Here is a 57,671-nt window from a genome sequence, read left to right as displayed (position 1 = left end):
TAACGAGAGTGCTCGTGTCGATTTACATCGTATTCGTTAGTGGTGAAAACGCTCAGCGGCCTGACGGGCCAGCTCGCGAATACCGTCCCAATCCTCTGCATCAACCATGGCTTTCGGCGTTAGCCAAGAACCGCCTACACACATAACATTGGGGAGTGACAGGTAGGTTTCAGCGTTATCGATTGTGATACCGCCGGTTGGGCAAAAACGCGCCTCGGGAATCGGCGCACCAAAGGCTTTAATGGCTTTGGCACCACCGCTGGACTCAGCCGGGAAAAACTTGAAGCGGCGGTAGCCGTATTGCCAGCCAGTCATCAGCTCAGAGATCGTTGATACGCCGGGCAACATCGGCACCGGGCTCTCTACGCCATAGCGATACAGCGCTTCAGTGGCGCCGGGTGTCACCACAAAATCCGCACCTACCTGTTCAGCTTGGCGGTATTGCGCGGGCGTTAACACGGTACCTACACCGATGCTGGCTCCCGGCAGCGCTTCTTTCATACGCTTAATTGCCTCTAGCGCGCAGTCGGAACGCAAGGTAACTTCCAGCACGCTTAAACCACCTTCCACCAAGGCACGACCTAGCGGTACCGCATCTTCAAGACGCTCAACGGTAATCACTGGAATGACCTCGGCTTTTAAGCAGATGCTGTCAAGCTCGGCAGTGCGCGTTGAGGGTAGCTGTTTATCGATTGTCATTAGTGAGTCTCCAAGCAGTTTTACTGGCAAACGTTTTATTGGCGAACGCCCAGGCGTTATGGCGCCCAGTAGATCGCTAACGGGCAAGATAAAAACGCGCGAATAGGCAGCTTACGGACATCATCACCGTTCATGGCGTTTGCCAGTACGCTGCGCTTATCATCGCCAGTAATATGTAAAATATGTCGATGCGCCTGATGTAGGCGATCTGCCGAAAAAGTAATACGCGCCTGCGGCTGACTAGGCGTGCGTACCGCGACAAGCGGCTCATCGGTAGAGAGCGCTAAACCTAGTTCTAGGCTGTCGGGGAACAGCGACGCCGTATGGCCATCGCCGCCCATTCCCAAGATCACAACGCTGGCGGGCCAAGGCAGAGATGCCGTGCGTTTGGCAACCTCATCAACCCCTTCCTCCGGCGTCGAGGCATCCGAGGTTAGCGCTACGAAGTTGGCATTCGCAGCCGCTCCTTGAAGCAGGTTTTCGCGCACCAGCTTGGCATTGCTATCGCTACTTTCCTCATCCACCCAGCGTTCGTCGGCCAAAGTGATATCAATGCGCTCCCAAGGCAGCGGTTTGGCTGCCAGCGCTTTAAAAAAAGGCACCGGCGTAGAGCCACCCGAGACGACTAGCAGCGCGCGCTCTTGGTGATTCAAGTCTTCGGCCAATGCCTGGAAGACCGCTTCTGCCAGCTGCTGTGCTAGCGCTTGACGTGCTTCGCTCATATTAATAGTCCTCGTACCAGCTGCGGCCATCTTGGGTAATCATGGCGATGGAGGCGACCGGCCCCCAAGAGCCTGCCGGGTAACGGCGCGGCGGGGTTTCGCGGGCTTTCCAACCGTCGATGAGCTGGTCGCACCAACGCCAAGCGTGCTCAACTTCGTCACGGCGCACGAACAGATACTGTTGGCCTTTCATCACTTCCAGCAGCAAGCGCTCATAGGCGTCTGGGATACGTGATTTAGGGAACGCGCTGTTAAAGTCCAGGTGCAACGGACCAGGGCGCAGGCGCATGCCTTTATGCAAACCGCTGTCTTTGGTGAGCACTTGAAGCGCGATCCCTTCATCCGGCTGCAGGCGAATAATCAGCTTGTTAGACGCAATCCCCCGCTGGTCAGGGTCAAAAATATAGTGCGGCTGCTGGCGGAAGTGGATCACGATTTGGGACAGTTTTTCAGGCATACGCTTACCGGTACGCAGGTAGAACGGCACACCCGCCCAGCGCCAATTTGAAACCTCGGTTTTCATTGCCACAAAGGTTTCGGTCTGGCTTTGAGTATTCGCCCCTTCTTCTTCCAGGTAGCCCGGTACCGGCTGACCATCGTTGGTGCCCGCGGTATATTGCCCACGTACTACATCACGCCCCAGCGCTTCACCGGTAAACGGCTTTAGGGCTTTAAGCACTTTTACTTTCTCATCACGAATCGCGTCGGCATCCAGGTTGGAAGGCGGGTCCATGGCAATCAAGCATAGCAATTGGAGCAAGTGATTTTGCACCATATCGCGGAGCTGCCCGGCATCATCGAAGTAGCCCCAGCGCCCTTCAATGCCGACCTTTTCTGCAACGGTAATTTCTACATGGGAAATGTGGTTCTGATTCCATTGCGTCCCGAATAACGGGTTAGCAAAGCGCAGCGCAATCAGGTTTTGTACCGTTTCTTTACCTAAATAGTGGTCAATACGGTAAATACGCGACTCAGGAAAAACGGCCCCAATCGCGTCGTTAACTTCTTCTGATGACACTAGATCGTAGCCGATGGGCTTCTCAACGATGACCCGCGTTTGCTCATCCAGGCTGCCACTCGCCTCAAGGTTGCGGCAAATATCGCCGTAGATCATGGCGCCAACGGATAAATAAACCACCATGGGGCGATCGGAGCCTTCGCGCCATTCACGTATTTGCTCAAAACCCTCAACTTTTTTGAAATCCAGCTGACAATAGTCAAGCCGATTTAGAAAACGCTCGAGACTCTCTTTATCCTGCTCATCTTTTTTTAGCCGCTTTTGCAACGCGCCGCTGACCAATTGGCGGAATGCAGCGGTGTCATGCGCTTGACGTGCCAGCCCCATAATCCGCGTGCTTGCGGGCATTAAGCCTTCACGGTCAAGGTGATAAAGCGCAGGAAACAGCTTGCGCATCGCAAGATCGCCCAGCGCCCCAAACAGCGCTAAATCAATAGCGTGTTTCTGATCGCCCAGCGGGGAATGTGACTGGCTCATCTCGGCTCCTATTTATAATTAGATGATCTAATGTAGTTAGATTACCTAAAATCTATCTGATATTGGGCATTATACGCAACATTAAATGTAATTTTACTACAAAAAAATAGCACTGCCTCCCCAATTACAACTTTAAACGTTATTTACGTCTCTATTTAAGCAGTGTCGACCCTGAGCAGTACCGATGCCGACATCTAACGTTATACCGCTTTATTGTTACCTTTCATTCCACTCTACGCCCCTTGGATACGCCATCGCTACGCCCCTTGAGGATGAGGTGACGTTACGCGTAATTGGCGACGCTGGCAGTGACTAAAGCGCTGCTCATCAACATGCTCGCAGCCCTCTACGACAACAACAATCTACGACAACAACAGTGAGGTATTTACATTATGGCAACGTCTCGCCCAATTATGATGCCACTGTTAGCCGCCACGCTGGCTGCCAGTGCCGCCCTTCCCGCCGTTGCGTTTGAGGACGACCGCCTGACTATCTGGATGGGTGATAATAAGGGTCAAGCAGGCATTCGCGCAGTTGCCGAGCAGTTTCTTGAAGAAACCGGCATCGAAGTTGAGGTGGTATTTCCCGATAACCTTACCGACCGCTTTCAGCAGGCGGCGGGAAGTGGCCAGGGGCCGGACATCGTCATCTGGGCTCACGACCGCATGGGCGAGTGGGCACAAAGCGGCTTGTTGAAACAAGTTGCCCCTAGTGACAGCTTCCGCGAGACGTTTTACGACTTTACCTGGGAAGCTGCGCTGTGGAATGGTGAAACCTACGGCTACCCGATATCGGTAGAGTCACTGGGCCTCATTTACAACAAAGCCTTGATAGAAACACCGCCAGAAAGCTTTACCGAACTGATGGAGCTTGACGAAGCGCTCTCTCAAGACGGCAAAAAGGCCATCCTATTTGATTACAGCGAGCCGTATTACGGCTGGACCCTGCTAGCGGCCAACGGCGGCTACCCTTTCAAGCAGACCGACAGCGGCTATGACGTCAGCGATATCGGCGTTAACAACGAAGGTGCCCTACAAGGGGCAGAACTGCTGGTTGAGTTGATCGAAAGCGATGTACTACCCCGCGGCACTGATTACAACCTGATGGACACCCGCTTTAACCAGGGCGAAGTGGCCACCATGATTAGCGGCCCATGGGCCTGGCCGAACCTGGAGCGTAGCGGAATTGACTACGGCGTCGCACTACTGCCGAAAGTGGGCAATGAGCGTGCTAAACCCATGTTTGGCGTGATGACGGCAATGATTAACTCGGCCACACCCAATGATTTTCTCGCTGTGGAGTTTTTAGAAAACTACCTGCTTAGTGAAGAGGGCATGCACACATTCAACAGCGATGGCTCATTGGGAGCGGTTGCGCATATCGATTATCAGGCTGAGCTTGCTGATAACCCTAATATTGCCGCGACGCTTGAAAATGCCGAAGTCGGTATGCCCATGCCAAATATTCCTGAAATGGGTGCTTTCTGGGCAGCCATGGAGCCCGCCCTGCAAAACATCGGCAGTGGGCGTCAGTCGCCCCAAGAAGCGCTGGATGCCGCTGCGCGGCGTATGCGCCAGTAAGAGCTTTTTCTGCCCTTCTGCCCGGTCGCCAATGCCGCCGGGCAGCTTTCAGGATGTCACTATGTATACCACTAACGCCTCCCGTGGCCTTCCCCGCCATCGCTCTCGCCATCTCACCGAACGTTACACCCGCTGGGCACTTCGCTGCATCATTGCCACCTTGGTAATCGCGCTGTTATGGCTGGTAGTTGCCTTCCACCTTAACGGCCAGTGGATGTTCGCACTGCTCTTTCTAGTGCTGGGCGCCTCGCTAGGCGTGGTGTTTACCAAACGCACGTTAATGAGCCACCGGTATATTTTTCCTGCCGTGGCGGGGCTGGGCGTATTTGTTATTTTCCCGCTGCTTTATACCATCGGCATTAGCTTTAGTAATTACAGCTCAAGCAACTTGCTATTGGAAGAGCGCGTGCGCGGCCAACTAATGAGCCAAACCTATCAACAGGAAGGCAACGCGTTTGAGCTAACGCTTTACCAAGAAGGTGAGCTTGTCCGCTTATACCTGGAAAACAGTGAAGCAGACACGCCCCAGCGTTTCGTTTCGTCACCGCTCAACTTCGCCAACCATGAAACCCGCCAAATAGGCATTCAGGCAGTAGACGCTTCGCCTGCCCAAGAGCCACTGGGGATGCGCGCTATTATTCAGGCACGTGATTCTCTGCAAGGGCTTAGGCTGCTGACACCGGATGGCGCGGAGCTGCGTATGGCAGGGTTACGCCAGTTTGCTCCTATGGTAGATCGCTACGAAGCACGTGAAGACGGCTCGCTTTATGATCTCCGCGATGACCGCGTTCTTACCCCCGACCCCGCTAGCGGATTTTTTGTCGCTGATAACGGCGAAAGCATCACGCCGGGATGGCCTGTTAATGTAGGGTTTACCAACTATACGAAGATATTCACCGATCCCGACATTCGTGGTCCCTTCATGCAGATCTTTGTGTGGACCTTTGTGTTTGCCGCACTGACGGTAGTCTTCACCCTGGCCGTTGGCTTTGTCTTGGCGTCACTGTTGCAGTGGGACCAACTCAAGGGCAAAGCCGTTTATCGCACGCTGTTAATCCTGCCCTACGCCGTGCCCGCCTTTATCTCCATCCTGATTTTTAAAGGCATGTTTAATCAGCATTTCGGTGAAGTGAATATGATTCTAGACACGCTGTTTGGTGTTCGGCCGGAGTGGTTTACCGACCCGTGGCTGGCGCGCTCCATGCTATTGATTGTTAATACCTGGTTGGGCTACCCCTATATGTTGCTGCTGTGCATGGGGCTAATCCAGGCTATCCCCCAAGATCTCTACGAAGCCTCGGCAGTCGATGGCGGCGGCCCTATTACCAACTTGTTCAAGATTACCCTGCCACTGATTATTAAACCGCTTACACCGCTGTTAATTGCTGCCTTTGCATTTAACTTCAATAACTTTGTGCTAATTGCACTATTGACCGGCGGCAACCCTGACATTTTGGGCGCCAGCACACCAGCAGGCACCACCGATCTCTTGGTCAGCTACACCTACCGTATTGCCTTCCAGGATGCCGGACAGAATTTTGGGCTGGCAGCCGCCATCGCAACGCTTATTTTCCTCTTGGTCGCGGGTATGTCGTTGCTCAATTTGCGCCTTTCCAAGGTTAAGGTTTAGGAGGTTACTCATGGCCATGGTTCAACCCCGCTCTGTGGGTGCGCGCCGCTTGGGCGCACATCTTGCACTGATCTGCTTTGTTTCACTGATTGTCTTCCCGCTGCTATTGGTGATTTCAATCTCATTTCGCGAGGGTAACTTTGCCTCTGGCAGCTTGATTCCCGAGAATTTCTCGTTGGAACACTGGTCGTTAGCACTGGGAATTCCCTGGGAACGTCCGGATGGCAGTATTGTTCAACCGCCCTTTCCCGTGCTGCTGTGGCTGTGGAACTCGATAAAAGTGGCGGTGGTTTCTTCGGTGCTGATTCTAATGTTAGCGACGACGAGCGCTTACGCTTTCGCACGCATGCGCTTTAAAGGCAAAGAACCGCTTTTGAAAGGCATGCTGATTTTTCAGATGTTTCCAGCCGTGCTGTCGCTCGTGGCGCTTTACGCCCTGTTTGATCGGCTGGGGCAGTTTGTTGGCTGGTTAGGCATCAACACCCACGGCGCGCTAATAGTGGCCTCACTGGGCGCGGTCGCGCTGCATATCTGGACCATTAAAGGCTACTTTGAGTCGATTGATGGCTCGTTGGAAGAAGCGGCGATGGTCGATGGCGCCAGCACCTGGCAGGCGTTCCGCTACATTCTGCTGCCGCTGTCGATTCCCATTCTGATGGTGGTTTTCATTCTGGCTTTTGTGATGAGCATCATGGAATATCCCATGGCCTCAGTACTGCTGGTGGATGAACACAAACTCACCCTGGCGGTAGGTGCCCAACAATACCTTGCCGACCACAACCAGCGCTGGGGCAACTTTGCCGCTGCTGCAGTGCTTTCCGGCCTGCCCATTACCGTCGCATTCTTGATCTGCCAGCGCTGGATTATTGGCGGATTAACCGCTGGGGGCGTCAAAGGCTAAATTCCTGGATTTAACTCATAAATGCAGCACTCCCGCTTCCTCGCTTGAGCACCTTGCTCGTCACCGGTCCTATTGATAGGGCCGGTTTTTTTATCACTGTATTGCTTACTTGAGTATTTTTTAGAGAAATTTTACGGACTTTTTGTGGTTGTCATGGTGTTATATCGCGATAAACATTAGGGCAATTTAAGAGCGGATCTATGACCACCTTTCCCAGCGGGATCTACTATCGAGATGCTTACCGCAATTGGGCACAAATATTTAAAATCATGGCAGTGTTATGGTTAGTGCTTGCCATGTTTATGACACTGCCTTGGATTGTTCTGGTGTTTGAAAAAGACCCTGACGCTCCTGCGTTCGGAATGTCGCTTCTCATTATTCTGAGCGCCACGCTGATCACTTGGTTGCTAACCCGCCGAGTATCGCTGGAGTTGAAGCCTTGGCAAATGTTTATATTGACGGCGGGCAGTTGGACCAGCATTAGCTGTTTTGCCAGCCTTCCACTTATCTTAGGTGCGCCCCAACTGAGCGTCACGAATGCCGTCTTTGAGTCGGTCTCCGCGATTACCACTACCGGTTCGACCATTTTAACGGGGATTGAAGAGCTATCCGACGGATTAAAGCTGTGGCGAGGCTTAATGCAGTGGATGGGTGGTATCGGCATTATCGTCATGGGTATCGCTATTCTGCCGTTTCTTAAAGTAGGCGGCATGCGGCTATTCCACACTGAATCTTCGGATTGGTCCGATAAAGTAATGCCTCGTACGGGGGGTATTGCAAAAGCGACGCTAACTATCTACGTGGCGCTGACCCTACTGGCCATACTGAGTTATTGGGTCGGTGGAATGCTGCCACTAGATGCCGTGGTTCACGGGATGACATCCTTGGCGACCGGTGGCTTTGCCAACTCTGACGCCTCGTTTGGTGCCTACGCGGAGCAACCGTGGTTGGTATGGATGGGTAGCCTTTTTATGCTGAGTGGTGCGCTACCCTTTGTCTTATATATTCGCTTTATTCGTACCTCCCGCAGCGCCCTGTGGAAAGACCAACAGGTGCGTGGTTTGTTAAAACTCCTGCTAGCGGCAATTTTAGTTCTTAGCACATGGCGCGTTTTACAAGGCGATGATTGGTTTGTCTCGCTCACCCACGTCACGTTTAACGTCATTTCAGTTGTGACTACCACTGGCTATGCATCCGACGACTATACGCTGTGGGGTTCATTACCCATCGTGGCGTTCTTCTATCTTACGTTTATAGGTGGCTGTAGCGGCTCTACCAGCGGTGGTATGAAAGTGTTCCGCTTCCAAATCGCTATGCTGATGCTGCGTAATCAATTGCGCTACCTAATTCACGCGAATGGTGTTTTCACAACGCGCTATAATCAGCAGCCGGTGACCAATGATATTTCCCGCAGCGTAGTGGCCTTCTCTTTCTTCTTTTTTATTACCATTGCAGTGCTTGCCTTGAGCCTTTCAGCATTGGGACTGGACTTAGTCACTGCCCTTTCTGGTGCGGCCACTGCGGTGGCGAATGTAGGCCCGGGTCTCGGTGACACCATTGGCCCGGCAGGTAACTTTGCAACTCTACCCGATGCCGCTAAATGGCTACTGTGCATCGGTATGTTAATGGGGCGCCTGGAGATTTTAACGGTCGTGGTACTGCTCACACCGATGTTCTGGCGACGCTAACCTTATTAGAACCGTGCTACGTTTCAGGGCGCAGCGCGGCTTCTACCAGCAATCGATATCCGACGCCTGCTTCTGTTTGAAGCAAGGTGGGTGTTTGTGGGTCATCTCCCAGCTTCTGCCTTAGCCGGCTGATCACGATGCGCAAATAGTGCGTATCATCAACATGCGTTGGCCCCCATATCTCTTTTAACAGCTGGGTCTGGGTAACGACTCGACCGGCGTAGCGGCACAGGCGCGCTAGCACAGCAAACTCTTTGCGCGTTAAATGCACATCGTCTTGCTGTAGTGTGACCCGTCTTAGTTCCAGATCAATCGCTAACCCCTGGCTGACATAGTAACTTGATGTTTGCTCTCCCCGAGCTTTCTGGGCCAAGCGCAATACAGCTCTTATACGCGCTAGCAACTCTTGAATGCCAAAGGGCTTAGTAACGTAATCGTTAGCACCGTTATCCAACGAAAAGACTTTCTCTTCTTCCCGATCACGCACAGATACCACAATGACCGGCACGGTACTGTGCTCACGTATACCCTGCAGTACTTCGTGGCCATCCATATCCGGCAAGCCTAAATCGAGCAGCACGACGTCAGGGGCTTGGGTGTACACCATGGCTAACGCTTGCTCGCCATTCTCTGCTTCCAATACTGCGTAGCCCTGAGAGGCTAAACTGATACGCAGAAATCGCCGAATCTGCTGCTCATCATCAACAATTAGAATGCGACCGCTGCCTTCACTCTTCATCACCCCTCCTAATATCTGCACCTAACAGTGGCAGCGTTATAATAATCGCGGTACCTCGCCCACTTTCAGCCCTATCGGCCATAATAGTGCCGCCATGAGCACCAATCATGCCGCGACATATGGCTAAACCAAGGCCGCTACCGTGGGCACTTCTATCGCCGTCACCACCGCTGTAAAACATATCGAATACCTGCTCACGCAGCTCGGGGGAAATACCTGGGCCTTGATCTTCAACAGTAATTACCAACGCAGCGGGGTCACCTTCCGCGCAGTGCGCCTTAATGCTCAATTCCCCCCCGGGTGGTGAAAAACGTTGAGCGTTATCCAAGACATTGACTAACGCTTGCTCTACCAGTGCAGGGTGCACATAAAGCAACGGCAACGAAGGGGGCCAGGACTTGCGCACAACGACATGCTTAAGTGACTGTCCCAAACGCTTGAGCGCTGAGTTAATAACGTCGTCAAACGCTACCCAGTCTCGCTCAATTTTTAACGTGCCGTGGCCCAGTCGGGTCATATCCAACAAGTTTTGTATGTATCGATTAAGTCGCTCGCTTTCTGACAAAATGCCATCAAGCAGCTCACGCTGGTCGCTATCGCTTAGCTGCGGCTTGAGTTCGATCAACGAACTGGCTGAGCCAATAATAGAGGAAAGCGGTGTACGTAGGTCATGAGACACCGATGAGAGTAACGCAGAGCGCAGTCGTTCATTCTCTTCGGAGACACGGGTTGTATTCAGCTCTGCCACTAGCCGAGTACGCTCTAGCGCCATACTAAGCTGACGCACCAGTGTATCCATTAACGACTCATGTTCGTAGGTAAGTGATTTTTGACTTTCCGACAGTTTAAGCGCCAACATCCCTACTTTTTCGCCCTGCACTGCCAGAGGTATTAAGCGCCAAGCCTGTTGACTCAGGGTGTCTGTGCCTTGGCCACTGGGCTTTTGATGCTGCCAACTCCACACCGCCGCTTGCTTAGCAGCCATGTCCAAGCGCTCCGAATCCGGCAATGCATGAACCACTCTCACTTCATTTGCACTTTCGGCGCTTTCAATAAATACCGTGGGCACCGCAAAGCACTGCACCAATGTATCAACGCCAATTTTTGCTGCACTGGCGCTGTCTGTCGCGGTTGATAGCTGTTCGGCATAACGCAACAAAAGCTGGGTCTGATCGCGGCTAGCACGCAGTGCAATTAAACGCCGACGTCCCCTGCCCGCAAGCTGCCCAACCACCACGGCGACGAGTAAGAAGAACACTGCGGTTAGCAGTTGACCACGCTCCACCATGGCAAAGGTTAGACGTGGCTCGGTAAAGAAGAAGTTGAATGCTAAAAAGCTCGCGATGGCACTGAACATCGCCATCGCGGTACCCGCCCATACGGCACTAAACAGTACGGCCACTAAAAACACTAAGGGTAAGTTGGCCAGTTCAAGCCAGGGCTCTAGCATGACAGCCACCCCTAGGGATGCCATCACCGCCATGCTAGTGGCCAGTAATTGGGGAGGATGCAGTTTCCAGCCATGCCGCCATCTATTGGCGCGCTGTTTTACGGCCCCTTGTGCCACTACAACAATATCGAACGCTTCGGCATGCGCCATCAAACGTTGAGCCAGTGGCCGTGACCATTTCCACCAGCGACGCTTCGCTTCGCGGCCCACCACAATGGTGGTCGCATTAATTGAACGTGCATAGTTGAGCACTTCGCTTAGCTGACTATGCCCTTGTAAACGTATTGAATCGCCACCCAGCCGAGTAACCAGGCTAAAAACTTGTTCAACAGCTAGCTGCTGCTCTGGGGAGACAATTCCTTTATCAACATAGACCGCTCGCCAGACCGCCAAGCGCCGCTCTGCCATCCGATGAGCCGCGCGAACCAGCGATACGTCCTCTTCACTGCCATTAATCACCACCAGCAGGTGCGGTCTTACCGGACAGGGGCCTGCCCTACCACCCGCATCCATGGCTACCTTCACATCCGCATCTACCCGCTCGGCCATGGTTTGAATCGCCAGCTCACGCAGCGCGTTGAGATTGGATTCATTAAAATAACCTTCCATGGCAGCACGGGCTTGTTCGGGTATATAGACTTTGCCACGCCTTAAGCGCTCAAGAAGCTCATCGGGCGTTAAATCAACAAGCGATACATCTCGGGCGCGCTCTAACAGCGCATCGGGCACCGTTTCGCGCATGCGAATCCCAGTAATCCGCGCGACATCATCATTCAAGCTTTCGAGATGCTGGACATTAACGGTTGTCCACACGTCAATACCTGCATCGAGCAGCTCTTCAATATCCTGGTAGCGGCGCGAGTGCCGACTGCCGGGGATGTTGCGGTGGGCAAGCTCGTCCACCAATAAAATAGTGGGGCGTCGCGCTAAGGCGGCATCAATATCAAATTCATAGAAGGTTCTGCCATGGTGCTTTAAAGGCGCTAGCGGAAGCCGTGCCACCCCATCACACAAGGCTTCGGTATCTGCGCGCCCATGCGACTCCACCACGCCAATGACAATATCTTCACCTTCCTCTGCCCGTTCACGGGCGGTGCGAAGCATGGTGTATGTCTTACCCACACCGGGCGCGGCTCCCAGAAATACACGCAAACAGCCGCGCGCCTCTCGGCGCGCGGCTTTTAGCAATGTATTGGGATCGGGTCGCTGATCCGCTGAATACATTGATTTACTCCATGGTGTCTGAAGCCACCGGGGTGACGGGAGCTGGGGTTAATGGCGCTGCGGTGGTTGATGATACTGGAAAACGATCATCCAAACTGACATTCAGCCGCAACACGTTCACCACCGGCGAGCCCAGCCAGCCTGTGTTTTCAAGCGCTTGATCAATTAGCGCCGTCACAGTAGCTTCGTCGATGCCGCGTGCTTGCGCTACTCTAGCAACCTGTAGCTCTGCCGCCTCGGGGGAAATATGCGGGTCGATACCGGAGCCAGACGCGGTAATCAGATCAACAGGGATTTGATCGACACTTACGTTTTCACGTTGGGCAATGGCATTTGCATCTGCCTGGGCACGCTCGCGCAGCGATACGTTACTCGACGCCAGATTAGAACCTGAGACGCCACCTGCGTCATTGCCCGCCGCTGATGGACGACCAATAAAGTACTCATCGCTGACAAACGTCTGGGATACCAGGCTTGACCCGACCACCCGACCAGAGGCGTCTCGAACCAAACTGCCTTGCGCCTGTTCGGGGAATAACCAGCCACCCAGCGTTGTGGTAACCAGCGGATAAATCAGCCCTAGAAGAACGGCCATTACCACCATAAAGCGAAGTGCATTGCCCCAAGAGGCCTTTGCCTGCAGCACATCGTCATTCACTGCGATCTGGCGTTTCATATCTACATTCATCACGTTTCTCCTAGATAAATAACGCAATCAGCATGTCGAGAAGCTTGATGGCGGGGAATGGCAGTAGCAGCCCGCCCAGGCCATAAATCAGCAGATTTCGACGCAACAACTCCGTCGCCGATGCCGCTTTCACAGACACACCGCGCAAGGCAAAGGGGATCAGTGCCGGAATGATTAACGCGTTAAATAGCACAGCTGCTAGCACCGCCGTGGTCGGCGAGTGCAAATTCATAACGTCGAGTACGCCAAGTGCAGGAAAACTAGCGGCAAACAGCGCTGGCAAAATAACAAAGTACTTAGCCACATCATTCGCCAGCGAGAACGTCGTCAGCGCGCCTCGGGTAACCAGTAACTGCTTGCCAATTTCCACCGCACTAATCAGCTTGCCAGGGTCAGAGTCCAGATCCACCATATTGGCCGCTTCACGGGCTGCCTGGGTGCCAGAGTTCATAGCCAACCCTAGATCAGCTTGAGCAAGAGCAGGAGCATCGTTAGTACCGTCACCCACCATGGCAACCAAGCGACCGCTGGCCTGTTCTTCGCGAATTAATCCCAACTTGCGCTCTGGCGTGGCTTCGGCAATGTAGTCATCCACGCCTGCCGTCGCGGCAATAGCCGACGCCGTAATCGGGTTGTCGCCCGTGATCATTACGGTTTTGATACCCATGGCACGCAGTTCAGCAAACTTCTCCGCGATACCGCTTTTAATCACATCAGACAGCGCCACCACGCCCAAAATCTGACTGCCTTCAGCCACCGCAATGGGGGTTGCGCCATCCCGTGAAATACGCGCAATGACCTGCTCGTAATCGCTGGGTATGTCACCGCCCTGGGCTTTTACCCACTCCGCAATCGCATTCGGTGCTCCCTTACGCAGCTTTTTACCGCTGGTCAGGTCAACACCTGACAGGCGTGTTTCAGCACTGAACGCTTCAAAGGTTGCACCATCGGCTTCTTGTCTAAGCTGGACATCGACACCTAGCTCAGTGGCTAGCTCCACAATTGAACGCCCTTCTGGCGTAGGGTCTTCCAGGGACGTTAAAAACGCCACGTCACGGACTCGCTGACGCGGAATCTGTTGGCAAGCAGAAAACTCCGTCGCACGGCGATCGCCAAGCGTTATCGTGCCGGTTTTATCCAGCAGCAAGGTGTCGATGCTGCCAGCAATCTCAACGGCTTTACCGGATTTAGCCACCAAGTTAGCCCGCATGGCGCGCTCCATACCCGCAATACCGATAGCAGGCAAGAGGCCACCAATAGTGGTGGGAATTAAACACACCAGCAGTGCCACGAGCATCACCGTGGAGGTTTCAACGCCCACGAAGGACGCCATGGGAACCAAGGTGACGACCACGATTAAAAACACCAGCGTTAGCATTGCCAAGAGTACCGATAGCGCCAGCTCGGAAGGTGTCTTCTGACGGTTGGCACCTTCTACCAAGGCAATCATGCGATCTAACAACGATTCGCCAGGATTAGCGCTAACTTCAATAATCAGATAATCCGACAGCACTTTGGTACCGGCACTGACACCGCTGTTATCAGTGCCCGCTTCACGCAGTACGGGCGCAGATTCACCGGTGACAGCCGACTCATTGATCGAGGCAGCCCCTTCAACGATATCGCCATCGGCGGGAATCAGCTCCCCTGCAACCACCTTCACACGATCGCCTTTACGGAGAGAGTCGGCCGTTACATTACTCGTCGTACCATCAGCGTTCAGCTTAACCGCCTTCAGCTCTCCCTTGGTTTTACGCAGCGCCCCAGCATGGGCTTTACCACGTGACTCTGCCAACGACTCGGCACCCGTGGCGAACAGAACGGTGGCTAGCAACAACAACGCTATAGCCAACGCAAAACCGCCATTTTCTCCCTGGGCAAAAGCAATGGGTGTCAGCCCAAAGCACACGACGGTACCAATGGCCACCACGGCCATCACGGGATTGCGCGCAAGCTGTTGAGGCGCAAGTCCTTTCACCGCTCCAGCGACAACCTGGCCAATGGGTAGCGGACGGCGCGGCTGTTTAGCAAGCTCAGTATGTGACATCTCGTTTCTCCTAGAAGCCTTGCGTCACGGCTTCAGCAATCGGGCCAAGCACTAACGCCGGTAAGAAGCCCAGCAGGTTAACAATCACAATCACACCGGCGGTCAATCCCATAAATGCTGGGCTATCCATCGGCAAGGTGCCGCGTCCCGCGGGTGCCGTGCGCTTCGCTGCCAGCCATCCGGCCACCGCTAATGGCACCAGCATGGGCAAGAATCGACCAACCATCAGTGTGATAACACAGGCAAGGTTCCACCACGGCGTATCATCGCCAAGCCCTTCAAAACCAGAGCCGTTATTGGCAAATGCAGAGGCAAATTCGTAAAGCACTTGGGTTAGGCCGTGGAAACCAGGGTTGGAGGTTCCAGCAGCGTTAGGCATCGCTACGGTAAGCGCGGAGAGACCAAGAATGACTAACGGCTGTACCAGGATCGCTAGAGAGATCCAGCGCATTTCACGGGTTTCTAGCGGTTTGCCAAACAGCTCAGGCGCTCTACCGACCATCAATGAGCCAACAAAAGCCGCCAACATCAGATAAAGAAAGAAACCGATAAGCCCAACACCTATGCCGCCAAAGGTGACGTTCACAAACATATCCATCAACACCATCATGCCGCCCATGGGGTTGAAGCTGTCGTGCATGGCGTTAACTGAGCCATTCGACGTTTGTGTCGTCCAACTGCCCCACAAAGCGGAAAGATCGGTACCAAAACGCAGTTCTTTACCTTCCAGATTAGCGCCAGGCTGGGAAAGCTCGACAAGAGCAGCATTCGGCATACGTTCCGAAGAAACCACAACCGAGGTGGAAATCAGCGAAAACGTCAGCATTACAGCACCGATACCGATCATTAATCGGCGTCGGCCACTAATAAGTGCGATGGCAATCAGTAATGCGAAGGGAATGATCGTCAGCGAAGCGGTTTCAATCACGTTGGCCAACGGCGTTGGATTTTCAAGCGGAACGCTGGAGTTTGGTCCATACCAGCCACCACCATTGGTGCCTAGCTGTTTGATCGCAACCATTGATGCAACCGGCCCTAAGGGGATCGACTGCACCTCTTCCACTTGCGCATCCAGCATCTCCACCTGATGCGCCGCTTGGTAGCTGGAAGGTACTCCTTGGGACGTAAGCAACAGCGCCACCACTGCTGCCAGCGGCAACATAACGCGCACTACCGTGCGGGTCATATCATGATAGTAATTGCCAACCCCTTTTACCGTTCCCGCAGGCCGAGCCACTAGCAAAGTACGCGCTATGGCGACTAGCACAGCGAGCCCCGTAGCGGGGGTTAAAAACTGCAGCGTTACAATGGCAAAGGTTTGGCTTAGGTGGGAAAGCTGCGCCTGGCCCGAGTAGTGCTGCTGGTTAGTGTTGGTGGCAAACGATACCGCCGTATGCAGCGCTGTATCCCACTTCATACCGGGTATGCCGTCAGGATTCAGGGGCAATAAGCCCTGACACATAAACACCAGCCATGCCAGCAGTATCAAGCCTACATGCAGCTTCACAATAGCTAGCGCATAGACTTGCCACGTCATTACGCTTTGACTATTAACGCCTGCTAACCGGTAGATAGGCGTTTCTATCACTCTGAATAGCGTGTCGATTCGGCTTGGCTGGGTACTTAGCGCGCGGGCAATGTATATCCCTAATGGCACACCAAGTAATGCCACGATGGCATAAATGGCGATCATGTCGTTCATGGCAATCTCCTAAAAACGCTCGGGGCAAAATAGCGCGTAAAACAAGTACGCCGCTGTGCCGGTGGCGATTATCAACAGTGCAATAGTCATCGATGTGCCTCCTTTGATTGGCACCTTGAGCTTAGAGATTGCCTGCGTAAAAAATCGATGGCGTTTAAGGCGTTAGCCGTCAAAAAGATGTAAAAAAAACAACTTTTGGCCCCTTAAGAGAGCTGTCTGTCATTGCTGCACTCGACAGCTTCCCTATAGATAGGTGACTATCTTCAGTGACATGTCGCCAGAGTGATCAAACCACCGATGAAGATTATTATTTTGGGTGCCGGCCAAGTTGGTGCCACCCTGGCGGAGCACCTTGCCCGCGAAGAAAATGACATCACCGTTGTCGATACCGACGGCGCAAAACTGCGCGAGCTGCACACCAAACTGGATATCCGCACCGTGACGGGCTCGGCGTCATATCCCATTGTGCTGCGTCAGGCGGGCTGCGAAGACGCCGATATGTTGATTGCGGTGACCAACACCGATGAAATCAACATGATCGCCTGCCAAGTCGCCCATACCCTGTTCCGCACGCCTACCAAAATTGCCCGCGTACGCTCAACCGCCTACCTCACCCGTAAGGGGTTGTTTGCCCACGAAGCGATTCCTATTGATGTACTGATCAGCCCTGAACAAGTGGTGACGGATCATGTGCGCCGCCTGATTGAACACCCCGGTGCGCTGCAGGTGTTGGAGTTTGCCGGTGGTTTGATGCAGTTGGTGGCGGTCAAAGCGTTCTACGGCGGCCCACTGGTGGGGCAGGATTTAGCCTTTCTCGCCAAACACATGCCTAATGTGGAAACACGCGTGGCAGCCATTTACCGCCGCAACCGACCAATTATTCCCCGTGGCGATACGGTGATTGAAGCCGACGACGAGGTGTTTTTCCTGGCCGCACGGCGTGATATTCGCGCGGTAATGAGCGAACTACGCCGCGTTGAACGGGATTTCCGGCGGGTGGTGATTGCCGGTGGCGGCAATATCGGTGAACGCTTGGCCGAGCACCTGGAGCACAGCCACCAAGTTAAGATTATCGAGCACAGCATAGAGCGCTGTACTGCGCTTTCCGAGCGGCTTGACCGAACAGTGGTACTTCACGGCAGCGCCACCAGCAAGCGGCTGCTGGAAGAAGAGAACATCGAAGACTGCGATATCTTTTGTGCTCTGACCAACGACGACGAGGTCAATATTATGTCGTCGCTGCTGGCCAAACGCTTGGGCGCCAAGAAAGTCCTGACGCTGATTAACAACGCGGCCTACGTGGACTTGGTTCAGGGGGGCGAAATCGATATCGCCATTTCACCCCAACAAGCGACCATCGGTAGCCTGCTTACCCACGTCCGTCGGGGCGATATTGTCAACGTGCACTCGCTGCGCCGGGGCGCTGCGGAAGCTATCGAAGCAATCGCCCACGGTGATAAGCAGTCGTCCAAGGTGGTCGGCCGCACCATTGCTGAGATCAGCCTGCCTGAAGGCACCACCATAGGTGCCATTGTGCGAGGCAAAGAGGTCATCATTGGCCATGGCGATGTGATGGTAGAGAGCGGCGACCACGTCATTCTGTTCGTGATTGATAAGCGGCGCATTCGTGATGTAGAGCGGCTATTCCAAGTGGGATTAACGTTCTTTTAAGCCACTCGGAACTCGCCTGTGATGTCGTTAGCATCCATCGTTAACAACGCTATGCGTTAAATCTCCACCGCACGACCAATAAACTCAATTGGTCCCGTTGGTAAGCCGGTGGGTGAACCGGTGTCATCTTCTAGGGTGAGTTCAAAGAGCTGGTTATTCTCAAGCGGCGGTAACTGGTCTAAACGCAGGCGCAACGGTTGTCCTGGCTCTACTAGGCCAAGTGAAACCGGCGCTTGCCAATCATCCGCCTTGGTCCAGAACTCCAGTGCTTTGCCTTCGGGCACATCAAAAACGCCCAACGGGATCAGTTGAATCTCTTGGCGGCTGGCGGCCTGCACAACCCACCCTGCTGATTGAGTCTGCGGCGCTAACAGCACCACCATATATTCCGGCGTTGTTGGTGCCGTGGAGACATTGGTCAATATCACCCCCATAGTCACCGCGGCAGCCAAACCAAGGCCGGTAGCGGCGCGCCAAAATGGTAGACTGTGCACCAAGCGGCGTGGCGTTGGTGCCACTCTTGGAGCACGCGCTGATCTTTTCGACGCGGCGTGCATGCTGCGCTCTATACGCGGCCATAAATAATCTGATGGAGTAACAGGATCAACGATCGCGGTATAGGGGAAAAACTGCTCTTCCCAGTCAGCCACGATGGTTTGTAATTCTGGATCGTTGACCAAGCGTGCCTCAAAGGCTTCTCGCTCAGCGATAGGTAACGAACCTAGCACGTACTCCCCTGCAAGTGCATAAAGGTCATCGTTTTCGTTTGAACGTGTCATGACATACACTCCCGCAGGCGAAGTAAACTTCGCTTAATCCAGGCTTTAACAGTGCCTAGCGGCGCGCCAGTGTGTGCAGCAATCTCGGCATGACTTAACCCATCCACGTAGGCATGTAGCACACAGTTGCGGCGCTCGATTTCCAATTGCTGCAGGCACTCATCCATCTGTTGGCCAGTCTGCCAGTCAAAGACCTCCGCCGTTGTCGATAATGACTGTTGGTAGGTATCATCATCGGCTAGCTCGCCTGGGTCGTCGATATCCACCCTGATTTCTCGCTCGCGCTGGCGAATAGCGTTTAAGGCTAAGTGGCGGGCAATACTAAAGATCCAGGTGCGGGCAGAGCCCCGCTCGGGGTCGAAACTATCGGCACGCTGCCAGATGTTCAGGCAGGCATCGTGGACAATGTCCTCAGCCATACCGCGGTCTTTCACGATACGCATGACAACGCCAAGCAGTCTGGCGCCCTCTTGACGATAAAGTTGGTGTAGCGCTGATTGCTCGCCACGCGCGCAGCGGGCAAGCGCATCAGCATAATCGAAGTCGTTAGCTATCGTAGACACGCCTATATCAGACACATGCTAGCTCCCTGGTGACACGCCGATACAGTCGTCGATACTATTCACAAATACTACTCGCAAATACTATTCACAAATACTACTCACAAATACTATCGCCACTACTGTTATCGCCGCTCTTTTGGCTAGCATAGCGGCTAGAGACTCGCGAGACGAGCCTCTAGCCTTACTTAGATGTGTTTCTTGAGCAAAACATTGCTTAGCAAAAGTGTTACTTACCACTTAGCAATAAAAGGACTTAGTTAGCTGTCCAGAAAATATAATCTGCCTGATAGGTGACGACTGCGGTGGCACCGTCATGGCCATCATCGCAAGCCACATCGGGTGCGACACCACCTTGAGTGTTCAGGCGTTGAATGTAGCTAACGCCAGTCATTGCGCCCTCACCTTCCGCAGGATTGGCTTCAACGAGCTGCAACGGGATATTGCCATCACCATTCGCGGCAGTTGCCAACTGAGTGCCGGTCACTTTGGAGCCATCCAACGCTTCCCAAGTAGCAGGCGGTCCATAATAGCTGCCAACTTGAGCACCATCACTGTCGTTCAGCGCCGCGTGGGGGCCTTTGAATACCCAGCCCATAGTGCCGTCGTCTTTGGCTTCGCACATGTAGGTAATCGCACCCACACCCACTGTTTCCAGAGCGACGGTATTGCCATCGGGCACTTGAACGTCAGCAGGCGTCATATCGGCCAGCGCAACGTGACTGAAGGATGCAATCAAGGTAGCGGCGAGTGCTGCACGCGTAAGAGGTTGGATAGTCATTTCAGTCTCCTTGGGTTTTGTATCAACCACTGCAAAGTGTGGCTGTATAGGGGATACACACGAGAAGACGTTTTGGATGCACTCTTTTTAGAAAATAATTAAGAAAAAAGCGCCTAAAAAATTTGAGGCGCTTTTTATGTATATAAATCAGTTAATTAATTATTGGCTAACACCATCCACTACAACCTGTCGGGGGCAGGCATTGCCATTCTGATCAAACAGGTGGCAATGTTGGCCTGCAAGCCCTAAACGCACCGCCTGTCCCTCTTGTAGGTGGGTCAAACCGTCTAAACGCTGGGTAAGTGGGGCATCGATGCCTGCTACCTGCCAATGCGCCAGCGTTTCGTAACCCAGCTTTTCCGCCACCATTAAGGTCGCATTCAGCGTGGCTTCTGCCTGTTCGGCTGCGACAAAATCTTCTGCCCGCAGCCCAAGCGTTGCGCTATCCCCTGCCTGAAGGTGCTTGCCATTGACTGCTACTGTCAGCGTGTCGCCGCTATGCAGGCGCACGACTGTTTGACGCTCGCCTGGGTCTACCACCGTGACGGGAAAGGTATTAATCCGTGGCGAGCCGATGAACTCGGCCACTTCAAGGGTTTTAGGGAAATGATAGAGCGAAAGCGGCGCGCCGACCTGGGCAATACGGCCACGGGAAAGCAGCACAATTCGGTCAGCCAGCGTCATCGCTTCCACTTGATCGTGAGTCACGTAGATCATGGTGGCGTTCAAGCGCTTATGCAGCGCCGCAATTTGCACCCGCATATCCACCCGCAGTGCGGCATCCAGGTTAGAGAGCGGCTCATCGAACAAAAAAACCGCGGGCTCTTTTACCAAGGTACGGCCAATCGCTACCCGCTGACGCTGGCCACCGGAAAGATCTTTAGGTTTGCGTTCCAGCAGTTCAGTCAAGTGCAACATGTCAGCGGCATGCTGAACGCGACGACGAATCTCGGCTTTATCAGTGCGTGCCAGCTTTAAGCCAAAGGCCATGTTTTCCGCCACGCTCATGTGCGGGTAAAGCGCATAGGATTGGAACACCATGCCGATATCCCGCTCCTGGGGTGGAGTCTCATTGATCCGCTGACCATCAAGCTGCATATCGCCTTCGGTGATATCTTCCAAGCCAGCGATCATGCGCAACAGGGTGGATTTTCCACAGCCAGAGGGGCCAACGAAGACCACAAACTCGCCATCTTCGATCGTAAGATCGATATCCCGGGAGATTTCCACACCGTCAAAGGATTTACCAATACCGCTAAGCGTTAAACGTCCCATGGTGCATCCTCCTCGGACGGTGGGCAGCAGGCAATCGCCACGCCGTAAGGGGGTAGCCGTAGTTGCCCATCCTGCCACTCGCCGTTTAGCCAAGCAGGCGAACCCTTCAGTGATTCAGCGCTTTTAGGCGCCCCGCGAGTGACGGTTTGGTCGCTAAAATTCAGCGCAATCAGCAGACGTGAGTGTTGATAGCTACGCTCTAAACAGAGCACCTCATCATGCACGGCGTGATAGCGCACCTCGCCTTTGACTAACGCTGGCAAGGTGCGGCGAAACGCTAAAAACTCACGGTAGGCATTGAGCAACGAACCGGCATCGTTATCTTGCTGATCAACGGCAAGGTTGGCGTGCGAATCGGGCACTGGCAGCCAGGGCGTGACATCACTAAAGCCAGCGTGTCGCGCGTCGGCTTGCCAAGGGTGTGGCGTTCGGCAACCATCGCGACCTTTATAGGCAGGCCAAAAGGTGATGCCCGCCGGGTCCACCAACTGCTCAAACGCCAGTTCGGCTTCTGGCAAGCCAAGTTCTTCACCTTGGTAAAGGCACACACTACCCCGCTGGGTAAGCAAAAACACCATAAAAAGCCGCAGCTTATCCAACTGCCCTTCAGCCTGCCAGCGGGTGGCAAGGCGGGTGACATCGTGATTCCCCAGCGCCCAACAGGGCCAGCCATCGCCAATCCGCGCCTCCATTTCGGTAAGCGTTTTATGCAAATAACCAGGGTCGGCTTTGTCGGTCAGCAGGTTAAAGGAGTAGCACATGTGCAGGCGATTGCCGCCTTGGGAGTATTCCGCCATCACGCCCAGGGCGTCATCGTCACCAACTTCTCCGACGCTCGTCGAGCCTGGGTACTCATCGAGCAGGCCACGCAGGCGCTCTAAAAACAGCAGATTTTCCGGCTGGGTTTTATCGTGCTGGTGCAGCTGGTAGCCATAGGGGTTGTCCGGGCGAACACCTAAAAAGCTTTCGGTTACTGCTGCACGCGGAGGGTTATCGTTAAGCTCGCCATGGGTGCAGAAGTTCACCGCATCAAGACGGAAGCCGTCGACGCCACGCTCCAGCCAAAAGCGCGCTTCTTCCAGAATAGCATCCACCACAGCGGGTGTGCGGAAATTGAGATCCGGCTGGCTGGCCAGGAAGTTATGCAGATAGTACTGGCAACGGCGCGTATCCCACTGCCAGGCGCTACCACCAAACACCGACTGCCAGTTGGTCGGTGGCGCACCATCAGGCTTGGGGTCGGCCCAGACATACCAGTCTGCTTTCGGGTTATCACGACTTTTACGGCTCTCTTCAAACCAGGCGTGCTGATCAGAGGTATGTGACATTACCTGATCAATCGTCACCTTCAGCCCTCTGGCATGGGCGGCTTCAACCAGGCGATCGAAATCTTCCAGGATGCCAAACATCGGGTCAACACCACGGTAATCGCTAATATCGTAGCCGAAGTCTTTCATTGGCGAGGTAAAAAACGGCGACAGCCAAATGGCATCTACGTTTAGCGAGGCAATGTAATCAAGCTTATCGATCACCCCTTTTAAGTCCCCAATCCCATCGCGCTGGCCGCCCTTTGCGTCGCCATCCATAAAGCTGCGCGGGTAAATTTGGTAAATCACTGCGCCGCGCCACCAGTCAGCGCCTTGGCTGCCAACGTAGTGGGAAGTAGAAGATGCCTGCATCATTATATTGTCCTTATCATTACCTGTTGATTGGCATGATGCAGCGTTGATCAAAAGATAAAATCCTCCCCTAGAGGTAGCAGTGGGCGTAGGTATTAGGAGTAGATGTTAGGAGTAGCCGCCACCGCCGCTCATAAGCACTGTTTACTCTCCTCTTATTCTCCTTGAATATGCGCCAATAATTGCCCCGCCAACGCAATGGCTTCATCACGCCGCCGAATATTCTGCTTTTGATAAAGGCTGCGGATATGCGTTTTGATGGTGGTCGGCGCCACCGATAGCTGTTCAGCGATCTGCTCATTAGACAGCCCAGCATGAATCAGCCCCAAGATTTGCCACTCTCGGCGAGTGAGTGGCGATGTGCGGATAAGTTCAGGCACATCCGGCCGTGCCACAATGTTGGCAATGACTGTCTCGTCCAGCATCAAGCGCCGGGCGCTGCCAAAATCTTTTTGGCGACCAGCTAAGGTCAACAACCGTTCCGCGCGAGCCTGTTCAAGGGGGGCTAAGCTGTTACTTGCTAATAGCGTCGTCAGCAGCTCCCCCAGTGGTTTGCCTAAGCGTAAAAAGCTGCCTACCAATGCAGTGCGGGAAGCTAAACGGAGTGCCTGCTGCATATGGCTACTCGCCTGGGCGGCTTGCCCCTGATGCCAAGCCACCGCCGCTAAGCACAGCTGGTTGCGATTCGCGTCAGTCACTAATCCTAGCCGCTGGGTGTGATCTTCAAGGGCATCCAGTAGTTCGCGGGCCTCTTCATAGCGCCCCAATAGTGTTAATGCACGGGCATGGTTACGTACGTTGCACTGGGAAAAGTGATTGGTGGCATGCTCGGTAAGTGGTTCTGGCGCTTCTTGGCGCCAACGCTCAACCGCATCCATATCGTGTGTCGATTGCCACCACGCCAACAGCGTTGCATGGGCATTGGCTACCCAATCAATGTGGTAATCCCCTTCTGAGAGAATTTTACGCAGCCTACGAATGTGGTCGGCACACTGCGCTTGATCTCCCCGGCCCTGGGCGATTTTAGCGAGCTGAATATGGCACTGCAGCGTCCAGCGCTCACCTTGATTGTCTAACACCGCAATACCTTTCAACGCAGCCTGCTCGGCTTCGTCTAAGCGATGCCACTCCCAAAGCACCTGGCTGCGAATGCGGTACAAAAACTCCGCAACCGGTAAATGTTCAAGTTCGGCGCGCTCTAGATGGGCAAAGGCGCGCTCTTGAATATCGTAGGCGGCCTGCAAGCGTCCCTGAGCCACCAGGGTTTCAGACTGATGACAGTATGACCACAGCAGCAGCTGATGATCGCTGCGCTGACGAGCTTGGCGCTCTACTTCGCTAACGCGCTGAAGCGACTCTTCCAGATAGCCCAGAACAAAGCGTGCTTCACTAAGAATAGCGGTAGCGGTCAGTGGTGTTGACGCCAGATAGCGAGCAGGCGCCGCGAGCGCTTGCTCAGCCAGTGGCGCTGCGCGCTCAGCATCACCCTGGTTGATCGCCAACTGGGCACGCAACGTGGCAAATTCGGCGCTCAATGCCTGCCATTCGGGCTCATCCAGCTGCGCCTCTATCCATCCGATCACTCGTGCCGTGATATCAAACTGAAATTGCCCATGGGATACCCAGCCATAGAGCAGCGCATGCTCCGGACGTTTTGAAAGTCGCGGTTCGCCCAACAGTGTAAAGCCTTGCGCTAATAACGCATAGGCACCACTGGCTAGTAATGCAGGGCCCTGCGCGGTCAGCAAGCTAGCAACATCCTCTGCCTCCTCGGCTAAGATTGCCTGACGTAGCGCCATGATCGGATCATTTAGCGCTAACCACGCCTGGCTTGCGCGCTGGTGTAACCTTCGTTGGGTGGCTAAATCAAGCTCGTGGCGGCGGTGGCGAAGATACTCGCCAAACAGCCGCTGAAAGCGGAACCACTGGCTATGCGGGTCGGGGCGTTCAATGAATAGCCCCGCTTGCTCAAACGCTTCCAAGCGCTGAGTTAGCCGCTCCCCTTCCAACAGGCGCGCCATTAGCTCGGGCGAAAAGCGCTCTAACACCCCCAACTGAAGCATCAGCTCGCGCTCTTCGGCAGGCAGCGCGGCAGCGAGCAGTTCATCAAACCAAGCGACAAAATCAGGATGCGCACCGCTTAAACGCTCTACCAGCGCATCGAAACCCGCGCGCGTGGTGGTTCGCTCAACCAGCCAGTTAAGCGCTACAATCCAGCCACCGCTTCGACGCAACGCACGTTCAAGGCTTACCCGGGTGGGCGGAAAACTTAGCTGTTCGGCACACAAGGTGTGTGCTTCTTCGCTGTCAAAGGCCAAGCCATGAAGGTCGATCTCTTCAAGCTCCCCTCTCAATCGCAAACTCGCCAAACCAAGCGCGGGTCGCGAGCGGCTCACCAGTGTCAAAGTCAACCAAGGCGGCTGATGACGCAGCCAGTGAGCGACACCCGCCAAAATATCGGGATGGGTTACCTGTTCAAATTCATCGACGACGAAACGACACGGGGAACGTTGCTCGGGTAACTCTCCCAACCAGCGCTCAAGCTGCTCAATGCAGTCAGCATTGTCAGCCATGGATGAAAGCACACCGGTATCATCGAATAGTTTATTCAACGCTGCCCGCCAGTAGGTTAGAAAGCGTGCTGGCTGGTTATCACGTTGATCCAATCGTAGCCAAGCGGCCTCCTGCTCCAGCGCGGGCAATCGTTCGGCCAGCAGTGTCGTTTTGCCATAACCCGAGGGCGCTGCCAGCACCAGCAGGCGGGTGCGCTCGTTTAAGGCGAAATGATCATTTAGACGTGGCCGGGCCACTACACTAAGCGGCAATGGCGGTGCCTTTAGCTTTTCTTGGAGTAACGACATCAGCGCCTCCCGATATCAGTGCTTTTACCTAACAAAAAGCCCGCGATACGTCGCGGGCAATCAGCATTGGAGAAACAGTTTTCGCTAGCGAGCAGCGGCTTACGCTTAGAACCTCTGTCTAGAACCTCTGCCTAGAACCTCTGTCTAGAACTTCTGCTTAGAACCATACTTCGCTTTGTACGCCAAAGGTAAATTCACCGCCAGTGAATCCATCGCTACCTAGAGAGCTGGCACCGTAGCTATTAAGGCTCTCGTCCCAGTCGCTGTAAGTCGTGAATAGACGGATCTCAGGACGCTTCCAGAAACCACCTACTTCCGGCTTGAAAGTCGGTGCGATAGTGAACTTCATATAGTCACCATCAACCGCGTTACGGTCACTGTAACCCTGTGGATCTAAATCCATCCACTGATAGCTAGCTTCGTACTGCATTTCGAAATTCTGATTAATTTCATTGGCCAGGCGCACGTTTAGCGTAGCCCAATCATAGCTGTCACCGTTAACGAAGCGATCTTCACTGGTTTCAGCCAGTATCGACGGTGCAATACGCCACGTCGGTGCAATATAGGTTGTTCCGTATAACGCCAGCCGCGTTGCGGTAGCATCATCTGTCAGATCGCCGTTGCTACCCAAGCCTTTAACTTCGGCGCCTAAGCCTTGGCCGTGCAGTACAGCGGCCTTAAAGTTACCTTCGCCCATGCCAAAGAAGCTGTCGCCGTGGTAAGCCACCATGGTATGCCAGCCGCTATCAGCCGCTGTTTGGCCTACGCCAATATTACGCTCATCGTTATCCGCAGCAGACATGCCGTTGACCATGACCTGCCAGTTACCGAAGTAATTATTAGAGGTCAACACGAGGTTATCCGTATCGCTATTTTCTCCATCTAAACCAGGATTTTCACGGTTGACGAGCGGATAGTCGCTGAAGCTGCGGCCATAAACTGACAAGTTACTCTTCCAGTTATCGGCTAGCTGCATATCGTATATACCTCCACCGGTACCGGCGAGAAAGACGACATCGCTATCTAGCCAATGGATATCAAAGTTATCACGGTCAAAGCGTTTACCGGCCCAAATAGAAGCGTTTTCAAACGCGCCGGTAAAGCTTGGCAAGTCGCTAAATTCGGCATACACCTGACGCACGTTTAAGTTGGTATCGTCACCCACCCAATCGTTACTGGAATTAGTACCGGCAGCCAACATCGTGGTGTAACGGGCTTTTGCACCATTATCAAACTGCATGCGGTAGTTAAGAATGGCTTCAGAGTATGTATCCGGCTCGTTGCCCAAACGACCAACGGCACCGCCATTGCCACCCGCGGGTGTTAGATAAGGCCCAGCTGGTGCGCTTTTGCCATCTTCACCAATTAGCAGGCCGGAACGCGCATAGACATTAAAGGAGAACCCCTCTTCACCGCTGGATTGGCGCTCTACACGGGCAAGGCGTTCTTCAATATCAGCATTGGTGGCGGGCGCACTTGACGATGATGCAGCATGTCCCCGCTCAGCTAACTCAGCGCGACGTTCTGCAGCCTCCGCCCGCTGCTCAGCAGCGGCAATTCTTGCTTCTAACTGAGCAAACCGCTCTTCCAATGCTGTGTCGGCGCTAGCAGTACCACACAGCCCAAAACTGGCAGCGGCGATAGCAATGGCAAGAGGTGTTCTGAATGTCATTTTGTGCATTGTTTTAAACCCTAATTTATTAAGCCCTTGTTTTTAAATCCATATCCTTAAAACCCATACTCTTAAAAGCGGTATTGTTAAGAGCTGCCTTCCTAAGAGCTGCCTTCCTAAAAGCTATGCTTTAAAAAAAGAGTTTTAAAAATTGCTTTAAAAACTTGGCTTTAAATCTTTTATTTTTGAAATTTTGTTGAAAACGTAAGTTTCTGATGCTTTTGCTTTAAGCCTTTCTTCGAGCCAAAGACACCCGTCTGTCGCTTTACTGCACGGATAGCCCACGCTCATCAACACGCCCAACGACTCTCCCACTGAGTGGCGCTAAACGCTGTTCTGCGAACCGAAATCAGCAGATTATGTTGCAAAGCAACTACGTTTTATCCCGTCAATTAACGGTAAAAACAACTTAATCGATTAAGAGATAGTAAACCAACAAGAAATCACTAATTATCGACTAATGTCTAAACTGTTTTTTAGATTAGAAAAAATCAATTCAACCGCATTAGACAAAAGTCGCTATTGAACTTGTCATGACGAGACGGCTAACTGGCACCTTACTTAATCGTTTAAGTAGGCGCTGCAAGCGCTTTTAACACTCATTACCCATAACAACAAATGCCGAGGAACGCCCTATGAAAAAGACACTACTCACTTCTGCCATTGCTTTGGCTAGTCTCGCTAGCGCCACAGGCTCTGCCCAAGCGGCTGAGTTAACCATTTCTTGTGGCGCTGTTGGCGCGGAGCTTACCCTTTGCCAAGAAGGTGTGAGCGCCTGGGAAGAGAAGACCGGCCACAGTGTCGACGTGGTTTCAACGCCAAACTCATCTACTGAACGTTTGTCACTTTACCAACAAATTTTATCCGCCAACTCTAGCGACATTGATGTCATGCAGATCGATGTTGTCTGGCCCGGCCTACTCGCTAACCACCTGCTTGATCTAAGCGAAGTGCTGGGTGAAGACGCCGCGGCAGGCCACTTCGACACCATTGTCACCAACAACACTATCGATGGCCGCCTAGTTGCGATGCCCTGGTTTACCGATGCAGGTGTTCTGTATTACCGCGCAGACCTGCTGGAGAAACATGGCCATGACGTGCCGACCACGTGGCAAGAACTGACCGACATCGCGCGTGATATCAAAGATGCCGAGCGCGCAGAAGGCAATGAGCGTATGCAGGGTTTTGTCTTCCAGGGGCGTGCTTATGAAGGACTTACCGTCAATGCACTGGAGTGGGTATCAAGCTTCGGTGGCGGTACCGTGGTAGATCAGGATGGCGAAGTCACCATCAATAACGAGAAAGCTGCTGAAGCGCTGGATTTAGCAGCCTCATGGATTGGCGATATCTCTCCGGAAGGCGTGCTGAATTATACCGAAGAAGAAGCCCGTGGTGTTTTCCAGGGCGGCAATGCCGTATTTATGCGCAACTGGCCATACGCCTGGTCACTGGCTCAAAGCGAAGATAGCGATGTACGTGGCAGCGTCGGCGTTACCCAATTGCCCGCAGGTGGAGAAGACGGTCGAAGTGCAGCCGGCTTAGGCGGTTGGAACTTAGCAGTATCCCGCTATAGCGAACATCCCGAGCTCGCCGCTGATCTGGTCGCCTTCTTAGCCGGTGAAGAAGAGCAAAAGCGTCGTGCCATCCAAGCGTCCTATAACCCCACCATCGATGCGCTTTACCAAGATCAAGAGGTACTGGAAGCCGTGCCTTTCTTTGGCACTCTTTACGACACCTTCACCAACGCCGTTGCCCGTCCGTCAGCACCTACCGGGGATGCCTATGGCCGTGTTAGCAATGCCTTCTTCAGCACTTCCCATGATGTGCTTTCGGGCACTAAAAATGGCGCTGACGCCGTCGCTGACCTCGAAGGCGATCTACTCCGCCTGAAGCGTCGCAACTGGTAACCGCGGAGATACCTATGTCGACCTCTTCTAACAACAGCGCGCCCCTGGAGGCGCGTTCAGCCGCAGCGCCAGCGCGTCGGCATCGCGGCACTAAAGTACGCCGTCAGCGGGTCAAAGCGGCTTGGCTGTTCTTGGCGCCCATGTTGATCGCATTAACGTTGGTGGCTGGCTGGCCGTTAATGCGAACATTTTTTCTAAGCTTTACCGATGCCTCACTATCGGATCTGGGGGCGGCTAATCTAATCGGATTTGAAAACTATCTGGTTTACGACAATGGCCGCTGGTTCGGGGTTCTTGCTGACCCAGTCTGGTGGCAATCTGTTTGGAATACGGTTTATTTTTCGGTGGTATCTGTCTCTTTAGAAGTCATTTTCGGTGTCATTGTGGCGCTGATTCTAAATGCAGAGTTTAAGGGTCGGACGATTGTTCGCGCGGCAGTGCTAATTCCGTGGGCAATTCCAACCATCGTTTCCGCCCAAATGTGGGCGTGGATGCTCAACGATCAGTTCGGCATCATCAACCACCTGCTAATGACGGTTGGGATTATCGACAATCCGATCGCCTGGACAGCTAGCGCGACTTACTCAATGTGGGCCGTCATCATGGTTGATGTCTGGAAAACAATTCCGTTTGTCGCTCTGTTAGTGTTAGCCGCCCTACAGATGTTGCCAAAAGATTGCTACGAAGCCGCAGAAGTAGACGGCATTCACCCCGTGCGTGTGTTCTTCAAAGTTACCCTACCGCTGATTACGCCTGCTTTGATGGTGGCGGTGATTTTCCGCCTTCTAGATGCCTTGAGGGTGTTCGACGTGATCTACGTACTGACCTCTAACTCGACCAGCACGATGTCGATGTCAGTCTATGCGCGTCAGCAGTTGGTTGAGTTCCAGGATGTTGGTTACGGCAGTGCGGCCTCTACCCTGTTGTTCTTGATTATTGCCCTGGCCACCGTTGCTTACCTCTATTTAGGCCGTAACAAAATACAACTAGGAGGTGACTGATGAACCAACGTCAGTTAGCCAAAATTGCCAAGCGCGTCGGCTTTTGGGCCTTAATTGCGCTGATTATGGTATACGCCGTTTTCCCATTTTATTACGCGGTCATTACCTCACTTAAACCTTCCAGCGAGCTTTTCCAGGTTGAACTTTGGCCCTCCAATTGGAACCTGGACAACTATGCGCAGATTTTTAGCCAGTCGAGCTTTATCCGTGCGATTTTTAACTCGGTAGTCGTAGCATTTAGCGTTGTTTTCATCGCGCTACTACTGGGTATCACCGCCTCTTACGCGCTTGGCCGGGTTCGCTTCCGTGGTCGCTCGACCGTCATGCTGGTCATTCTTGGGGTTTCCATGTTTCCTCAGGTTGCGGTGCTCTCAGGCTTGTTTGAGGTGATTCGCGCACTAAATCTCTACAACAATCCCGCGGGCCTCATTCTGAGCTACACCATTTTCACGCTGCCCTTCACCGTCTGGGTACTTACCACTTTCATGAAAGAACTGCCCATGGAGTTGGAAGAAGCCGCCATTATGGATGGCGCTACGCCCTGGATTACGATTACTAAAGTCTTCCTACCGCTAATGTGGCCCGCCATGGCAACCACTGGCCTGCTCGCCTTTATTGCGGCGTGGAATGAGTTTCTGTTTGCCTTAACCTTCACACTCACTGATGCCCAGCGCACCGTGCCTGTTGCCATTGCCCTGCTGTCAGGTGGTAGCGCCTACGAGCTGCCTTGGGGGCCAATCATGGCCGCGTCGGTGGTCGTCACCGTGCCCCTGGTTATCTTGGTCATCATTTTCCAACGTCGCATTGTTTCAGGCTTAACTGCGGGCGCAGTTAAAGGCTAAGCGTGGGTGTCATTTACGTTTCATTAAGGATTTATTCATGCAAGACAACCTGACCTGGTGGCGCGGCGGCGTTATCTATCAAATTTACCCGCGCAGCTTTTTAGACAGCCGTGGCGACGGTATTGGTGACTTGAAAGGCATTACCGAAAAGCTCGATTACGTCGCTTCTTTGAATGTTGACGGTGTCTGGCTATCGCCTTTCTTTACGTCTCCCATGTTGGATTTCGGTTATGACGTCAGCGACTACCGTGACGTTGATCCAATGTTTGGCACCCTAGATGATTTCAAGGCGTTGCTCGACAAGGCCCATTCACTTGGGCTGAAAGTGATGATTGATCAAGTCATCAGCCATACCTCCGAACAGCACGCTTGGTTTAAAGAGAGCCGCCAGAATCGTACCAACCCCAAAGCCGATTGGTTTGTATGGGCAGACCCTAAGCCCGATGGCACACCCCCTAATAACTGGCTATCTATTTTTGGCGGCCCTGCTTGGACCTTTGATTCACGTCGCCAGCAGTATTATCTACACAACTTTTTGACCAGCCAGCCGGATGTCAACTTCCACAACCCGGAAGCTCGTCAGGCACAGCTGGATAACATGCGCTTCTGGCTGGATCTTGGCGTTGACGGTTTCCGCCTTGATACCGTCAACTTCTACTTCCACGACGCCGAGCTGCGTGACAACCCACCGGTATCCAAAGGCGAATCCAAAACCTTGGGCGCACCGGAGACTAACCCCTACACGTGGCAGCGTCATGTCTACGACATTAGTCGCCCTGAAAACGTAGATTTCTTAAAAGACCTACGCGCCTTGATGGATGAGTATCCCGGCACTACGAGCGTGGGTGAAATCGGCGATGACAACCCACTTGAGCGCATGGCTGAGTACACCGCAGGCGGTGACAAACTACACATGGCTTATACCTTTGACTTGCTCAATAAGCCAAGCTCCGCCAGCTATATTCGTCATGTTATTGAGCGCTTTCAGCGCTTAGCGGGCGATGCCTGGCCCTGCTGGGCAACATCCAACCATGATGTTGAGCGCAGCGCATCACGCTGGGGAGCTGAAGAAGATCCCATTGCTTACCCTAAAGTAATGCTCGCCATGCTGTTCTCCCTACGCGGCAGCGTCTGCCTTTATCAAGGGGAAGAGCTAGGGCTGCCAGAAGCCGATGTGCCCTTCGAGCGCATTCAAGACCCTTACGGCAAAGTGCTCTGGCCAGAGTTTAAAGGCCGAGACGGGTGCCGCACGCCGATGCCATGGACCGATGGCCCCCAGGCAGGTTTCTCGGCCATTGAGCCATGGCTCCCGGTAGAAAAACGCCATCTGCCATTGGCGGTTAGCCGGCAGCAAACAGACTCGGACTCAACGCTTAACGCTGTGCGCCGGATGCTGACCTTCCGCCAAGCGCACTCCGCGCTGTTCGACGGTGATTTAGAGTTGATTGAGGTTGGCGAGGAGTTACTGGGCTTTATTCGTCAAAATGACCAAGAAAAAGTGCTGTGTGTCTTTAACCTGACGGGGAATGAGCGGCAAGCAGCACTCCCCTTAGACGTCATCGGTGACCTGAAAGGACACGGCTTCGCTACGACACGTCAAGATAATGTGCTGACGCTGCCCGCCTATCAAGCCGCCTTCATGCACGTTGCTTAGTCACATCAATGGTAATACTTAATAACAATACTCAATAACAACACTCAATAACGATAGTCGGCCCGATACGAGGAATGCAGCATTGAGGCCGACAAGGAGTTAACCATGGCAAGTGTTACGCTTGAAAAGATCAACAAAGTATTTGGTCGTGATCACATTATTAAAGACGTTGACCTGACCATTGGCGATGGTGAATTTGTCGTCTTTGTTGGCCCATCCGGCTGTGGCAAATCTACGCTACTGCGCCTTATCGCGGGTCTTGAGTCGATCACCGACGGTGACTTAAACATTGGTGACACGCTGGTCAATGACCTTCCTCCACGAGAACGTGGTGTGGGCATGGTGTTCCAGTCGTATGCGCTTTACCCGCACATGACCGTTTATGACAACATGGCCTTTGGCTTGAAGCTTGCCAAAACGGACAAAGAGACGGTCCATGAACGGGTAATGAGTACCGCTAAAATTTTGCAGCTTGAAGACCTGTTGCACCGCAAGCCGAAAGCACTGTCAGGCGGTCAGCGCCAGCGTGTTGCAATGGGCCGCGCGATGGCTCGGGAACCTCGCATTCTGCTTTTTGATGAGCCGCTTTCTAACCTAGATGCGTCGCTGCGAGTACAAATGCGCAACGAGATCGCGAGGCTGCACAATCGGCTGGGCTCTACGATGATTTATGTGACCCACGACCAAGTCGAAGCAATGACCCTGGCAGATAAAATCGTGGTGCTAAAAGGCGGCCATATCGAGCAAGTAGGCAGCCCACATGAACTTTATCAACGCCCAGCCACCCAGTTTGTCGCAGGTTTTATCGGTTCACCGACGATGAATTTTATGCCTGGGGAGCTTGCCAGCGGTTCAACAGATGGCTGTCGGGTGACTGCAAAAGGGTTGGGAGAGATCGCACTGCCCCAAGCCGCAGATAGCTATCGTACCGGCAGTTCGCTCACCTTAGGCATACGCCCCGAGCACCTACGCTTAGAGGCACCTAAGGGCGATAACTGCTTTGAAATTTTCAATGTCGAGTACCTGGGTAACGAGGTCTATGTCTACCTAGAACCCAAAGAGGGCGATACACTGCTTATCCGCCGCAGCGAAGCCCCGAGCCAGTGGGAAGAAGGCCAAAAAGTATCCCTAGTGCCTGACATTGAGCATGTGCATCTATTTGATGAAAATGGTGCGGCGTTGATGCTTTCTGAGACACGCTCTGCGGCTTAACGAACACTATCGACTGCGCTGTTGCTGAGCGAACAACGGCCTTTGATGCTGCTACCTCTATAGCAACGGTAGTGGAAACAACGTCAAGGCCGTATTTTTGTGCGCCAGATTCAATTCATTAGCCTGCGATGTAAAATAACGCCCAAATAATTAAACAGGATAGGAAACCCGTGACTGCCCATCGTCGAATGACTCTCAAGGATCTTGCCACAGAACTCGGCGTTTCCACCGCGACAATATCAAACGCTTTCAATCGCCCCGACCAGCTATCACCGCTGCTGCGCGATCGTATTTTAAGCGAGGCCAAACGCCTTGGGTATAACGGTCCAGACGCCAAGGCCCGCAGTCTACGCACCGGGCGCTCCAGCATTGTTGCGGTTATTCTTGCCGAAAGCCTGACCTACAGCCTCAATGATGCTGTCGCCAGTGAGTTTTTATCCGGTGTCGCTGAAGTACTTGATGCTCATGGTCATACCATGCTGCTACTGCCTGGCAGAGGCCATGCCTCCCAGCCGCCAGGGTCTGCAAACATTGCCGATGGCTTTATCGTTTACGGCCTGATGCCTAATAACAAGCTTCTAAGCGAGCTGCCTGCGCAACGCCCACTGGTGTCTGTGGATTTCGACATTGATGGCAGTCCGACTGTGCATATCGATGACCAGGATGCGAGCTACCACCTTGCTCAACATGCGTTAAAAGCACGCCCCCAGCGCCCTGCGGTGGTTAATCTTCGTCTGACAAAAGAGTATTGCAACGGCCGAATAAGCAATCAGCACACGCTACTTCCAGACAGCAGCACCATCAGCCGTGCACGCTTGGCCGGATTTCAGGCTGCACTCACCGAACATGGCTTTGATACTGAACAGATCCCATTATGGAATATCGAAGAGAACGTGTTTGACGTGTGCTCACCCGTGATCACAGAAATCCTTGACTTGCCTGCCCCGCAGCGCCCGGATCTACTGTTATGCATGTCAGACCGTATTGCGCTTACCGCGCTGACGCTGGCCGAACAGCGTGGCATTCACGTACCAAGTGAACTAAGAATTACCGGCTTTGATGGCATTGCTGAAGGGCAGTACCGGGCGCCGCGTTTAACGACCGTGCGCCAGGACAGTGCGGGCAAAGGCCGCGTAGCGGCAAAAATGATTCTGGGGCGGATACCCAAAACCCAGCAGCTACTCAAAACTGAGTTGCTGCTGGGCGACACTTGCCCATAAGGGTCGGCCAGGTGTTATTTGGCCGTTTTCTGCATGGCAAGAGCGGTATCTAGCATCCGGTTGGAGAAGCCCCACTCATTGTCGTACCACGCCATAATTTTCACCAGGCGGCCATTCACACGGGTGTGATTGGCATCAAAAGTAGACGAATGTGCATCATGGTTGAAGTCAATAGACACCAGCGGCTGTGCGTTAACCGCTAGCACAGACGAGTTCGCCGCTGCTTTTTCAACAATGGCGTTGATCTCCTCTTTGCTGGTATCGCGGCTTGCCGTAAATGTTAAATCTACCAGGGAAACGTTGATAACCGGTACGCGTACGGCTAACCCATCAAACTTACCTGCCAGCTCCGGCAAGACCAAACCAACGGCCGCTGCTGCGCCTGTTTTAGTCGGAATCATCGAATGCGTCGCGCTACGCGCGCGGTAAGGGTCGGAGTGATAAACATCCGATAGGTTCTGGTCGTTGGTGTAGGCATGCACCGTGGTCATCAAGCCATTTTCAATACCTACAGCATCGTTTAACGCTTTGGCGACAGGTGCCAAGCAGTTAGTCGTGCACGACGCATTGGAGACCACCGTGTGCTCCGCCGTCAGAATATCGTCATTAACGCCATATACGATAGTAGCGTCAGCATCAGGGCTGGGGGCAGAGATCAGCACACGCTTAGCACCCGCCTCTATATGCTTGGCAGCGGCTTCTCGCTTGGTGAACAAACCAGTGCACTCCATGACGAGATCAATGTTCATCGATGCCCAAGGAAGCTGGCTAGGGTCTCGCTCCGAGAGGATCGCGATACGGTCGCCACCCACACGAATACTTTCGGCATCATGCTCAACGGCAAATGGAAAATGGCCGTGAACCGTATCGTGACGCAACAGGTGCGAGTTTAGGGAAGGATCACCTAAATCATTAATCGCAACCACTTGGATACGATCCCGATAGCTGTTTTCGTACAGCGCACGCAGTACGTTACGACCAATCCGCCCAAACCCGTTAATAGCAACTCTTATTGTCATGGTGGCACCTCAATCAAGCAGTGGTAGTCGATGGCGCATTCAGTAAAAAATTACTAAAAATACGTATTTATTTTCCTTACAGACAGTTTTCGCCTTTCAAAAACTGCCAAAAAGACTAGAAACACTCCAATATGTAGTAAAATTACTATACAAGGACTATCGTAGTCCAATAATTAATCACCGCCAAGATGATCAGCAGGAGTAACCTTTATGACTCGTCCAACCTCTCCCACTCCCCTTCGCCGTACCAAGATTGTCGCGACACTTGGCCCAGCAAGCGATCGCCCTGGCGTGCTGGAAGCCATGCTAAAAGCGGGCGTTGATGTCGTGCGGCTAAATTTCTCCCATGGCGCTGCCGACGATCACCGCCGCCGCTTGCAAGAGGTACGCGAGATCGCCCAGCGACTAAATCGCAGCGTAGCCGCCCTGGGTGACCTGCAAGGGCCAAAAATCCGTATATCACGCTTTGCCGAAGGCGCCGTTCATTTGGACATTGGCCAGGCCTTTGTGCTCGACATGGCACTCGATGCCAATAGCGGCACGGCCGAGCGGGTTGGCTGTGATTACAAGTCGCTGATTGACGATGTCGCCCCTGGTGACTGCCTACTGCTGGATGATGGCCGTGTCGTGCTGGACGTCACCTCGATTATTGGTCAAGAAGTGCACACGCGCGTTCACGTAGGTGGCAAGCTTTCCAATAACAAAGGCATTAACAAGCAAGGCGGTGGATTATCCGCCCCGGCGCTTACCGAAAAAGATAAAGAAGACCTAAAAACCGCGATCGATATCGGGGTGGATTACCTGGCGGTATCGTTCCCACGCAGCGCTGCTGATATGCAAGAAGCGCGCGACCTGCTTGGCGAAGCAGGCAAGGAAATAGGCTTGGTTGCCAAGCTTGAGCGCGCCGAAGCGGTTGCCGATGATGAGACACTGGATGGCATTATCGAAGCCTCTGAAGCCGTAATGGTCGCGCGAGGCGACTTAGGCGTAGAAATTGGCGATGCCGCACTGATCGGCACTCAAAAACGCATCATCAAGCATGCTCGCACACTTAACCGCGCGGTCATTACTGCCACACAAATGATGGAATCGATGATTGAGTCGCCACTGCCCACCCGCGCGGAAGTATTCGACGTGGCTAACGCAGTGCTTGATGCTACCGACGCTGTCATGCTTTCCGCGGAAACAGCCGCGGGTGACTATCCAGTAGAAACCATTCAAGCGATGGATCGGGTATGCCTCGGTGCTGAACGCGAGCGTATTGCTCAGTCATCAGGCCACCGTATTCATGAAGGCTTCGAGCGCATTGATGAAACCATTGCCCTCTCTGCCATGTATGCCGCTAACCACCTCACCGGGGTACGCGCCATAGCCTGTATGACCTCGACAGGTTATACGCCACTGATTGCTTCACGCATTCGCTCTGGTCTGCCGATTGTTGGCCTTGCACACAGCCCGATTGCCCAACGGCGTATGGCGCTTTACCGCGGCGTCGTGTCGATTCCCTTCGACACCACCCATATGGATCCTAAAGAGCTCAATCAAGAAGCCGTCAAGCTACTCCAAGCGCATGGTTTGGCACACCCTGGCGATCATGTCATTCTTACCCGCGGCGATCACATGAACGCCCACGGCGGCACTAACACCATGAAAGTGCTGGCCGTCGAAGAAGCGTAAACCTAACCGCGACCTGAAATAGCCGGAATGTTAACTGGAGAGCCATGCCATGAGCGACGCACGTCCACCCCGCCAAGCCGTACGTACGCTGCAACCGCGTAAACGCATTGCGCTAATTGCCCACGACGGCAAAAAAACCGAGATGCTGGAGTGGGCAACACGCTGGCAGGAAACGCTCAGCCAGCACACTCTTATTGGTACGGGGACTACCGCTGGGCGGCTCAAAAATACGCTTGGCCTAGAGGTCGAGGGGTTGATGAGCGGGCCGCTGGGCGGTGATCAGCAAATTGGTGCGCGGATTGCCGAACAACAGCTAGACGTGCTGATTTTCTTCTGGGATCCGTTTGCCCCTCAACCCCACGATCCTGATGTCAAAGCGCTGCTGCGTTTAGCCGCGCTATGGAACGTGCCGGTGGCATGCAATGCGGCGAGCGCCGACTTTTTACTGTCGTCGCCCTATCTCAGTGAACGCTACGATATGTCTATTCCGGATGCACAGGCCTGGGCTCAAGCCCGCACGGTATAGCTCTAAACAACTCAAGTCCTTAACAATTCAAGCACTGAACGAATCAATGGGGCTTATCGGGTACGTAGGTGGCGCGCCACGACCTGCTGCCCGCACTGATAGTCGCCGTTCATGGCATTCAGGGCGCAGCGCAGGGTGAGTTCAGCAATGCGATCATAATCTTGCAACGCTGAATTCACCGCTTGCGGCAGAAAATCCAGCAAACGGTGGTCGCCAAAGGTGGCCAACCGCATACTATCTGGTAACCCGCCGCGCTCCAGAAACACGTCAAATACCCCTTCCATCAGCACATAAGACGCGGTGATCAACGCATCAGCGCCGCCCTTCCCATCCAGCAGTTGAGCGGCAAGACGGGCGCCTTCGCTACGCTCGTAGTGCGTACCGCTAAGTAAAACCGGCTCGATAGAGCTGTCTTTTAGCGCTGACTGAAACCCCACTCTCCGCTCGCGACTGATCGACAAGCTTGGCATCGCTTCTAACCACGCCACCCGCCGTGTGCTATCCGTAATGACCGAGCGGGTTAGCGCATATGCCGCGTCTTGATCGTTACTGACTACACTGGCAAAACGTGTCGGCGCAAGCCCACGGTCCATGCCCACAACACACCAACCTTCATCCACCAACTCAGCATAGAAGCTGTCATCTTCGGCCAGGCAGCTGGCGGTAATAAGCACCTCACAGCGCTGCGCGCGAAGCGCTAGCGCTAAGGCACGCTCGCTATCGGCACAGTCATCTGAGCTAGCCACCAATAGCTGATAGCCCTGCTCTCTCGCGCCACGCTCTAAGCGTTTCGCCAGCCGCGCATAGCTGATATTTTCAAGGTCAGGCACGATCAAACCAATCAGCCGACTTGCCCCACGACGCAGCGCCGCTGCCTGCGGGTCAATGTGATAGCGATGCTGCCGCACGACCGCCATTACTTTCTCAATGGTGGCATTACTAATACGCCGTTGCTCGGCCTGGCCATTAATTACATAGCTCGCCGTGGTGCGCGATACGCCCGCAAGCCGGGCAATGTCGGCAAGTGTCATGCAATTCTCCCTCTGGTTGCCGGTGTAGTTTATCAGCCGTTTCTCCCCACCCAGACTAAAGTCTAGAAAGACAACCCTTGTGTCTTTAAGTGAATCGATTCAGCATAGCCAACTAACCACAGATGACACGATTCATCCAGCGAAGCTCAACGCGCTACGACCAACGTTTAAGCATGATCACGCTGCAGACATTACCCCAGGCTGACAGCGTTTACAGGAGAACCCTATGTTAACTCTCGGCCCAGATGACATCTTGCTCGACCGCCATGCGGACGACTGGCAAGCTGCACTCGACATCGCCGCCAAGGCGCTAACGGATGCGGGTTTAGTTGAGGCCGAGTACCGTGATGGCCTCCATGCCCGTGAAGCGCAGTCGTCAACGTATCTTGGTAACGCGATTGCCATTCCACACGGCACGCCGGAAAGTCGCCAGCACGTAAAATATACCGGCGTGAGAGTACTGCAGTTCCCCAAAGGCGTTCAGTGGCACGACGGCCAGACAGTCTATGTTTTGGTGACGATAGCCGCGCAAAATGATGAGCACCTAGATATTCTGCGCCAGCTGACCCACGTCTTAGACCGCGAAGGCGTCGCCAATCAGCTCGCCAGCGCCAGCTCGGCTGTCGAGGTAGCGCGCTTACTTTCCAAGCCGGCGCTTGAGCCGCGCCTGGATGCCGATACGCTGTGCATTAACTTCCCCGCTCGCGACCCTCAAGAACTCGCCCTGGCCGCTGCCGCTCGGCTGCGCCAAAGTGGCTGCGTTGATAACGCTTTTATTAGCGCCATCGCCAGTGCTTCCCCCCAATGGCTGGGCAAAGGATTTTGGTTGGCAAGCCACACCCAAGGGGTGACACAACCCGCACTAGGCGTTGCCACGCCAGCCGATCCTAAACTTGAGCATAGCGGCCACCCTGTCCACGCACTGTTCTGTTTAGCGGCCAGTGGCGATGCCCACCGCCCACTGCTGGAACAGCTACTAGCCATGTTGGAGAACGGCGAAAGTGACAGTTTGGTGGGCAAAAGCAGTGCACAGCTGCTGGCCACGCTGGCGGGTGAAACCGCCAACACTCAGACTCGCCGCGTGCGCGTCTTGAACCCCCATGGCCTGCACGCCCGCCCGGCAAAACAGCTGGTACAGATCGCCCGCGCGCAATCAATGCCGATTAACGTACGCCTTGAAGAAGGCAGTGCTTCCACGGTTTCTGCCGCCAGCCTGACCAAAGTGATTGGCTTGGGAGCACGGCGTGGTCAGTGGCTGATCCTTTCTGCCGAAGGCGACCAGGCAAGTGCCGCGCTAAGCACAGTGGCCGCCGCCGTTGAAGATGGTCTAGGTGAGAAAGTAACGCCGTTCGACGGCGGTTTTGATACCAAGTCGGTGACTAACACGAGCAAACCCGTTGAGCCGTTAGTCGTTGATGCGCCCCACACCGGCGTTGCCGCCTCGCCGGGCTTAGCCATTGCGCCGGTGTTTGTGATTCGCCCGAAGCAGTTCGACTATGCTGAACACGCCAGCGACCCCGAACATGAAATTAGTCGCCTGAAAGCGGCACTCAAAGAAGGCGCCGCTCAACTTCAAGCACTGGTGCATAACGCCCCTGGCGGCGAAGTGGCCGACATTCTCTCGATGCACGAAGAGATGCTCGACGACCCCGAGCTGCATCACGCTGCGATTGATGCGATTCGTGAAGGTCGCACAGCGGAAGCCGGTTGGTGGAATGCTATTGAAACCGCCGCTCACGCCCAGGAAATGCTTGCCGATCGCCTATTGGCCGAGCGCGCCGCTGACCTGCGCGACGTAGGCCGCCGCGTACTAGGGGTATTGTGCGATGTCCAACTGCCAGAGCCGCCTGACCATCCGTATATTCTGGTGATGGATGACATCGGCCCTTCCGACGTTGCCCGCCTGGATACCTCACGGGTACGCGGCCTGCTTACCGTGCGCGGCGGCGCCACCGCACACAGTGCTATTCTGGCTCGTGCGCTGGGCATTCCCGCTGTTGTCGGTGCTGGTGAAGCCGTCATGGCGCTGCATAACGGCAGCATGATGATTCTGGACGGTGAACGAGGGCGGGTTACCTCACAGCCTTCCGAAGAGCGCCTGCAGCGCGCGGAACAACAGCTTCTCGACCAGCAACAGCGCGAAGCCGATGCCTGGAAACTACGCTTTGAGCAAGCCCAAACCCGCGATGGGCATCGGGTAGAAGTGGCAGCCAATCTGGGTAACACCGCCCACGCCACCGATGCGGTTGAACGCGGTGCCGAAGGCGTTGGCCTGCTGCGCACCGAGTTCCTGTTTATGGCCTACTCCAGCGCACCGGACCTAGCCACCCAAATTGCCGAGTACCGCGCAGCCACCGATGCCTTGGATGGCCGTCCGCTGGTCGCGCGTACTTTGGATGTAGGTGGCGACAAGCCATTGCCCTACTGGCCGGTTCCCCAGGAAGACAACCCATTTCTTGGCCTACGCGGCATTCGCCTGGCGCTGACGCAACCTGAGGTGCTGGAGACTCAAATCCGCGCGCTGCTGATGGCAGCTGTCGGCCGTCCGCTACGCATCATGCTGCCGATGGTTAAAGATGTCGCTGAATTCCGCGCCGCCAACGTCATCTATGACCGCCTGCTTAGCGAAATCCCACCACAGCAGCGCGCCACTGATGTGCAACTGGGCGTGATGATCGAAGTACCCTCCAGCGCACTGCTAGCACCTACGCTGGCGGCCGAGGTGGACTTCTTCTCCGTCGGCACTAACGATTTAACTCAGTACACCCTGGCCATCGACCGTGGCCACCCAGAGCTTTCTGCCCAGGCCGATGGCTTGCACCCCGCCGTGCTGCGTTTGATTCAAATGACCGTCGATGCCGCCCATGCCCACGGCAAATGGGTCGGCGTATGCGGCGAGCTTGCCTCGGACGCCATGGCCGTGCCAGTCCTGGTAGGGTTAGGCGTTGATGAGCTTTCCGTCAGTGCGCGACAAATTCCGCTAGTCAAAGCTCGCCTGCGTGAATTTGATCTTGCCGATGCAAAAGCCACTGCCCAGCTAGCGCTAAGCAAAGCCACCAGCGATGAGGTGCGTGATGCCCTGGAGGCCCGCTAATGGCCCAGGTAGTATGCATTACACTCAACCCTGCGCTGGATTTAGCGTTCAACCTTGAAACTCTGACACTTGGCCATGTAAACCGCCCCCACAGCGCCCAGTTAGAAGCCGCGGGCAAAGGTGTTAACGTAGCACGCGTGCTGGCCAGCTTAGGCCATCAAGTAATTGTTAGCGGCTTTCTCGGCCAGGACAACGACGCACCGTTCAGCTTGGCATTCCCCCTCTACGGCGTGGAAGATGCCTTTGTACGCGTACCCGGCAGCACGCGCATTAACGCCAAGCTGGCGGAACAGAGTGGCCGCGTCACTGATATTAACGGCCCCGGCATGCCGATTGAGGCTGCCCATTTGAATGCCTTACGAACGACCCTAGACGATTTGTTTCAGCGCCTCGCTCCGCCCCAAGCGGTCGTCGTTGCCGGTAGCCTTCCACCGGGTATCGATCAACCGCTGTTTGCTGAACTACTGACCACCCTAAAAAGCTATGGCGTACCACTTTGGATAGACACCAGCGGCCCAGCACTGCTGACCGCCATTGCTGCTCAGCCTGCGGCTGTGAAACCTAACGAAACGGAACTCGCCGACTGGGCTGGCAGCGCGCTAGATTCAAATCAGCAGCGCCAGATCGCCGCCGAGCGACTGCACGCCAGCGGCATAGAGCACGCCCTGATCTCCGCAGGCTCAGAGGGCGTTTTATGGGTTAGCTCACAGGGCACTTGGCAGTCCACGCCGCCTAGCGTAAACGCCACCAATACCGTTTGTGCGGGCGATACCTTTGTGGCTGGCATGCTCCATGGGCTGCTCAGCGACTTCGCCCCGCAAGACACCCTTCGCTTCGCAACGGCACTCTCTGCCGAAGCGGTTCGCCACGTCGGCGTGGGCACCCCCCACGCCGACGACTTTGACTTACTCCAACAACAGACTTTGGTACGGCGTCTTGACGACACCATCACCAAGGGAGCTACGCGATGAAGCTTATTCTAATTACCGCCTGCCCCAGCGGCATGGCGACCACCTTTCTGGCCGCCAAGCGCCTTGAGCAAGCGGCCACGCGGATGGGCTGGAGCGCCCATGTGGAAATGCACGGCGAAATTGCGCCGCTGCAGGCAGCCACCGCCGAACAAATTGCTCATGCCGATCTGATCGTGGTCGCTGCCGATCATGTTCCTGCCCCAGAACGTTTTGAAGGCAAACGACTTTTCCAGGCGCCGATTGCCAGCGCCCTGCCCGACCCCAGCGCCTTTTTAACTCAAGCCAAGCGTGAAGCACCGATTTACACTGCTCCTGCAACCCCTACCACTGCTGCCACTCCAGCGAGCAATACGGGTGGCAAGAAGATTGTCGCTGTTACTGCCTGCCCCACCGGTGTTGCTCATACCTTTATGGCCGCTGAAGCGCTAGCCGAAGCAGGCAAAGCCATGGGACATGCCATTCGCGTGGAAACCCAAGGGTCAGTGGGCGCTCAGGATCATTTAACCGAGCAAGAGATCGCCGACGCCGATGTGGTCGTACTGGCCTGCGATATCGACGTTGACCCAGCGCGGTTTGCAGGTAAGCGCATCTACCGCACCTCAACCGGCAATGCGCTAAAAAAGCCCCGTCCCACGCTGGAAGCTGCTCTTGTTGATGCTAGCGTAGAAAACGCCAACAGCGCTTCGGGCAACGCCAATAAGAGTGTTAAAGAGAAAGGCGTTTATAAGCACCTACTCACTGGCGTGTCGTTCATGTTGCCCATGGTGGTAGCAGGCGGCTTGCTGATTGCGCTGTCGTTTGTGTTCGGCATTGAAGCCTTTGAGCAGCAAGGCACACTGGCCGCTGCGCTTATGCAAATTGGCGGTGGTACCGCCTTCGCGCTAATGATTCCGGTGCTGGCAGGTTACATTGCCTACTCCATCGCCGACCGCCCCGGTATTGCTCCAGGTATGATTGGCGGTATGTTGGCGGCCGACATTGGCTCCGGGTTTATCGGCGGCATTTTGGCAGGCTTCCTGGCAGGCTACGTAGCCCTCGCGGTGACCCGCTACGTTAAGCTGCCCTCCAGCGTTGAATCGCTCAAGCCCATTCTGATCATCCCACTAGTGGCCAGCCTGGTCACTGGCCTGACGATGATCTATGTGATTGGCGAGCCTGTCGCTGCATTGCTGAATGCGCTGACCAGCTTCCTGGCCTCGATGGATTCTACTAACGCGGTGCTGCTGGGCATTCTATTGGGCGCCATGATGTGCTTCGATTTGGGCGGCCCCGTCAACAAAGCAGCCTATACCTTCGGCGTGGGCTTGTTGGCTTCAGAAACCTACGGCCCAATGGCAGCCATTATGGCGGCAGGTATGGTGCCAGCGATTGGCATGGGTATTGCCAGTTTCGTAGCGCGCAATAAATTTTCCGAACCAGAACGGGAGGCAGGCAAAGCTTCGTTTGTACTCGGCTTTTGCTTTATTAGTGAAGGCGCCATTCCCTTCGCGGCGAAAGACCCGTTGCGGGTTATCCCCGCGTGCATGGTGGGCGGTGCGATCACCGGTGCGCTTTCCATGCTGGTAGGCGCGAAACTAATGGCACCTCACGGGGGTATCTTTGTGCTGCTGATTCCCAACGCCATCACTCCTGCACTACTCTACCTTGGCGCGATTATCATCGGCTCGCTGGTAACCGGTTTAGGTTATGCCTTTATCAAACGCGGCGCCGCTCACGTCGCCGTTACCAGCTAAACGCTTGAACCTCAGCGCTGGGCAGGCTGCCGCCTGTCCAGCGCCTCTTTGGCGATGCATCTCCCTCCTCAGCCCCACGCCAGCAACGGTTTATTACCAATTTTTTAACCATAAATCGCTTAACAGTTGCTTAAATCGGGGTTTTATGTAGTATTTTTACCTAAATAAAGTCATAAATAGTACAAAGCACGAGCCTGCAATAGAGCGCTCGTCACTTAATAATGATCTAAAACAACAGGACCGCCTTCTATGTTTCAACTCACTCGCAGCGTTACTTGGCAGGCACTTGAACGCCTGCGCGACAAAACCGCCAACGATCGCATTCGTGATTACTTCACCAATGACCCGCAGCGCTTTGAAAAAATGAGCCTACGGGTGGGCGGCCTGTTCCTGGATTACTCCAAACATCACGTGTCTGATGAGGTACTCGCCAAACTAATTGAGTTGGCCGACCACTCTGCCCTGGTTCAACGTCGTGCACAGATGTTCTCTGGCGATATTATCAATGTCACCGAAAATCGCCCGGTACTCCACACCGCACTGCGCAATTTAAGCGATGAACCGGTACATGTAGACGGCAATGACGTGATGCCGGAAATCAACCGCACCCGGGAACAAATCAAGCAGTTCTCAGAAGCGGTGAGAAACGGTGAGTGGAAAGGCTATAACGGCCAGCGCATCAAAGACGTGGTCAATATTGGCATTGGTGGCTCAGACCTCGGCCCCAATATGGCCGTACGCGCGCTACTCAAATACCGCCACCCGGAACTGCACTTCCACTTCGTGTCCAACGTCGATGGCACCCATATTCAGAAGGTGCTTTCACGACTAGACCCGGCGACCACGCTGTTTATCGTTTCCACCAAAACCTTCTCTACCCAGGAAACCCTGCTTAACGCCAAAACCGCACGGCGCTGGTTCGTGGAAAATGCCGGTGAAGATGCCGACGTAGGCGCCCACTTTATTGCCGCTTCCACTAACCGCAAAGCGGCGATGGAATTCGGCATTCGTGAAGAGAACGTGTTCGAGTTTTGGGCCTGGGTGGGCGGTCGCTACTCCATGTGGTCGTCTATCGGGCTGCCGATTGCGCTTTCAATTGGTTTTGAAGGCTTTATCGAGCTGCTGGAAGGCGCCCATGAGATGGATCGCCACTTTATAGAAGCGCCCTTCGCGCAGAATATGCCCGTTCTGATGGCCTTGATTGGTATCTGGTACATCAACTTTATTGGCGCCGAAACCCAGGCCATCGTGCCCTACGATCAAGCCTTGAACCAACTGCCTTCGTTCCTGCAGCAGTTGGATATGGAGTCTAACGGCAAGTCAGTCGATATTTTCGGCCACCCGGTTAACTACAAAACCGGCCCGATTGTTTGGGGGCAAACCGGCTCTAACGGTCAGCACGCTTTCTTCCAACTACTGCACCAGGGCACCCGCTACGTGCCGATTGATTTTATTGCCTCGCTGAAACCCGAACCCGGCGTGGAAGACCATCACTTCGCCCTGCTGACCAATATGCTCGCCCAGGCCAACGCCTTTATGGAAGGCAGCCAAGGGGACAGCAAAGAGCTTAGCCAGCACGATCCCTACAGCTGCCCCGGTAACCGCCCTTCCAGCACGCTGCTACTGGATGAGCTAACGCCAAAAAATCTGGGCGCGCTGATTGCCCTCTACGAACACAAGGTGTTTGTGCAAGGCGTTATCTGGAACATCAACTCGTTTGATCAGTGGGGTGTGCAGCTTGGCAAACGCATTGCCGGTGAAATCAGCGAGCGCATCGATACCAACGCCGCCGACTTCGACACCTCAACACAAGGTCTACTGGAGCTGGTACGCGCTCATTTTCCTGGCGACAGCAGCGCAAAGCAAAGCGCGCCAGCCAGTACTGATAAAAAGCAGGCAAGGAAGAAGCGTTAAGCGGAGAATTGGAGAAACGCTAGATAAACAAACGCCTTGGCTTTTCAGCCAAGGCGTTTTTGGTTTGATCTTTGATGCCAGTATCGACACTGGTTGAAAGCGATCAGAAGCATCGAGCCACCTAAATTAATCCGGCGCAAATTGCTCGAAGACCTGCTGTCCGGTCATTTTCTCAGTCTGGTTGTTAAGCTCGTAATAGTCGGGCTTCTCATCAATAAATATTTCGCTAGTGAGTTGGAACGTCTGCTCCTGGAACAGGCCTGCTGGGAGAATATACTCATTGCTGGGGAGCAGATGATAGAACAGATGCGTCCCACAGGTTGCACAGAAGCCCCGCTCCGCCCAATCAGACGAGCGGTAGGCGACAGGCTCAGCGCCAGAGAACTCTACCGGACCACCGCAATGCACGGCGAACATAGGCCCGCCCGACCAGCGCCGACATAGTGAGCAATGACAAACGCTGACCTGCTCGTGGCTAGGCGCAGACACTTCGATGGAACCGCAAAGACATGTGCCTTTCATGGCAAACTCCTTTACCGTTAGCCCCCATAGCAGCTGCTCTTGCGATGCTGGCGAGAGCTAGGCCACGGTAGGCTCATTGAACAATATTCTATTGGAAAACGGGTCGACCACTTCAAACACCCTATCGCCCCACGGAGCTGTAGTTATTTCAGGGCGGCTAAACTTGTAACCACGGGATAGAATCTCGCGGTATAAGCCTTCAAGATCATCAGTATTCACAAACGTTTTAGCGCCAGGGGAGCAATCCCCAGAGTGTTCGCTGAGGTGAAAAACCAGATCACCTCGAGATACCTGCATATAGACAGGAAAGTCTGCTTCGAAGCGATGCTCCCAATCAAGCGACATCCCCAAAAACTCAAGATAGAACGCCTTGGCTTTAGCTTCATCAAAAATTCGTATAATCGGAATGGCTTGAAAATGCACTTATGCTCTCCTGACAAACAGCGCTTTAACTAACCTTAAGTGTTCGATTTAAACAGGCGCAGAGTTGCTCTCTATGCCATAGGTTTGGCGTATATACTCAACGGCTCCAGCCATGCCACTAAGCACCGCTGTCGCTGAATGAAAGTTTTGCTGTTGAGACATTTCCGTGGGTAATGCCAAGCAGCTTATGCCAGCCCGAAAGGCGGCTTCAAGACCATGTTGTGTATCTTCAATGGCGAGACACTCATCCGCAGCAACGCCAAGTCGTTGCAGAGCCAGAAGATAGCATTCAGGTGCGGGCTTACTATTTCGGACATCATCGTTAGAAACAATCGTCAAGAACTTATCTTCAAACCCATTGGCCTGCAGCGTTCTTTGAACACCATTTGCACTAGCGCCTGTCACCACTGCCAGCTTCAAACCCGCACTGTGGAAGTAAGCAATCGCCTCTCGTACGCCAGGCATTAGCGGGAATGCCTGACTAGCAAGGTAGTCCTGCGTCGCAGCGTTCTTCGCTTCTATAAGTTGATCAGGGGACACATCAATCCCAAACCTCTGCACCAAATCCACGGCATTGGCACGCGTTGGTAAGCCTGCATAGTGGGCTCTGTACTGCTGCTCGGACAATTCAACGCCATATTGGCTCAGAATAGGTATCCACATTTGAAAATGGATATGTTCAGAACTGACGATCGTCCCATCGTGATCTAGCAAAATTGCGCGAAGTGCCACATGACCTCCTAGAAATAGAGCATTTACGAGTAAGTTACTTACTCACGGCCTTGAAAAAACCAAAACACTAAGGTTCTAACCTTGCCCTCAACAACTCTTTAGCAATTGCTTTGGCTTTTACGGCAGCTGTTAAATCCCCCATCACATGAGCTTGAACAGTCGCCCCTTCTTTTAGAGTAGCTACCGCTTCCGACAACATAGTCACCGTCTTTTCATCAACGAATATTTGTGACATATACCCGCTTATCAAGCCAAGCATGGCTCTTTTATGGCTAGCGCACTGTTGATGTACGGGATGATTTAAGTCACTGAATTCAGCACTGACATTGATGAAATAACAGCCATGGAAAGGATAAATTAGCGTTTCTCTCCCATTAAACCAATCATCCAACGCATCGAACAAAGCAAAAATTGCGCTTTGTCCATCAGGTGCGCCCTGGGTGCGCCCTTCAATCCAGGAAAAAAATTGCCGATCACGATAGTCAACCGTTGCAGCGATCAGGGCTTCTTTGCTGGAAAAATGATGGTACAGCGTTTTTTTTGCCACGCCTGATTCAGCGATGATCCGGTTAATACCAATGGCATGCACCCCGTGGCGGTAAAACAGCCCAAAGGCGACCGAAACTAACTGCTCTCTTCTGTCCACAGCACAACCTCACCTTCATTTTACGAGCAGCATAATATTGACGCGCAGAGACCGATCTGTCTACCATAGTCAAAAAAGGAGACAGATCGGTCTCCATTGCCTTAACTCTTTCGCCCAAGGATCCATTTATGAGAATTTCCCTGTATTTACCTGCTCAACAGAAAGCAGCCCTGCTCGCTGGCATTGGAGCGACTGGATGCATCACAGCACTCAGCTTGCTAAGTTCACACAGTGACGCGTTATGGCTAATGGCCCCCTTTGGCGCCACCATGGTGATACTGTTTGGATTACCCGCTAGCCCATTAGCCCAACCACGCAACGTGATTGCGGGTCACTTAATAACGGCGGCGTTAGGACTAATGGTGGCTCATTTTTTTGGCGTTCATGAATGGACGCTGGGCTTGGCAGTCGGTTTATCGATAGTCGCTATGATGCTTACCCACACCATCCACCCACCTGCAGGTGCTAATCCCCTACTGATTATGCTAGCGGGAGAGCACTGGCATTTTTTGATCACTCCCGTGGCGTCTGGAGCCCTTCTAATTGTGGGATTCGGATACGTGTATCACCGGTTTGTTTCAGGGCAACCGTACCCCAAGCAATGGTTTTAGTAGAAGAGGATCGTAGTGCAGAACGAGTGTTCGTAAGCGAAAATCTTAATCCGTTTGTTCGTGGCATGCTTAGCTGTGCTCTTGAGTGCATTTATTAGCACTCACAAACCACTGCCCGCATACTTTATCTTCTTATATAGCTCACTGATAAAATTGACTCCCACTATCAAGCCCACACCAAGAGCAATGACGACGAGAGAACCATAGGCAATACTACCTGACCAGATCCACTGACTAATCGCTGTGCCAATATGTTGCAAAGTGAGATAAACACCTATCAGAAAACTACCTGCACGGACTAAGCCTAGTTCGTGCAGTGATAACTGAGAGTCAGCGTTATTAGCTGGATGAATTTTATTAGCCAGCGGTTCTGCCACTAGCCAAAGTACAGCGCCGACAATAAGAGGCATAACAATCATTGCTATCAGGGTGACTAACCACTCGTCATATGATTCTGTCGAGCCTGGGCCAAACAGCATCGGCGCTAGGGCAAGTAGCGGATTAAGCGCAATATACAGCGCTAAAATGCGTAACAAGATAATAGAGAAATTTTTCATAGAATATGTTCACACTCCCTGTGATTTACATCGATATAAACGCCACATGATGAATATCGGGGGCTGACGATATTATCCTAGTTATTTATCACCACTATTTCACTTAAAACAGTGACCTCTCTTCAAGCGCACTTAGCCAAGGAGCATCTGAAACATAAAAAATACCCCTTGGCACTTTCGGGCCAAGGGATATCGGTTACGTCAGCAACATCGCCTCGTTTTTCAGTTCGACGCGCAGGCCTACTACCCGGTCGATGGCTTACAGGCTGTAAGAATGCTAGCGCTTGAACATATCATCCAGGCGATTGGCAAACAGTACATCACGCATCCAGCCTTTCAACTGGTCATGATCGGCTTGCACAAGCTGCGCTTCTACCCAGTCAGGCACCTCACCAAACTTGAATGTGAGCTGGGTGCGTACTACCTCGCGCGCTTCAGTCAAACGTCCTTCTTGCCGTCCTTCCAGGCGTTCTTTCTTGACCAGGTTCTCTAAATTCTCTGCCAACATGTCTTTATCCTCCATCAAGCTGTCAAGCCGATCCAGGTTGACCTCTGTGCCCAGCCGATACAAATGTCGCTTGAGCCAGCGGGTAATGATCCGGTCGATACGCTCCTTGTTGGGCTCAGCCTGGATGATCGCCACCACCCGATCCACGGCGTTCTGTAGGGCTTCCCAACTTTCTCCGGCATTTTCCACACCGAATACACCGCTGAGCGGTGTCTGGCGTAAGCCCAATTCTTCATTAGTATAGCGCCCTTCATCGACCAGAAAATAGCGCAGGCGCGGTTGATAGACCTGCAGAAAACTCGGCGGTTCCGGCTGCACCATCTCGTAGATATCCAGCGGGGCTGTCCAGGGCTTTGAACCGTTGTACAGCACCACCGGAAACACCGGTGGCAGGCCTTGGCTGGGCGTAATGACCTTCTGTTTGAGTAGTTCGCTGTAAAAGCAGGCGACATAGTGCATCAGCCGAATCGGCATGCTGCGATCAACCGCTGACTGGAACTCTAGGAGGATGTACAAAAATACCTCCTGCGTCATGCCCTGCCAGGTGACTTCCACCGACCACACCACGTCTTCGATCTTCTCTTCGAACAGCGGTGTGATGTAATGACCACTGTGCTTCTTGAGCGTCGTGAAATTCATTAACCCGGCAATTTCAGGCGGGGCAAAGCCTTCTATTAGTTGCTCAACGAACTCGGGGTGGCTAAATAGCTCTTTATAGCCCGTATCATGGTGATGAGTCGCCATAATGTGTCCCTGTTAATCGTAACAACGTCAGAATACCATGGAGAGCGATAGTCAACGTACCGCATGATTGATATGTAGTGATTCAATAAAATCAGAAATAAATGCGATATTTGCCGCAAAAGCTGATCAGCTTTTACAGTTTGATAGTGCCTATTGATTGAACACAGCGCGTACCTGCTCACCTAAAAAAACCCCCTTGGCACTTGCGAGCCAAGGGGGATCAGTTAAGCCTGTAACAGTAGTGGGTGACCTTAGAAGTGCCACTCCAGATTAAAGGTCATGGCATCGGTATCGACACCCGGTTGGCTGTGGTTTCCGAATTTGTTGCGCCAATACTCATAACCGACGCCCATCCATAAGGAGTTTTCCGCACCCCATGCAACTTGCCCGACGTCTAGCATCAACGAGGTGCGCATTAACTGCTCAGGCTCGGTCGCTTCGCCAAAGTAGTCGTCTCCTTTTTCGCTATTGTAGTTATAGAATCCTTGGAATTTTAACGGCAGCGCCGCCGCTTTAAACGGCAGCCCCCAGGCCAAGTTAATTTGGTAATAGGGATCAAACGAAATACTGTTCTGATTTTCTGGCAGTCCACAAGGTGGCAAGCCGCAGTGGTTCCACTCACGGCTATAGAACAGACTTAGATCCACAAAGCCTCTCGGCACATCAAATTTAAACGTTGGCCCCACTACTAATTGGCGTTTACGTGGTGCAAAGCCAGTATTTTTGGTGTTTAGGTCAAACCCGAATGTCAGTGCCGTGTCCTTGACGGGCCCGAAAGCGATGGGCTCATTGAATACGCCGCCCCCATGGAGTTGATGACGGTATGTCAGATAGGCTTCCGTTGCCCCTGAATCACTGTTATTGGCGGGGTCTTGGCTGCTGGACTGAAGCACGTCTAGATTTAAAAAGTTTTGGCCCAGTGAGTAACCACTAACATGGGTAAACTGGAGAATATGCTTCTCTATGTTCTCTGGGTTATTCGGCTCGGTAAACTGCGTTCCATAGCGATACCCCACGGACGTATCACTCCATGTCGCTGCCTGGGCACCTGCCGAGATAGTGCCAAGAGAAGCGCCTATCGCCAGATACGTTACCACTGCTCGATTGCTCTTCAACATGCAAAACCCTTTGTTGTTTAATTTTGTTTTTAGACATCTTTCTAAGCGCCCTTCTATAAGGACCTTCCTAACGCCGTTATGCCCGCTTTTCGCGGGTGCGGTAGCGATTTTTTTGCGGAAACGGCACTTCTTAGAGTACATTTAGCAATATTTATTGTATACAATAAAACAGATAAACAAATACAAATGGAGGATACAATGTCGCGTATTTTAGAAGCAGCTCGCCCCAGCCGCCTAGGCTTAGACGCCTTTCTTGAGCATTACGGGGACGTTTTTGAACATTCACCCTGGGTAGCCGAAACCGCTTGGAAACAGGGGTTTACCGACCAACACGATGACCCAGATGTGCTAGCTGACTGCATGGGCAATGTGCTTAAGGGTGCTGATATTGATCAGCAAATTGCAGTCATCCGCGCTCACCCAGACCTTGCCGGGAAAGCAGCTCTCGCGGGCGAGCTAACCCAGGATTCCACTCGCGAACAGGCTGGTGCGGGGCTAGATCAATGCTCAGCCGAAGAGTTTGAACGCTTTCAACGCCTCAATCAGGCCTATCAAGATAAGTTCGGTTTCCCCTTTGTGATTGCTGTTAAAGGGCTTGATCGACACGCCATCCTTTACGCGTTCGAAAAGCGCCTTGAAAACGACGCCGCTACCGAGCGTCAAACCGCTATTGAGCAAATCATCCAGATAGCGCGCTTTCGCCTGCACATGCGTGCGGCCGAGGCAGCGTAATTCTCACGCGCTTAGCGCTTCTATTTTCCTTTCAGCCTGACCTGTGGTGCTCGGCCCTTCAGGCTGTGAGGCTTACCTTTTATCGTCATTCGGAGAGACCTCTATGAGTCTGGAGACAAGAGAAGATCTCGATCCGCTCGAAACCACGGAGTGGCTGGAATCCCTGGAATCAGTACTGGATCGTGAGGGCGAAGATCGTGCCCGCTACCTGATGACCCGCTTGGCGGATCGCCTGCGCCGGGACGGGATGAAGGTACCCTTCTCGGTGACAACCCCGCACCGGAACACCATCCCTGTGCATCGCGAAGCCCCGATGCCCGGCGATCTGTTTATGGAGCGCCGCATTCGGTCGTTGATTCGTTACAACGCCATTGCCCAGGTCATCCGTAATAACCGCGCCAACCCCGGGCTGGGCGGCCACATTGCCAGCTTTATGTCGTCGGCCACGCTGTACGATGTTGGCTTTAACCACTTCTTCCGCGCCCCCAAAGGCGACTTTGAAGGCGACCTGATTTACATCCAGGGCCACGTTGCCCCGGGGATTTACGCGCGTTCCTACCTGGAAGGCCGTTTGTCAGAAGAGCAGATGGACAAATTCCGTCGCGAAGTCGACGGCGATGGCCTCTCGTCCTACCCGCACCCGTGGCTGATGCCGGATTACTGGCAGTTCCCCACGGTGTCCATGGGCCTTGGCCCGATTCAGGCCATCTATCAAGCCCACGTGATGAAGTACCTGCATCACCGTGAGCTAAAAGACATGTATGACCGTAAGATCTGGTGCTTTATGGGCGACGGCGAGTGTGATGAGCCGGAGTCACTGGGCGCCATTTCCCTGGCCGGGCGTGAAAACCTAGATAACCTGATCTTCGTTATCAACTGCAACCTGCAGCGCTTGGACGGTCCGGTTCGCGGCAACTCCCGCGTCATGGACGAGTTCGAAGGCGTATTCCGGGGTGCCGGTTGGAACGTCATCAAGGTGGTCTGGGGACGTCACTGGGATCCGCTGTTCGAGAAGGACAAGAAAGGCATCCTGCAAAAGCGCATGGATGAAGCGGTCGACGGTGAGTACCAGAACTACAAGGCCAACGGCGGTTCGTACACCCGCGAGCACTTCTTCGGTAAGTACCCCGAAACCGAAGCGATGGTCAACGACCTGTCCGACGAAGACATCTGGAAGCTCAACCGCGGTGGCCACGACCCGTTCAAGGTCTACGCGGCCTACCACGAAGCGGTCAACCAGACCAACGGTAAGCCCACGGTCATTCTGGCGCACACCGTCAAAGGCTACGGCATGGGCAGCGGCGATGGCGAAGCCGCCAACGAGTCCCACCAGGTCAAGAGCATGGAGTACGAGGCGTTGCGTAAATTCCGCGACCGCTTCGGTATTCCGCTCACCGACGAGCAGCTCAAAGATGTGCCCTATTACAAGCCGGAAGAAGACTCTCCCGAGCTGAAATACATGCACCTGCAGCGGGAGCGCTTAAACGGCTACCTGCCGAGCCGCCGCAGCGACTTTGAGGCGCTGGAGATCCCCAGCCTGGAAGACAAAACCTTTGCCTCGCAAATGGTCGGTTCCAAAGGGCGCGAAGTCTCCACCACCATGGCGTTCGTGCGCGTGCTGAACGGGCTGGTGAAAGATAAGAAGCTCGGCAAACATGTCGTCCCGATTATTCCTGACGAAGCACGTACCTTCGGCATGGAAGGCATGTTCCGTCAGCTTGGCATCTACACCTCGGAAGGTCAGAAGTATGAGCCGGTCGATAAAGGCCAGATCATGTTCTACCGCGAGGATCAGAAAGGCCAGATTCTCGAAGAAGGGATTAGTGAAGCCGGTGCCATGTCCGCGTGGATTGCCGCCGCGACCTCCTACAGCAATAACAACGTCACCCTGCTGCCGTTCTACGTCTACTACTCGATGTTCGGCTTCCAGCGCATTGGTGACTTGGCCTGGGCCGCCGGTGACCTGCAAGCCCGCGGCTTTATGGTCGGCGGCACCGCCGGGCGTACCACGCTCAACGGTGAAGGCCTACAGCACCAGGATGGCCACAGCTTGATTCAAGCCTCCACCATCCCCAACTGCCGCAGCTACGACCCGACCTACGCCCACGAAGTGGCGGTCATCCTCCAGGATGGTCTGAAGCGCATGTTCTCCGACAAAGAGAACTGCTTCTACTACCTGACGGTGATGAACGAAAACTACGAGCACCCCGCGCTTGAGAACGTGCCCACCGACGATATCGTCAAAGGCATGTACCTGCTCAACGAAACCCAGGGCGATAAAGGCCGCGTACAACTGCTGGGCTCCGGCACCATCCTGCGCGAAGTCGAAGCCGCCGCCGAGCTATTGGCCAACGACTGGGGCATTGGGGCGGATATCTGGAGCGTGACCAGCTTTAACGAGCTGCGTCGCGAAGCGCTGCTGCTGGAGCGTGAAGGCTTCCTGAACCCGGACGCTGAGGCTAACAAGCCCCACGTGACGAAGTGCCTGGAAGGCCGCGACGGCCCGGTGATTGCCTCCACCGACTACATGAAGCTCTACGCCGACCAGGTGCGTGCCTGGGTACCGTCTGAGTACACCGTGCTGGGCACGGACGGCTTTGGCCGTTCCGACACCCGCGAGAAGCTGCGCTACTTCTTTGAAGTAGACCGCTACTTCGTCACCGTCGCGGCGCTACGCGCGCTGGCAGACCGTGGTGAGCTTGATCGCAAGCACGTCGGCGAGGCGCTGAAGAAGTATGGCATTGACGCCAACAAGCCGAACCCGCTGACCAGCTAAACCGCTGCCCGGCGGGCAGATGCCCGCCGGCTCGATCCGATTTGGAAGGAGCGCGACCTTGAGTAGCGAAATCATCAAAGTTCCCGATATCGGTGGCGATACCGATGTCGAAATCATCGAGATTGCGGTGTCAGAAGGCGACGTCATTGAAGCGGAAGACACCCTAATCACCCTGGAATCCGACAAAGCCAGCATGGACGTCCCGGCCCCAAAAGGCGGCAAGGTGCTCAAAGTGCTGGTCAAAGAAGGCGATAGCGTCTCCGAAGGCGACGACATCGTTGAGCTGGAGGTTGAAGGCAGTACAGACGGTGGCGAAGAGACGTCAGCCCCCGCGTCTGACAGCCAGCCCAACGACGCGCCAGCGAAACAAGCCAAACCGACGCAGGAAGACGCCCCCGCACCGGCAGCGAAGAAAGCCAGCGGCGGTAAGCAGACGGTCGATATTAAAGTGCCTGACCTGGGCGGTTCCGACAGCGTTGAAATCATCGAAGTCGCGGTTAGCGCCGGTGATGAGGTCAACGCCGAAGATACCCTGATCACCCTGGAGTCTGACAAAGCCTCCATGGACGTGCCCAGCCCGCACGCAGGTAAGATCGTTGCGCTGACGGTCAAAGAAGGCGATAGCGTTTCGGAAGGCGACGTGATCGGCCAGATGGAG

At 53.9% G+C, this 57,671-nt stretch carries 46 protein-coding genes (1 of these 46 only partly in view); 21 read left to right on the top strand and 25 right to left on the bottom strand.

Features of this window, described 5'->3' with window-relative positions; translation table 11 throughout:
* Positions 1–36: 36 nt before the first annotated feature.
* From IR195_RS07285 to zwf, 3 genes are read right to left on the bottom strand one after another with little or no spacing between them, the layout of a single operon-like run.
* Positions 37–699, bottom strand: a complete 663-nt coding sequence (locus IR195_RS07285; RefSeq protein ID WP_125747086.1) for a bifunctional 4-hydroxy-2-oxoglutarate aldolase/2-dehydro-3-deoxy-phosphogluconate aldolase — start codon at positions 697–699, stop codon at positions 37–39.
* Positions 700–755: 56 nt separating this feature from the next.
* Entirely contained in the window at positions 756–1,421 is a 666-nt protein-coding gene (gene pgl / locus IR195_RS07280) for a 6-phosphogluconolactonase (RefSeq protein WP_125747084.1), read from the bottom strand.
* Position 1,422: 1 nt separating this feature from the next.
* On the bottom strand, positions 1,423–2,916 hold the full coding sequence (zwf, locus tag IR195_RS07275) for a glucose-6-phosphate dehydrogenase (RefSeq protein ID WP_206049134.1): 1,494 nt from the start codon (positions 2,914–2,916) through the stop codon (positions 1,423–1,425).
* Between the two features lie 392 nt (positions 2,917–3,308).
* Between zwf and malE the strand changes: the two genes are divergently transcribed.
* The 4 genes from malE (at position 3,309) to IR195_RS07255 (ending at position 8,715) form a co-directional block, all read left to right on the top strand.
* Positions 3,309–4,496, top strand: coding sequence for a maltose/maltodextrin ABC transporter substrate-binding protein MalE (malE, locus tag IR195_RS07270; RefSeq protein ID WP_206049133.1), 1,188 nt, complete (start codon positions 3,309–3,311; stop codon positions 4,494–4,496).
* 61 nt (positions 4,497–4,557) lie between these two features.
* Positions 4,558–6,126, top strand: a complete 1,569-nt coding sequence (malF, locus tag IR195_RS07265) for a maltose ABC transporter permease MalF (protein WP_206049758.1) — start codon at positions 4,558–4,560, stop codon at positions 6,124–6,126.
* Between the two features lie 10 nt (positions 6,127–6,136).
* The gene (malG, locus tag IR195_RS07260) at positions 6,137–7,027 is read left to right on the top strand and encodes a maltose ABC transporter permease MalG (protein ID WP_089037962.1); all 891 of its coding nucleotides are present in this window, start codon (positions 6,137–6,139) and stop codon (positions 7,025–7,027) included.
* A gap of 200 nt (positions 7,028–7,227) precedes the next feature.
* Positions 7,228–8,715, top strand: a complete 1,488-nt coding sequence (locus IR195_RS07255; RefSeq protein ID WP_146943978.1) for a TrkH family potassium uptake protein — start codon at positions 7,228–7,230, stop codon at positions 8,713–8,715.
* Positions 8,716–8,731: 16 nt separating this feature from the next.
* Here IR195_RS07255 and IR195_RS07250 read toward each other — a convergent pair whose 3' ends face one another.
* Genes IR195_RS07250 through kdpF form a run of 6 tightly spaced genes read right to left on the bottom strand, consistent with a single transcriptional unit; the run spans position 8,732 to position 16,655 of the window.
* Positions 8,732–9,454: a response regulator gene (locus tag IR195_RS07250; RefSeq protein ID WP_089037960.1), complete on the bottom strand. Its 723-nt coding sequence runs from the start codon at positions 9,452–9,454 to the stop codon at positions 8,732–8,734.
* Positions 9,444–12,128 carry a sensor histidine kinase gene (locus IR195_RS07245; protein WP_206049132.1) on the bottom strand — a complete coding sequence of 895 codons (2,685 nt, stop codon included), beginning with the start codon at positions 12,126–12,128 and terminating at the stop codon, positions 9,444–9,446. The genes IR195_RS07250 and IR195_RS07245 overlap by 11 nt, the downstream gene beginning before the upstream one ends.
* Before the next feature lie 4 nt (positions 12,129–12,132).
* A complete protein-coding gene (gene kdpC, locus IR195_RS07240; RefSeq protein WP_241006811.1) occupies positions 12,133–12,816 on the bottom strand; it encodes a potassium-transporting ATPase subunit KdpC in 684 nt (227 codons plus the stop codon).
* Positions 12,817–12,826: 10 nt separating this feature from the next.
* Positions 12,827–14,863 (bottom strand): potassium-transporting ATPase subunit KdpB, encoded by a 2,037-nt coding sequence (kdpB, locus tag IR195_RS07235; protein ID WP_241006810.1) that lies wholly within the window; start codon positions 14,861–14,863, stop codon positions 12,827–12,829.
* Between the two features lie 10 nt (positions 14,864–14,873).
* Positions 14,874–16,565: a potassium-transporting ATPase subunit KdpA gene (kdpA, locus tag IR195_RS07230; protein WP_206049131.1), complete on the bottom strand. Its 1,692-nt coding sequence runs from the start codon at positions 16,563–16,565 to the stop codon at positions 14,874–14,876.
* Positions 16,566–16,574: 9 nt separating this feature from the next.
* Positions 16,575–16,655, bottom strand: coding sequence for a K(+)-transporting ATPase subunit F (gene kdpF, locus IR195_RS20600; RefSeq protein ID WP_372374285.1), 81 nt, complete (start codon positions 16,653–16,655; stop codon positions 16,575–16,577).
* A 207-nt stretch (positions 16,656–16,862) separates the two neighbouring features.
* Between kdpF and trkA the strand changes: the two genes are divergently transcribed.
* Positions 16,863–18,236, top strand: coding sequence for a Trk system potassium transporter TrkA (trkA, locus tag IR195_RS07220; RefSeq protein ID WP_206049130.1), 1,374 nt, complete (start codon positions 16,863–16,865; stop codon positions 18,234–18,236).
* Positions 18,237–18,292: 56 nt separating this feature from the next.
* Here the strand turns inward: trkA and IR195_RS07215 are convergent, their stop codons facing one another.
* From IR195_RS07215 to IR195_RS07185, 7 genes are all read right to left on the bottom strand, one after another.
* Positions 18,293–19,015 (bottom strand): anti-sigma factor, encoded by a 723-nt coding sequence (locus IR195_RS07215; protein WP_206049129.1) that lies wholly within the window; start codon positions 19,013–19,015, stop codon positions 18,293–18,295.
* Positions 19,012–19,593: a sigma-70 family RNA polymerase sigma factor gene (locus IR195_RS07210; RefSeq protein ID WP_241006809.1), complete on the bottom strand. Its 582-nt coding sequence runs from the start codon at positions 19,591–19,593 to the stop codon at positions 19,012–19,014. Before IR195_RS07210 ends, IR195_RS07215 begins: the two co-directional genes overlap by 4 nt.
* A gap of 238 nt (positions 19,594–19,831) precedes the next feature.
* On the bottom strand, positions 19,832–20,356 hold the full coding sequence (locus tag IR195_RS07205) for a DUF3455 domain-containing protein (protein WP_125747065.1): 525 nt from the start codon (positions 20,354–20,356) through the stop codon (positions 19,832–19,834).
* Between the two features lie 159 nt (positions 20,357–20,515).
* Entirely contained in the window at positions 20,516–21,631 is a 1,116-nt protein-coding gene (gene ugpC, locus IR195_RS07200) for a sn-glycerol-3-phosphate ABC transporter ATP-binding protein UgpC (protein ID WP_206049128.1), read from the bottom strand.
* Positions 21,619–23,313 (bottom strand): alpha-amylase family glycosyl hydrolase, encoded by a 1,695-nt coding sequence (locus tag IR195_RS07195; RefSeq protein WP_206049127.1) that lies wholly within the window; start codon positions 23,311–23,313, stop codon positions 21,619–21,621. The genes ugpC and IR195_RS07195 overlap by 13 nt, the downstream gene beginning before the upstream one ends.
* A 152-nt stretch (positions 23,314–23,465) precedes the next feature.
* Positions 23,466–26,171, bottom strand: a complete 2,706-nt coding sequence (malT, locus tag IR195_RS07190; protein ID WP_206049126.1) for an HTH-type transcriptional regulator MalT — start codon at positions 26,169–26,171, stop codon at positions 23,466–23,468.
* Between the two features lie 157 nt (positions 26,172–26,328).
* Complete coding sequence (locus IR195_RS07185) at positions 26,329–27,852, bottom strand: carbohydrate porin (protein WP_206049125.1); 1,524 nt, start codon at positions 27,850–27,852, stop codon at positions 26,329–26,331.
* A gap of 626 nt (positions 27,853–28,478) precedes the next feature.
* Between IR195_RS07185 and IR195_RS07180 the strand changes: the two genes are divergently transcribed.
* From IR195_RS07180 to IR195_RS07155, 6 genes are all read left to right on the top strand, one after another.
* The gene (locus IR195_RS07180) at positions 28,479–29,750 is read left to right on the top strand and encodes an ABC transporter substrate-binding protein (RefSeq protein WP_125747055.1); all 1,272 of its coding nucleotides are present in this window, start codon (positions 28,479–28,481) and stop codon (positions 29,748–29,750) included.
* Between the two features lie 14 nt (positions 29,751–29,764).
* On the top strand, positions 29,765–30,751 hold the full coding sequence (locus IR195_RS07175; protein ID WP_038483262.1) for a carbohydrate ABC transporter permease: 987 nt from the start codon (positions 29,765–29,767) through the stop codon (positions 30,749–30,751).
* Complete coding sequence (locus IR195_RS07170) at positions 30,751–31,593, top strand: carbohydrate ABC transporter permease (RefSeq protein ID WP_120387153.1); 843 nt, start codon at positions 30,751–30,753, stop codon at positions 31,591–31,593. Before IR195_RS07175 ends, IR195_RS07170 begins: the two co-directional genes overlap by 1 nt.
* 37 nt (positions 31,594–31,630) lie before the next feature.
* The gene (locus IR195_RS07165; protein ID WP_206049124.1) at positions 31,631–33,247 is read left to right on the top strand and encodes an alpha-glucosidase family protein; all 1,617 of its coding nucleotides are present in this window, start codon (positions 31,631–31,633) and stop codon (positions 33,245–33,247) included.
* Positions 33,248–33,352: 105 nt separating this feature from the next.
* On the top strand, positions 33,353–34,459 hold the full coding sequence (locus tag IR195_RS07160) for an ABC transporter ATP-binding protein (protein ID WP_206049123.1): 1,107 nt from the start codon (positions 33,353–33,355) through the stop codon (positions 34,457–34,459).
* A 188-nt stretch (positions 34,460–34,647) separates the two neighbouring features.
* Complete coding sequence (locus IR195_RS07155) at positions 34,648–35,679, top strand: LacI family DNA-binding transcriptional regulator (RefSeq protein WP_206049754.1); 1,032 nt, start codon at positions 34,648–34,650, stop codon at positions 35,677–35,679.
* A 14-nt stretch (positions 35,680–35,693) separates the two neighbouring features.
* On the opposite strand, the gene gap is transcribed toward IR195_RS07155, so the two are convergent.
* Complete coding sequence (gene gap, locus IR195_RS07150; protein WP_125747046.1) at positions 35,694–36,698, bottom strand: type I glyceraldehyde-3-phosphate dehydrogenase; 1,005 nt, start codon at positions 36,696–36,698, stop codon at positions 35,694–35,696.
* Positions 36,699–36,908: 210 nt separating this feature from the next.
* On the opposite strand from gap, the gene pyk reads away from it, so the two are divergent.
* Both pyk and IR195_RS07140 read left to right on the top strand, forming a co-directional pair.
* The gene (gene pyk / locus IR195_RS07145; protein ID WP_206049122.1) at positions 36,909–38,375 is read left to right on the top strand and encodes a pyruvate kinase; all 1,467 of its coding nucleotides are present in this window, start codon (positions 36,909–36,911) and stop codon (positions 38,373–38,375) included.
* Positions 38,376–38,424: 49 nt separating this feature from the next.
* Positions 38,425–38,901 carry a methylglyoxal synthase gene (locus IR195_RS07140; protein ID WP_089037944.1) on the top strand — a complete coding sequence of 159 codons (477 nt, stop codon included), beginning with the start codon at positions 38,425–38,427 and terminating at the stop codon, positions 38,899–38,901.
* 53 nt (positions 38,902–38,954) lie between these two features.
* Here IR195_RS07140 and cra read toward each other — a convergent pair whose 3' ends face one another.
* Entirely contained in the window at positions 38,955–39,932 is a 978-nt protein-coding gene (gene cra, locus IR195_RS07135) for a catabolite repressor/activator (RefSeq protein ID WP_125747043.1), read from the bottom strand.
* A gap of 226 nt (positions 39,933–40,158) precedes the next feature.
* On the opposite strand from cra, the gene ptsP reads away from it, so the two are divergent.
* From ptsP to pgi, 4 genes are all read left to right on the top strand, one after another.
* Positions 40,159–43,026, top strand: coding sequence for a phosphoenolpyruvate--protein phosphotransferase (ptsP, locus tag IR195_RS07130; protein WP_206049121.1), 2,868 nt, complete (start codon positions 40,159–40,161; stop codon positions 43,024–43,026).
* The gene (gene pfkB, locus IR195_RS07125; protein WP_125747039.1) at positions 43,026–43,997 is read left to right on the top strand and encodes a 1-phosphofructokinase; all 972 of its coding nucleotides are present in this window, start codon (positions 43,026–43,028) and stop codon (positions 43,995–43,997) included. The genes ptsP and pfkB overlap by 1 nt, the downstream gene beginning before the upstream one ends.
* A complete protein-coding gene (locus IR195_RS07120; RefSeq protein WP_206049120.1) occupies positions 43,994–45,730 on the top strand; it encodes a PTS fructose-like transporter subunit IIB in 1,737 nt (578 codons plus the stop codon). The genes pfkB and IR195_RS07120 overlap by 4 nt, the downstream gene beginning before the upstream one ends.
* 249 nt (positions 45,731–45,979) lie before the next feature.
* Complete coding sequence (gene pgi / locus IR195_RS07115; RefSeq protein WP_206049119.1) at positions 45,980–47,644, top strand: glucose-6-phosphate isomerase; 1,665 nt, start codon at positions 45,980–45,982, stop codon at positions 47,642–47,644.
* Positions 47,645–47,770: 126 nt separating this feature from the next.
* On the opposite strand, the gene IR195_RS07110 is transcribed toward pgi, so the two are convergent.
* The 4 genes from IR195_RS07110 to IR195_RS07095 all read right to left on the bottom strand — a co-directional run bounded on the left by IR195_RS07110 (position 47,771) and on the right by IR195_RS07095 (position 49,967).
* Entirely contained in the window at positions 47,771–48,166 is a 396-nt protein-coding gene (locus IR195_RS07110) for a GFA family protein (protein WP_125747032.1), read from the bottom strand.
* A gap of 57 nt (positions 48,167–48,223) precedes the next feature.
* Positions 48,224–48,589 carry a glyoxalase superfamily protein gene (locus tag IR195_RS07105; RefSeq protein ID WP_206049118.1) on the bottom strand — a complete coding sequence of 122 codons (366 nt, stop codon included), beginning with the start codon at positions 48,587–48,589 and terminating at the stop codon, positions 48,224–48,226.
* 48 nt (positions 48,590–48,637) lie between these two features.
* The gene (locus IR195_RS07100) at positions 48,638–49,321 is read right to left on the bottom strand and encodes an HAD family hydrolase (RefSeq protein WP_206049117.1); all 684 of its coding nucleotides are present in this window, start codon (positions 49,319–49,321) and stop codon (positions 48,638–48,640) included.
* A gap of 67 nt (positions 49,322–49,388) precedes the next feature.
* Positions 49,389–49,967 carry a TetR/AcrR family transcriptional regulator gene (locus tag IR195_RS07095; RefSeq protein ID WP_206049116.1) on the bottom strand — a complete coding sequence of 193 codons (579 nt, stop codon included), beginning with the start codon at positions 49,965–49,967 and terminating at the stop codon, positions 49,389–49,391.
* A 128-nt stretch (positions 49,968–50,095) separates the two neighbouring features.
* Between IR195_RS07095 and IR195_RS07090 the strand changes: the two genes are divergently transcribed.
* Positions 50,096–50,578: an HPP family protein gene (locus IR195_RS07090; protein ID WP_125747023.1), complete on the top strand. Its 483-nt coding sequence runs from the start codon at positions 50,096–50,098 to the stop codon at positions 50,576–50,578.
* A 101-nt stretch (positions 50,579–50,679) separates the two neighbouring features.
* Here IR195_RS07090 and IR195_RS07085 read toward each other — a convergent pair whose 3' ends face one another.
* From IR195_RS07085 to IR195_RS07075, 3 genes are all read right to left on the bottom strand, one after another.
* Positions 50,680–51,135 (bottom strand): hypothetical protein, encoded by a 456-nt coding sequence (locus IR195_RS07085; protein WP_206049115.1) that lies wholly within the window; start codon positions 51,133–51,135, stop codon positions 50,680–50,682.
* Between the two features lie 277 nt (positions 51,136–51,412).
* The gene (locus tag IR195_RS07080; protein ID WP_125747019.1) at positions 51,413–52,387 is read right to left on the bottom strand and encodes an Rpn family recombination-promoting nuclease/putative transposase; all 975 of its coding nucleotides are present in this window, start codon (positions 52,385–52,387) and stop codon (positions 51,413–51,415) included.
* 251 nt (positions 52,388–52,638) lie between these two features.
* On the bottom strand, positions 52,639–53,505 hold the full coding sequence (locus IR195_RS07075; RefSeq protein ID WP_206049114.1) for a hypothetical protein: 867 nt from the start codon (positions 53,503–53,505) through the stop codon (positions 52,639–52,641).
* 198 nt (positions 53,506–53,703) lie between these two features.
* Here IR195_RS07075 and uraD point away from each other — a divergent pair, with 198 nt between their 5' ends.
* The 3 genes from uraD to aceF form a co-directional block, all read left to right on the top strand.
* Positions 53,704–54,237, top strand: a complete 534-nt coding sequence (gene uraD / locus IR195_RS07070) for a 2-oxo-4-hydroxy-4-carboxy-5-ureidoimidazoline decarboxylase (RefSeq protein ID WP_125747017.1) — start codon at positions 53,704–53,706, stop codon at positions 54,235–54,237.
* A 103-nt stretch (positions 54,238–54,340) separates the two neighbouring features.
* A complete protein-coding gene (gene aceE, locus IR195_RS07065) occupies positions 54,341–57,013 on the top strand; it encodes a pyruvate dehydrogenase (acetyl-transferring), homodimeric type (RefSeq protein WP_125751270.1) in 2,673 nt (890 codons plus the stop codon).
* Between the two features lie 58 nt (positions 57,014–57,071).
* Positions 57,072–57,671: the beginning of a dihydrolipoyllysine-residue acetyltransferase gene (gene aceF, locus IR195_RS07060; protein WP_206049113.1), read on the top strand. It continues 1,095 nt past the right edge of the window; only the first 600 of its 1,695 coding nucleotides appear in the window; it begins with the start codon at positions 57,072–57,074; the stop codon falls past the right edge of the window.

The organism is Vreelandella venusta (genome assembly GCF_015689495.1).
GTDB lineage: Bacteria > Pseudomonadota > Gammaproteobacteria > Pseudomonadales > Halomonadaceae > Vreelandella > Vreelandella venusta.
This window is presented reverse-complemented; position numbering and strand designations above follow the sequence as displayed.

What these genes read in the sequence shown, in the direction of transcription:
- IR195_RS07165 (WP_206049124.1), top strand. Translation starts at nt 31,631, where the DNA reads ATGCAAGACAACCTGACCTGGTGGCGCGGCGGCGTTATCTATCAAATT.
- IR195_RS07085 (WP_206049115.1), bottom strand. Translation starts at nt 51,135, where the DNA reads ATGAAAAATTTCTCTATTATCTTGTTACGCATTTTAGCGCTGTATATT.
- IR195_RS07255 (WP_146943978.1), top strand. Translation starts at nt 7,228, where the DNA reads ATGACCACCTTTCCCAGCGGGATCTACTATCGAGATGCTTACCGCAAT.
- IR195_RS07090 (WP_125747023.1), top strand. Translation starts at nt 50,096, where the DNA reads ATGAGAATTTCCCTGTATTTACCTGCTCAACAGAAAGCAGCCCTGCTC.
- IR195_RS07185 (WP_206049125.1), bottom strand. Translation starts at nt 27,852, where the DNA reads ATGCACAAAATGACATTCAGAACACCTCTTGCCATTGCTATCGCCGCT.
- trkA (WP_206049130.1), top strand. Translation starts at nt 16,863, where the DNA reads ATGAAGATTATTATTTTGGGTGCCGGCCAAGTTGGTGCCACCCTGGCG.
- gap (WP_125747046.1), bottom strand. Translation starts at nt 36,698, where the DNA reads ATGACAATAAGAGTTGCTATTAACGGGTTTGGGCGGATTGGTCGTAAC.
- pyk (WP_206049122.1), top strand. Translation starts at nt 36,909, where the DNA reads ATGACTCGTCCAACCTCTCCCACTCCCCTTCGCCGTACCAAGATTGTC.
- malF (WP_206049758.1), top strand. Translation starts at nt 4,558, where the DNA reads ATGTATACCACTAACGCCTCCCGTGGCCTTCCCCGCCATCGCTCTCGC.
- malT (WP_206049126.1), bottom strand. Translation starts at nt 26,171, where the DNA reads ATGTCGTTACTCCAAGAAAAGCTAAAGGCACCGCCATTGCCGCTTAGT.
- IR195_RS07215 (WP_206049129.1), bottom strand. Translation starts at nt 19,015, where the DNA reads ATGACACGTTCAAACGAAAACGATGACCTTTATGCACTTGCAGGGGAG.
- zwf (WP_206049134.1), bottom strand. Translation starts at nt 2,916, where the DNA reads ATGAGCCAGTCACATTCCCCGCTGGGCGATCAGAAACACGCTATTGAT.
- kdpC (WP_241006811.1), bottom strand. Translation starts at nt 12,816, where the DNA reads ATGAATGTAGATATGAAACGCCAGATCGCAGTGAATGACGATGTGCTG.
- ptsP (WP_206049121.1), top strand. Translation starts at nt 40,159, where the DNA reads ATGTTAACTCTCGGCCCAGATGACATCTTGCTCGACCGCCATGCGGAC.
- malG (WP_089037962.1), top strand. Translation starts at nt 6,137, where the DNA reads ATGGCCATGGTTCAACCCCGCTCTGTGGGTGCGCGCCGCTTGGGCGCA.
- pgi (WP_206049119.1), top strand. Translation starts at nt 45,980, where the DNA reads ATGTTTCAACTCACTCGCAGCGTTACTTGGCAGGCACTTGAACGCCTG.
- malE (WP_206049133.1), top strand. Translation starts at nt 3,309, where the DNA reads ATGGCAACGTCTCGCCCAATTATGATGCCACTGTTAGCCGCCACGCTG.
- IR195_RS07110 (WP_125747032.1), bottom strand. Translation starts at nt 48,166, where the DNA reads ATGAAAGGCACATGTCTTTGCGGTTCCATCGAAGTGTCTGCGCCTAGC.
- kdpB (WP_241006810.1), bottom strand. Translation starts at nt 14,863, where the DNA reads ATGTCACATACTGAGCTTGCTAAACAGCCGCGCCGTCCGCTACCCATT.
- IR195_RS07180 (WP_125747055.1), top strand. Translation starts at nt 28,479, where the DNA reads ATGAAAAAGACACTACTCACTTCTGCCATTGCTTTGGCTAGTCTCGCT.
- uraD (WP_125747017.1), top strand. Translation starts at nt 53,704, where the DNA reads ATGTCGCGTATTTTAGAAGCAGCTCGCCCCAGCCGCCTAGGCTTAGAC.
- IR195_RS07140 (WP_089037944.1), top strand. Translation starts at nt 38,425, where the DNA reads ATGAGCGACGCACGTCCACCCCGCCAAGCCGTACGTACGCTGCAACCG.
- IR195_RS07080 (WP_125747019.1), bottom strand. Translation starts at nt 52,387, where the DNA reads ATGGCGACTCATCACCATGATACGGGCTATAAAGAGCTATTTAGCCAC.
- IR195_RS07285 (WP_125747086.1), bottom strand. Translation starts at nt 699, where the DNA reads ATGACAATCGATAAACAGCTACCCTCAACGCGCACTGCCGAGCTTGAC.
- kdpA (WP_206049131.1), bottom strand. Translation starts at nt 16,565, where the DNA reads ATGAACGACATGATCGCCATTTATGCCATCGTGGCATTACTTGGTGTG.
- kdpF (WP_372374285.1), bottom strand. Translation starts at nt 16,655, where the DNA reads ATGACTATTGCACTGTTGATAATCGCCACCGGCACAGCGGCGTACTTG.
- IR195_RS07075 (WP_206049114.1), bottom strand. Translation starts at nt 53,505, where the DNA reads ATGTTGAAGAGCAATCGAGCAGTGGTAACGTATCTGGCGATAGGCGCT.
- IR195_RS07175 (WP_038483262.1), top strand. Translation starts at nt 29,765, where the DNA reads ATGTCGACCTCTTCTAACAACAGCGCGCCCCTGGAGGCGCGTTCAGCC.
- IR195_RS07250 (WP_089037960.1), bottom strand. Translation starts at nt 9,454, where the DNA reads ATGAAGAGTGAAGGCAGCGGTCGCATTCTAATTGTTGATGATGAGCAG.
- IR195_RS07160 (WP_206049123.1), top strand. Translation starts at nt 33,353, where the DNA reads ATGGCAAGTGTTACGCTTGAAAAGATCAACAAAGTATTTGGTCGTGAT.
- ugpC (WP_206049128.1), bottom strand. Translation starts at nt 21,631, where the DNA reads ATGGGACGTTTAACGCTTAGCGGTATTGGTAAATCCTTTGACGGTGTG.
- pfkB (WP_125747039.1), top strand. Translation starts at nt 43,026, where the DNA reads ATGGCCCAGGTAGTATGCATTACACTCAACCCTGCGCTGGATTTAGCG.
- aceE (WP_125751270.1), top strand. Translation starts at nt 54,341, where the DNA reads ATGAGTCTGGAGACAAGAGAAGATCTCGATCCGCTCGAAACCACGGAG.
- IR195_RS07245 (WP_206049132.1), bottom strand. Translation starts at nt 12,128, where the DNA reads ATGTATTCAGCGGATCAGCGACCCGATCCCAATACATTGCTAAAAGCC.
- cra (WP_125747043.1), bottom strand. Translation starts at nt 39,932, where the DNA reads ATGACACTTGCCGACATTGCCCGGCTTGCGGGCGTATCGCGCACCACG.
- IR195_RS07120 (WP_206049120.1), top strand. Translation starts at nt 43,994, where the DNA reads ATGAAGCTTATTCTAATTACCGCCTGCCCCAGCGGCATGGCGACCACC.
- pgl (WP_125747084.1), bottom strand. Translation starts at nt 1,421, where the DNA reads ATGAGCGAAGCACGTCAAGCGCTAGCACAGCAGCTGGCAGAAGCGGTC.
- IR195_RS07195 (WP_206049127.1), bottom strand. Translation starts at nt 23,313, where the DNA reads ATGATGCAGGCATCTTCTACTTCCCACTACGTTGGCAGCCAAGGCGCT.
- IR195_RS07170 (WP_120387153.1), top strand. Translation starts at nt 30,751, where the DNA reads ATGAACCAACGTCAGTTAGCCAAAATTGCCAAGCGCGTCGGCTTTTGG.
- IR195_RS07155 (WP_206049754.1), top strand. Translation starts at nt 34,648, where the DNA reads ATGACTCTCAAGGATCTTGCCACAGAACTCGGCGTTTCCACCGCGACA.
- IR195_RS07205 (WP_125747065.1), bottom strand. Translation starts at nt 20,356, where the DNA reads ATGACTATCCAACCTCTTACGCGTGCAGCACTCGCCGCTACCTTGATT.